The sequence below is a fragment of the Acinetobacter terrae genome (assembly GCF_013004375.1).
GTDB classification, from domain to species: Bacteria; Pseudomonadota; Gammaproteobacteria; order Pseudomonadales; family Moraxellaceae; genus Acinetobacter; species Acinetobacter terrae.
Map to the genome: position 1 here is coordinate 346,029 of NZ_JABERI010000001.1, position 46,131 is coordinate 392,159.

Annotated in this window: 42 protein-coding genes, 1 rRNA gene and 2 pseudogenes (1 of these 45 cut by a window edge); 19 read left to right on the plus strand and 26 right to left on the minus strand. The window is 41.6% G+C overall.

Annotated elements, in window-relative coordinates:
- The 3 genes in view from gacA to HLH14_RS01605 are tightly spaced (at most 44 nt apart) and all read left to right on the plus strand, a layout consistent with a single transcriptional unit that may run on beyond the window.
- Positions 1 to 174, plus strand: partial view of a response regulator transcription factor GacA gene (gene gacA / locus HLH14_RS01595; protein WP_067722434.1) — the final stretch only. The gene continues 462 nt to the left of window position 1, outside the view; only the last 174 of its 636 coding nucleotides appear in the window; the start codon falls outside the window, past its left edge; the stop codon is at positions 172 to 174.
- A 44-nt stretch (positions 175 to 218) separates the two neighbouring features.
- Positions 219 to 1,787, plus strand: a complete 1,569-nt coding sequence (locus HLH14_RS01600) for a sensor histidine kinase (RefSeq protein ID WP_086193085.1) — start codon at positions 219 to 221, stop codon at positions 1,785 to 1,787.
- A 15-nt stretch (positions 1,788 to 1,802) separates the two neighbouring features.
- Entirely contained in the window at positions 1,803 to 3,218 is a 1,416-nt protein-coding gene (locus HLH14_RS01605; RefSeq protein WP_378320495.1) for a sigma-54-dependent transcriptional regulator, read from the plus strand.
- A gap of 4 nt (positions 3,219 to 3,222) precedes the next feature.
- Here the strand turns inward: HLH14_RS01605 and HLH14_RS01610 are convergent, their stop codons facing one another.
- From HLH14_RS01610 to lptF, 4 genes are all read right to left on the minus strand, one after another.
- Positions 3,223 to 4,398, minus strand: a complete 1,176-nt coding sequence (locus HLH14_RS01610; RefSeq protein WP_171532508.1) for a S41 family peptidase — start codon at positions 4,396 to 4,398, stop codon at positions 3,223 to 3,225.
- 26 nt (positions 4,399 to 4,424) lie between these two features.
- Complete coding sequence (gene gpmI / locus HLH14_RS01615; protein WP_086193088.1) at positions 4,425 to 5,972, minus strand: 2,3-bisphosphoglycerate-independent phosphoglycerate mutase; 1,548 nt, start codon at positions 5,970 to 5,972, stop codon at positions 4,425 to 4,427.
- A gap of 177 nt (positions 5,973 to 6,149) precedes the next feature.
- A complete protein-coding gene (gene lptG / locus HLH14_RS01620; RefSeq protein WP_086193089.1) occupies positions 6,150 to 7,220 on the minus strand; it encodes an LPS export ABC transporter permease LptG in 1,071 nt (356 codons plus the stop codon).
- 2 nt (positions 7,221 to 7,222) lie between these two features.
- Complete coding sequence (gene lptF, locus HLH14_RS01625) at positions 7,223 to 8,323, minus strand: LPS export ABC transporter permease LptF (protein ID WP_067722442.1); 1,101 nt, start codon at positions 8,321 to 8,323, stop codon at positions 7,223 to 7,225.
- A gap of 159 nt (positions 8,324 to 8,482) precedes the next feature.
- On the opposite strand from lptF, the gene HLH14_RS01630 reads away from it, so the two are divergent.
- From HLH14_RS01630 to HLH14_RS01645, 4 genes are all read left to right on the plus strand, one after another.
- Positions 8,483 to 9,931 (plus strand): leucyl aminopeptidase, encoded by a 1,449-nt coding sequence (locus HLH14_RS01630; protein ID WP_086193090.1) that lies wholly within the window; start codon positions 8,483 to 8,485, stop codon positions 9,929 to 9,931.
- Entirely contained in the window at positions 9,924 to 10,331 is a 408-nt protein-coding gene (locus HLH14_RS01635) for a DNA polymerase III subunit chi (protein ID WP_086193091.1), read from the plus strand. The genes HLH14_RS01630 and HLH14_RS01635 overlap by 8 nt, the downstream gene beginning before the upstream one ends.
- Before the next feature lie 25 nt (positions 10,332 to 10,356).
- Positions 10,357 to 10,992: a cell division protein BlhA gene (gene blhA / locus HLH14_RS01640; RefSeq protein WP_228145894.1), complete on the plus strand. Its 636-nt coding sequence runs from the start codon at positions 10,357 to 10,359 to the stop codon at positions 10,990 to 10,992.
- A 96-nt stretch (positions 10,993 to 11,088) separates the two neighbouring features.
- The gene (locus HLH14_RS01645; protein WP_378320476.1) at positions 11,089 to 11,352 is read left to right on the plus strand and encodes a hypothetical protein; all 264 of its coding nucleotides are present in this window, start codon (positions 11,089 to 11,091) and stop codon (positions 11,350 to 11,352) included.
- A 115-nt stretch (positions 11,353 to 11,467) separates the two neighbouring features.
- Here the strand turns inward: HLH14_RS01645 and HLH14_RS01650 are convergent, their stop codons facing one another.
- From HLH14_RS01650 to glnK, 7 genes are all read right to left on the minus strand, one after another.
- A complete protein-coding gene (locus HLH14_RS01650; protein WP_086193093.1) occupies positions 11,468 to 12,013 on the minus strand; it encodes a VTT domain-containing protein in 546 nt (181 codons plus the stop codon).
- A 111-nt stretch (positions 12,014 to 12,124) separates the two neighbouring features.
- The gene (locus tag HLH14_RS01655) at positions 12,125 to 12,784 is read right to left on the minus strand and encodes a riboflavin synthase (RefSeq protein ID WP_067722454.1); all 660 of its coding nucleotides are present in this window, start codon (positions 12,782 to 12,784) and stop codon (positions 12,125 to 12,127) included.
- A 27-nt stretch (positions 12,785 to 12,811) separates the two neighbouring features.
- A complete protein-coding gene (locus HLH14_RS01660) occupies positions 12,812 to 14,104 on the minus strand; it encodes a DNA adenine methylase (protein ID WP_086193094.1) in 1,293 nt (430 codons plus the stop codon).
- On the minus strand, positions 14,101 to 15,204 hold the full coding sequence (gene ribD / locus HLH14_RS01665) for a bifunctional diaminohydroxyphosphoribosylaminopyrimidine deaminase/5-amino-6-(5-phosphoribosylamino)uracil reductase RibD (RefSeq protein WP_086193095.1): 1,104 nt from the start codon (positions 15,202 to 15,204) through the stop codon (positions 14,101 to 14,103). The genes HLH14_RS01660 and ribD overlap by 4 nt, the downstream gene beginning before the upstream one ends.
- Positions 15,205 to 15,216: 12 nt before the next feature.
- Positions 15,217 to 15,675, minus strand: a complete 459-nt coding sequence (gene nrdR / locus HLH14_RS01670) for a transcriptional regulator NrdR (protein ID WP_067722460.1) — start codon at positions 15,673 to 15,675, stop codon at positions 15,217 to 15,219.
- Between the two features lie 138 nt (positions 15,676 to 15,813).
- Complete coding sequence (locus HLH14_RS01675) at positions 15,814 to 17,217, minus strand: ammonium transporter (RefSeq protein WP_086193096.1); 1,404 nt, start codon at positions 17,215 to 17,217, stop codon at positions 15,814 to 15,816.
- A gap of 60 nt (positions 17,218 to 17,277) precedes the next feature.
- Positions 17,278 to 17,616, minus strand: a complete 339-nt coding sequence (gene glnK / locus HLH14_RS01680) for a P-II family nitrogen regulator (RefSeq protein ID WP_067722465.1) — start codon at positions 17,614 to 17,616, stop codon at positions 17,278 to 17,280.
- Between the two features lie 279 nt (positions 17,617 to 17,895).
- Between glnK and HLH14_RS01685 the strand changes: the two genes are divergently transcribed.
- The 3 genes from HLH14_RS01685 to HLH14_RS01695 all read left to right on the plus strand — a co-directional run bounded on the left by HLH14_RS01685 (position 17,896) and on the right by HLH14_RS01695 (position 20,194).
- Positions 17,896 to 18,123 (plus strand): accessory factor UbiK family protein, encoded by a 228-nt coding sequence (locus tag HLH14_RS01685; protein WP_067722467.1) that lies wholly within the window; start codon positions 17,896 to 17,898, stop codon positions 18,121 to 18,123.
- Between the two features lie 67 nt (positions 18,124 to 18,190).
- Complete coding sequence (locus HLH14_RS01690; RefSeq protein WP_067722469.1) at positions 18,191 to 19,678, plus strand: YifB family Mg chelatase-like AAA ATPase; 1,488 nt, start codon at positions 18,191 to 18,193, stop codon at positions 19,676 to 19,678.
- 6 nt (positions 19,679 to 19,684) lie between these two features.
- Positions 19,685 to 20,194, plus strand: coding sequence for a GNAT family N-acetyltransferase (locus HLH14_RS01695; protein WP_067722471.1), 510 nt, complete (start codon positions 19,685 to 19,687; stop codon positions 20,192 to 20,194).
- Between the two features lie 59 nt (positions 20,195 to 20,253).
- Here the strand turns inward: HLH14_RS01695 and HLH14_RS01700 are convergent, their stop codons facing one another.
- On the minus strand, positions 20,254 to 20,997 hold the full coding sequence (locus HLH14_RS01700) for a TorF family putative porin (RefSeq protein ID WP_086193097.1): 744 nt from the start codon (positions 20,995 to 20,997) through the stop codon (positions 20,254 to 20,256).
- Positions 20,998 to 21,376: 379 nt separating this feature from the next.
- The gene (locus HLH14_RS01705; protein ID WP_086193098.1) at positions 21,377 to 22,147 is read right to left on the minus strand and encodes a TorF family putative porin; all 771 of its coding nucleotides are present in this window, start codon (positions 22,145 to 22,147) and stop codon (positions 21,377 to 21,379) included.
- 593 nt (positions 22,148 to 22,740) lie between these two features.
- Here HLH14_RS01705 and HLH14_RS01710 point away from each other — a divergent pair.
- A complete protein-coding gene (locus HLH14_RS01710) occupies positions 22,741 to 24,063 on the plus strand; it encodes an OprD family outer membrane porin (protein WP_086193099.1) in 1,323 nt (440 codons plus the stop codon).
- Positions 24,064 to 24,150: 87 nt separating this feature from the next.
- Here HLH14_RS01710 and ppa read toward each other — a convergent pair whose 3' ends face one another.
- Positions 24,151 to 24,687, minus strand: coding sequence for an inorganic diphosphatase (gene ppa / locus HLH14_RS01715; RefSeq protein ID WP_067722479.1), 537 nt, complete (start codon positions 24,685 to 24,687; stop codon positions 24,151 to 24,153).
- A 128-nt stretch (positions 24,688 to 24,815) separates the two neighbouring features.
- Positions 24,816 to 25,214 (minus strand): MAPEG family protein, encoded by a 399-nt coding sequence (locus HLH14_RS01720; protein ID WP_086193100.1) that lies wholly within the window; start codon positions 25,212 to 25,214, stop codon positions 24,816 to 24,818.
- Between the two features lie 106 nt (positions 25,215 to 25,320).
- On the opposite strand from HLH14_RS01720, the gene HLH14_RS01725 reads away from it, so the two are divergent.
- Entirely contained in the window at positions 25,321 to 25,701 is a 381-nt protein-coding gene (locus tag HLH14_RS01725; RefSeq protein ID WP_086193101.1) for a hypothetical protein, read from the plus strand.
- A 52-nt stretch (positions 25,702 to 25,753) separates the two neighbouring features.
- Here HLH14_RS01725 and HLH14_RS01730 read toward each other — a convergent pair whose 3' ends face one another.
- The 6 genes from HLH14_RS01730 to HLH14_RS01755 form a co-directional block, all read right to left on the minus strand.
- Positions 25,754 to 27,430 (minus strand): AMP-binding protein, encoded by a 1,677-nt coding sequence (locus HLH14_RS01730; RefSeq protein WP_086193102.1) that lies wholly within the window; start codon positions 27,428 to 27,430, stop codon positions 25,754 to 25,756.
- Positions 27,431 to 27,578: 148 nt separating this feature from the next.
- Positions 27,579 to 29,798: a DNA topoisomerase IV subunit A gene (gene parC / locus HLH14_RS01735; RefSeq protein ID WP_086193103.1), complete on the minus strand. Its 2,220-nt coding sequence runs from the start codon at positions 29,796 to 29,798 to the stop codon at positions 27,579 to 27,581.
- A 164-nt stretch (positions 29,799 to 29,962) separates the two neighbouring features.
- Complete coding sequence (niaP, locus tag HLH14_RS01740) at positions 29,963 to 31,282, minus strand: niacin transporter NiaP (RefSeq protein WP_086193104.1); 1,320 nt, start codon at positions 31,280 to 31,282, stop codon at positions 29,963 to 29,965.
- 137 nt (positions 31,283 to 31,419) lie between these two features.
- Positions 31,420 to 32,064 carry a trimeric intracellular cation channel family protein gene (locus tag HLH14_RS01745; protein ID WP_086193105.1) on the minus strand — a complete coding sequence of 215 codons (645 nt, stop codon included), beginning with the start codon at positions 32,062 to 32,064 and terminating at the stop codon, positions 31,420 to 31,422.
- A gap of 60 nt (positions 32,065 to 32,124) precedes the next feature.
- Positions 32,125 to 32,592 (minus strand): YchJ family protein, encoded by a 468-nt coding sequence (locus tag HLH14_RS01750; RefSeq protein ID WP_086193106.1) that lies wholly within the window; start codon positions 32,590 to 32,592, stop codon positions 32,125 to 32,127.
- A gap of 85 nt (positions 32,593 to 32,677) precedes the next feature.
- Positions 32,678 to 34,255, minus strand: coding sequence for a TerC family protein (locus HLH14_RS01755; RefSeq protein ID WP_067722496.1), 1,578 nt, complete (start codon positions 34,253 to 34,255; stop codon positions 32,678 to 32,680).
- 337 nt (positions 34,256 to 34,592) lie between these two features.
- On the opposite strand from HLH14_RS01755, the gene HLH14_RS01760 reads away from it, so the two are divergent.
- Complete coding sequence (locus tag HLH14_RS01760) at positions 34,593 to 35,213, plus strand: LOG family protein (protein WP_086193123.1); 621 nt, start codon at positions 34,593 to 34,595, stop codon at positions 35,211 to 35,213.
- Positions 35,214 to 35,295: 82 nt separating this feature from the next.
- Here the strand turns inward: HLH14_RS01760 and HLH14_RS01765 are convergent, their stop codons facing one another.
- On the minus strand, positions 35,296 to 36,264 hold the full coding sequence (locus tag HLH14_RS01765; RefSeq protein ID WP_171532509.1) for a hypothetical protein: 969 nt from the start codon (positions 36,262 to 36,264) through the stop codon (positions 35,296 to 35,298).
- A gap of 409 nt (positions 36,265 to 36,673) precedes the next feature.
- On the opposite strand from HLH14_RS01765, the gene mdtD reads away from it, so the two are divergent.
- The 6 genes and pseudogenes from mdtD to HLH14_RS01790 all read left to right on the plus strand — a co-directional run bounded on the left by mdtD (position 36,674) and on the right by HLH14_RS01790 (position 41,935).
- Positions 36,674 to 38,065 (plus strand): multidrug transporter subunit MdtD, encoded by a 1,392-nt coding sequence (gene mdtD, locus HLH14_RS01770; protein ID WP_086193108.1) that lies wholly within the window; start codon positions 36,674 to 36,676, stop codon positions 38,063 to 38,065.
- A 77-nt stretch (positions 38,066 to 38,142) separates the two neighbouring features.
- Positions 38,143 to 38,928, plus strand: a complete 786-nt coding sequence (locus HLH14_RS01775; protein WP_086193109.1) for a glycoside hydrolase family 25 protein — start codon at positions 38,143 to 38,145, stop codon at positions 38,926 to 38,928.
- 62 nt (positions 38,929 to 38,990) lie between these two features.
- Positions 38,991 to 40,010, plus strand: a complete 1,020-nt coding sequence (locus HLH14_RS01780) for an MBL fold metallo-hydrolase (protein WP_086193110.1) — start codon at positions 38,991 to 38,993, stop codon at positions 40,008 to 40,010.
- Positions 40,011 to 40,058: 48 nt separating this feature from the next.
- Positions 40,059 to 41,114, plus strand: a complete 1,056-nt coding sequence (dinB, locus tag HLH14_RS01785) for a DNA polymerase IV (RefSeq protein ID WP_086193111.1) — start codon at positions 40,059 to 40,061, stop codon at positions 41,112 to 41,114.
- 268 nt (positions 41,115 to 41,382) lie between these two features.
- A pseudogene (locus HLH14_RS15875) lies at positions 41,383 to 41,514 on the plus strand (shikimate transporter); the annotation flags it as partial.
- Positions 41,515 to 41,575: 61 nt separating this feature from the next.
- Positions 41,576 to 41,935, plus strand: a complete 360-nt coding sequence (locus tag HLH14_RS01790) for a RidA family protein (RefSeq protein WP_171532510.1) — start codon at positions 41,576 to 41,578, stop codon at positions 41,933 to 41,935.
- Positions 41,936 to 41,986: 51 nt separating this feature from the next.
- Here the strand turns inward: HLH14_RS01790 and HLH14_RS01795 are convergent, their stop codons facing one another.
- The 4 genes and pseudogenes from HLH14_RS01795 to rrf form a co-directional block, all read right to left on the minus strand.
- Positions 41,987 to 42,532, minus strand: coding sequence for a DUF2726 domain-containing protein (locus HLH14_RS01795; RefSeq protein WP_086193113.1), 546 nt, complete (start codon positions 42,530 to 42,532; stop codon positions 41,987 to 41,989).
- A gap of 347 nt (positions 42,533 to 42,879) precedes the next feature.
- Positions 42,880 to 45,300: a YgiQ family radical SAM protein gene (locus HLH14_RS01800; protein WP_086193114.1), complete on the minus strand. Its 2,421-nt coding sequence runs from the start codon at positions 45,298 to 45,300 to the stop codon at positions 42,880 to 42,882.
- A gap of 67 nt (positions 45,301 to 45,367) precedes the next feature.
- Positions 45,368 to 45,839 (minus strand): annotated as a pseudogene (locus tag HLH14_RS15880) (hypothetical protein); the annotation flags it as partial.
- 191 nt (positions 45,840 to 46,030) lie between these two features.
- Positions 46,031 to 46,131 (minus strand): 5S ribosomal RNA (gene rrf / locus HLH14_RS01805); the annotation flags it as partial.

Sequence of the window (46,131 nt, forward strand, 5' to 3'; positions counted from 1 at the left end):
CAGGTTGCGATGATGGTAGTGAATTGTATTAGTGCACAGGAAATTGCCGATAAACTTTTTGTCAGTGTCAAAACCGTGAATACTTATCGTTATCGTATCTTTGAAAAGTTAAATTTAGATAGTGATGTGAAACTGACTCATTTAGCCATTCGTTATGGGCTGATTAAACCTTAATGACTTTCCTTGAGAACTTCCCTTAAGCTTTTTAGAAGACATGCATGACGCAAAACACCAAAAACTTTGAGTTTAATCAGTATCATTTAGGCATCTGGTATGGCGCCTACAGACTGATTATTGCGACATGTCTTCTGCTGATTTTTCTACTCACTTATCAACACTTAAATACAGATTACCGCTATCCACAGCTCTATCTTTATGTACTCATTTGCTTTGTAGCGATAGGCTGCATGCAACTGCTTAGTCTTAAAAAAATACGAGCCAACATTCCCCAACAACTGACGCTGTTATTTGCTGTCGATGTCATTGCTTTAAGCTTACTGACTTTCGCATTGGATGGTCCGAATCTGCATTTAAGCCTGCTATTCGTGATTACCATTTTTGCCGCTTCTTTATTATTAGATGCAAAAAAAGCCTTAATTATTACTCTCATTGCTGTTATTAGTGTGATTTATCAAATATTTTTAGGCAGCATTTTTGATTTTTCTTCACTGAATAATATTGGCAATAGTGCCTTATTGGCTTTTCTGTTTTTTGTGGTTTATGGCAGTGCGCAAATTGTGGTACGGCGTTTCCAATTGCTGGAAAATTTGAATTTTTCTCAATCCTTGGAACTCAATCGACTGCAAAATTTGAACCGTTATATTCTGGAACAGATTGAACTGGGTTATCTGGTTTTAGATGAAAACTGTCACATCGTGCTGAGCAATCCTGCGGCGTGTATGCTGTTAGGCATTCCCCCATTCTATGCCTATGACAAATCTCCTTTATACAAAATACAGCCTGATTTATTTGAATTAATTAAATTTGAGCAACTGCAAGATGGTGAAAGATTTCAATTCGAATCCCAGCTGAGCCGTTATCATATGCATATCGAAGTGCAAAAATTAATGGTTCCCCATCAAACCCTGACCCTGTTGGTGCTGCAAGATGCCGGCAAGCTCAATCAAAGGGTACAACAATTAAAACTGGCTGCCTTAGGACAATTGTCTGCCAGTATTGCCCATGAAATTCGCAATCCTCTGGCGGCGATTGTTCAAGCCAATGAACTGTTGCTAGACAGTGATCTAAATCAACAAAACCTATTAAGTCAGATGATTGCAAAGCAAGCACAGCGCATTGATCGTATTATTCAGGATACACTGAATATGGTGCGAAATAGAGAAACGCATCCGGCTAAGATCCAGCTGAATCAATTTATCCCTCAAATGATTCAAGAAGATTTATCTGATATCATCCACCAAATTCGATGCAACATACAAAATAAAATTTCGATTACTTTTGATGAAGCACAATTTCGCCAAGTCCTGATTAACCTGATTCGTAACGCCATTCGTCATAATTCACCTGAATACTCTCATATTGAGTTAAACATTTACTCACATGAATCCAATGTCCGAATTGACGTTCTCGATTTTGGTACAGGTGTGGCATCCAAAGATTTGAGCTATTTATTTCAACCTTTTTTTAGTACCGAAATCACGGGAACTGGTTTAGGATTGTACTTATCACATAGTTTTTGTGAAGCAAACCAAGCAAAACTCAACTATGTAGAACAAAAACAAGGGGCATGCTTTCGAATTGAATGCCTACGTGTTGCTTTAAATTAATATTGCTGGGGTGTAATTGTGGAAAGACAACCACTTGTTTTATTGGTGGATGATGAGGAAGATTTGTGTACGCTGATGCAAATGTCTTTATCACGCATGGGCATCAAAACGCATATCGCACATCGTCTTGAACAGGCGAAAAAACGCTTATCTGAAAATAAATATGATGCCTGTTTAACGGATTTGAATTTACCAGATGGTAATGGACTGCAATTGGTAGAATGGATTGGTCAACATCTTCCAGCCCTACCTGTGGCTGTGCTGACCGCATATGGCAATATGGAAATTGCGATTGCGGCATTAAAAGCAGGGGCTTTTGATTTTGTCAGCAAGCCCATCAATCAGAAACACCTGGAACAACTCTTACAAAAAGCTTTGAATAAACCAATCGAAAACTTCCAAAGCAAAGAAGATAGTCTGGAACAAAAATTATTGATTGGCCAATCGCTGCCGATTCAACAATTACGCATTACTTTAAATAAAATTGCCCGTTCTCAAGCACCAGTCTTTATTACCGGTGAATCCGGCACAGGAAAAGAAGTCATTGCCAATCTGGTACATCGACTCAGCAATCGTAATGAAGGGCCTTTTATTGCAATTAACTGTGGCGCTATTCCAACGGAACTGATGGAAAGTGAACTGTTTGGACATAAGAAAGGCAGCTTTAGCGGTGCAACTCAGGACAAACAAGGTCTGATTCAATCTGCACACGGTGGTAGTCTGTTTTTAGATGAAATTGCTGAACTGCCTTTAACCATGCAGGTCAAACTGCTTCGTGCCGTACAAGAAAAACGGATTCGTCCCGTCGGTTCAGATGCTGAAATTGATGTCGATTTTCGTGTGATTAGTGCCAGCCATCAAGACTTGGAAGCATTGGTGCAACAAGGTAGATTTCGACAAGATTTATTCTTCCGTATTCATGTGATGGATCTGGTTCTTCCGCCACTGCGTGAACGTGGTGATGATATTATTTTATTGGCGCATCATTTTATTCAAAAAATTAGTCAGGAATGGAGTATCCCTCAAAAACAACTGACTGAACGCGCGAGAAACTTTTTGCTGAGCCAATATTATCCGGGTAATGTTCGAGAGCTGCGTAATATTATCGAACGCGCCATCACCCTGAGTGATGAGGATAAAATTGATTTACCGCATCTACAAAGTGCGCCGTTGCGTTATCCAACGGTGACACCTTTGGATCATCAGCAAGAAGCTAGTAATGTTTTTCGTAGTGACATTTTAGTTTCTGCTAAAAAGTTACCCGATGAAGGTTTAGAGCTTTATCTGGAAAATATTGAAAAAGATATTTTACTCAATGCCCTAAACTTAACCCATTGGAACAGAACGCTTGCAGCCAAAAAACTGGGCATGTCTTTTCGTTCTCTACGTTACCGCTTAAAGAAATTTGGCTTGGATACGGATGATGAATAAACTGTTATTTACGGTTTAGAATGATTTCTGCAACATGTTCAAGATAGTTTTCCTCTTTCATCTCATGTTGCAGCAGGTATTGCTGATTCGGCTGAATCCCGACACCTTCAATCATCTGCCCTTTAGGGGTGTAGTAATGCGATACCGTCATCTGTAAAGCGGCACCGTTGGAAAGAGGAAATAGCTTTTGCACCACCCCTTTTCCATAGCTTTTCTCCCCGACGACCCATGCGCGACCATGGTCTTTCATTGCCGCAGTAAAAACTTCAGCGGCTGAGGCAGAACGGTTATTGATTAAAATGCCTAGCTTTAAATTTTGAAATTCAAAACTCGGTAAAGCTTGAAATTGTTGATCGCCTTCAGAACGACTTTTGGTGGAAACAATCACCCCTTGATTCAAAAATAAATCAGCCGTTTCAACCGCGGCAGATAATAATCCGCCTGGATTATTTCTTAAATCAAGCAACACTGCTTTCAGACGTGAGGAAGAATGTTCTTCAATTAAGCGTTTAATCTCATTGGCAGTATCTTGCTGAAAAACTCTGACTTTGATCACTAAAACTTGATTATGCAAGACACTGGCTTGTATATCGGTTTCTATTTTTTTATTACGAACCAAAATAATCGGACTGCTATTTTGTGCCAGTTGCAAAGTTAAGGTCGAACCAATCGAGCCATTGAGCAGACTATTGACCTGATTTGGATTGAGTTTTTTCAGTTCTTGATCATCAATCTTAAATACAGCCACACCATTGCGCAAACCTTGCTTGGCCGAATCGGCATTATCCTTTAAACCATGAATGACCCACTGATGTAACTGCTGATCATACATCAGTTCAAAATCGACAGAGGCGATATCACCTTCGGTATATTGTAATAGCTGCTTATAATCTTCAGGACTTAAATAACGTGAATAACGGTCTAGACCACTAACCAGACCTTTAATCGCTTGTTGAAATAATGCATCATCATTTTTGGCATCAACATAATTTTCTTTGACAATGCTATAGATTTGAACAAATTGCTGAATCGATTCCACCGGAACTTCAGCATAATTTTGTTCGACTTCATCATCAAAATCCAAAACAGGTTGGTCTTTCGATGCAGCAAGTGCAGAATGGCTCACACAGATGAATAACGTTGTTAAAGTGACAACCATCTTCCAGCGTTGTAAAGCCATCCTTTCACCTGTTTATCGTGTTAATTTTATGATTTTAAAGTAATCAAATTGCGACCTTTCATTTCTTCAGGTACAGGAATTTGCATTAAGCTCAACAATGTTGGTGCCACATCTGCCAGTACACCACCTTCAGCAATCGTCGCAGAGGTTGGTCCTACGTAAATGAAAGGAACCAATTCCGTCGTATGCTGAGTATGTACCTGACCACTTTTATAATCCTGCATTTGCTCGACATTACCATGGTCAGCGGTAATCAGCATATGGCCTTTTTGTGCCATCACTGCTTCATATACACGACCTAGGCAGGTATCGACCGCTTCAACGGCTTTCACCGCAGCATCAAATACACCGGTATGTCCAACCATATCACCATTGGCAAAGTTCACCACCAACAAGTCATATTCACCCGAGTTGATTGCGGCAACCAATTCATCGGTAACTTCATAAGCACTCATTTCAGGCTTAAGATCATAAGTCGCCACATTTGGAGATGGAATCAGGATACGTTTTTCACCTGGATATTCATCTTCACGGCCACCACTGAAGAAGAAGGTCACGTGCGCATATTTTTCAGTTTCAGCAATACGCAGTTGGGTTTTACCCAAGTTTGATAAATATTCACCAATCGAGTTTTTCAATGCTTCTGGCATATAGGCAACAGGCGCATCGATTGTCGCTTGGTAACGCGTCAACATCACAAATTTAGACAGGTTTGGAACTACTTTACGCTCAAAACCAGCAAACTCTTTTTCGACAAAGGCTTTGGTGATTTCACGCGCACGGTCGGCACGGAAGTTCATAAATACAACGCTGTCGCCATCCTGAATTTTAGCCAACTCACCAATACGGGTAGCTTTGACAAATTCATCCGACTCATTTGCCGCATAAGCCTGTTCCAGACCTTCAACCGCGGTTGCTGCGGTACGTGCAGCTTCACCTTCAGTCAATAGACGATAGGCTTGTTCAACACGATCCCAACGGTTATCACGATCCATGGCAAAATAACGGCCAATCATGGTCGCAATACGACCTTGACCCGGATATTGTGCAAAGACTGCATCTAATTTTTCCAGTGATGGTTGTGCACTTTTTGGCGGAGTATCACGGCCATCCAGAAAAGCATGCAAATAAACTTTTGCACCACGTTTCAGTGCCAATTCCACCATTGCAACAATGTGGTCTTCATGCGCATGCACGCCACCTTGTGACAATAAACCCATGATATGTACAGCACCACCCGCTGCTTTGGCTTTTTCTACCGCATCAATCAATACTTCATGTTCAAAAAAAGCGCCGGTACGAATATCTTTGGTGATCCGGGTAAAATCTTGATACAGCACACGACCTGCACCGAGGTTCATGTGACCCACTTCAGAGTTGCCCATTTGACCATCCGGCAGTCCGACATCTTCGCCCGAACCTGAAATCAAACCATGTGGATGCTTTTGTTGCATAGCAGTTAAATTTGGTCGTTTTGCTGCCAGAAAAGCATTGTCTTCGACCGCTTCGCGATGACCCACACCATCCATAATTACCAATACGTGAGGGATTTTGCCAGCAGTTGCATCCGTCATAATGAACACTCTTTTGTTTACAATTTCATCGTCATATCTTACCGAATTTTCGGTCAAGACTCTATGTGCAGATCATGACTAAAGCGGATCATGCACATTGTTTTTATCACTGTAGGGTCTGTTGAGACTTCGTCTATGTTTGCCATTTATGAAATGTTAACAGACCCTATTCAACAGTTAACGTGCGCGTCGCAGCAGATAACCGCCCACTAAAGTCATGAAAATAATCGGTACAAATACGAACCATGCCGGCGAAGGTGAATACACCAAACTTGCATAGCCCAAGAAGTCTTGCAGATAGAAGAATCCCAAGCCAATAAATAAGGCAATCACCAAACGAAAACCCATCGACTGTTGACGCAAGGGACCAAAAATAAAGGAACATGCAATCAGTACCAAGGCAATGAGTGCAAATGGCGAACCGACTTTTTGCCAAAATGCCAGCTTATAGGTTTTCGGTACTTGGCTGTATTGATGCATATAACTCATAAAGCTCACCAATTGACTCGGCGATAAATCTTCAGGGTCAATCGTAACCATATGCACATATTTTGGTTGCAAGGCTAAAGCCAGAGGCAACTGATCGGTTTTTACCAGGGTTGAATTACCTTGCGGCAAAATATCCATTTGCGCAGCACTTTTTAGATTCCAATCACCATCTTTAACGAACTGACCTTGCTCGGCATTTAAAACACCTTTCAAGCGATAACTATCATCAAAGTCAACCACCTGGACATGTTTCAGCTGACCTTTGGCATTGGCATAATCAATATAGATAAAACGCTGACCTTCGCGAGTCCAGTAACCATTGACTTCACCCAGTGAACTGACACTGCGGTGATCTTTCACGCTTTTGGCTTGCTCGTTGGTATAAGGAATCACCCATTCACTGAGTACAAAGGACAAAACCACTAAGATTAATGCGGAACGAATCACCCAACCGACAATGCGCCATAAGCTAATACCGACTGAACGCATCACTACCAGTTCACTATTGGAAGCCAAAGTGCCCAGACCAAGCACAGCCCCAATCAATGCAGAGATCGGTAAAATTTCATACAGATAATTGGGTGCACTCCATAACACATATTGCAGTGCCTGCCATGCATTATAAGTTTCATTCAAGGAACCCAATTCACCTAAATAGGTAAATAAAACTTGCAGAACCGATAAAATAACCGTTGCACCCAACATGGCTAATGCCGTGGTTTTGGTCACATGTTTGGCAATGATTCGACGTGCTAACATTTTTAAGACCTCACCTGCTGAATTCGTTTCTTGATTTTAGGGGCGAGCTTTTGTTTTCGGGAGAACAATGCTCCAGCAATGCCATACACGATCAACACCAAAGGATATGCCCAAATCCCTAACTCATCTTTACTGACACGGGTTTTCACTGCCATCAGTGCCACAATCAAACTGGCGAAAATAAGTAAAGCCGGGAATAGTTTTAAATAGCGTCCTTGACGAGGACTCACTTCTGAAAGTGCAATCGCCAAGATTAAAGCCGCAACCACTGAAAATGGAACGAAGATCCGCCAACCCAGTTCACTCGCAACTACAGGATCATCACGATTGCTCCATAGTTTCGCTATGGGTAACGCTTCGACTTCGGCACTTTCAAATTTGGCTTCGGTATCACTTTCTAAACGTAAACGATAAGATTGAAACTCTGCTTGAGTATATTTCGGTTTTCCGGGGAAAATTTCGTAACGGCGCCCTTCATATAAATCGACAATACTGGCCGTTTCATTGGCAACTTCTACACGAGTTGCTTCCTTGGCCAAAATCATCACGTCAGGTTTACCCGGGTTTTCCGCGCGTTGATAGAAAAACACATCTTTGAGATTACGACGATCTTCTGACAAATCCCCGGCATAAATGGTATAGGGGCCTGAGGAAATAAACTCTTTTGGACGCACTAAATCGAAACCGGTTCTGACCGCCTGATTGGTCGTCAGCTCTTCAAACTGGCGAATCCCCCACGGAGACATCCACACCATCAACACGGTTTGAACAGCAAGAAAAACCACAGTAAGCGGAATCAGTAAGCGCCCCAGCTGATGCCGACTGACACCACTGCCGTTGAGGACTGCCATTTCATGGTCGACATACAAACGACCAAACACCAGCATCAAACCGATAAAAAAGCCGAGTGGAAGAATCAGGGTTAAAAATTCTGGCAGTCGGTAACCAATAATACTGAACAAAATACTGACATCTAAACGACCTTGTGCCGCCACACCAAAGTACTTGATCAGTCGACCACCCATCATGATCAAGGTAAGCAAGGCAATCACAACCAAGGATGTAGACACCACTTGCTTGACCAGATAACGCCGAATAATCAAATTAATTCTTCCAAAAAAGAGGCTAATAAAAACTAGCGCTAGTTTACCCGAATGGTGAAAATATAAAACCTATACTGTTGTTGCGCATTGAAACTCTATTCATAGAAATGTTTCAATGGTTTAATGGTTTGCAAACTTTCAAAGGCATGAATACAGAACATGAAACTGACAATTAATACGTCATTCCAAGAGAATGCATCTAGCCCCTATTTGTTGATATTAGTCGATTCCGAGCAGCTTCAAAAGGCAGCGACTGCCTATGAAATCAATGATTTAAATACTTTAGTAGAAGCCGCACAATTCAAAGCTGGTCTAAGCGAATCTTTACCCCTTATCGGGAAAGTGGCGGCATGTAGCAATAGTGCGCTCATTGGGATCGATAAAGCAGCTGAAATTCAGCCGGCTAAATTAGCAAAAATCGCACAAACCATTATCAAAGCGTCACAAAAAAAATTCAAACAGATCAGTATTGATATTTCTGCCTTAGCACCTGAACATCATTATTTATTTGCTTTGGCTTTAACCCAAGCCGGTTATGCTTTTGATGAATATAAATCGAAGAAAAATGAATTCATCCTTGAAGAAATTCATCTCATTTCAAGCAATAGCACTTTAAATTCACAACAACTCAGCTTGATCCATGCAGTGCAATCGGGTCAAAGCTTGGCACGTGATTTAGGCAATCGTCCGGGAAATATCTGTTTCCCTGAATATCTGGCGGAACAAGCACAAGCATTGGCGGCTGAATATCCTGAACTATTAAAAGTCACCGTTCTTGATGAGCAGCAAATGGCTGACCTCGGCATGGGCGCTTTCCTGGCAGTCAGCAAAGGTTCAGATCGTCCGGGACGCATCATTACCATGGAATACCAGGCCAATACCGAACAGGCGCCTATCGTACTGGTGGGCAAAGGCGTGACTTTTGATACCGGCGGCATTTCACTCAAACCTGGTGCGGGTATGGATGAAATGAAATTTGACATGTGTGGTGCAGCTTCTGTACTCGGTACGATGCGCGCACTCTGTGAATCCAAACTGCCAATTCATGTAGTCGGTACCATTGCTGCAGCTGAAAATATGCCTTCAGGTCATGCAACCCGTCCGGGTGATATCGTGACCACGATGAGCGGTCAAACGGTAGAAATTTTAAATACCGATGCTGAAGGTCGTTTGGTTTTATGCGATACCTTGACCTACATCAAACGTTTCAACCCTGCTCTGGTGATTGATATCGCAACCTTAACCGGTGCATGTGTGGTTGCCTTAGGTTCGGTTCTAACTGGCCTGTTTACACCGGATGATGAACTGGCTGCGGAAATCAGTGCTGCTGGTCAAACCTCATTTGACCGTGTATGGCGCATGCCGGTGCTTGAAGATTATCAAGAGCAACTTGATTCTCCATTTGCCGACATTGCCAATATTGGTGGACCGAAAGCCGGCTCGGTGACTGCAGCATGTTTCTTGCAACGCTTCACCCGTGAATACCGTTGGGCACATTTAGACATCGCTGGAACAGCATGGAACTCAGGTACAGCGAAAGGTGCAACTGGTCGCCCTGTTCCATTACTGGTTCAATTCCTGGCGAATCGTGCGCAGTCGAATGGCTAAAGTTAGCTTTTACTTATTTGAAAAAAGTCCCGAACGGCAAGTGGAAAGCACTTGCCGTTTGTGCCGTAAGATTCTGAAACAGCCTGAACATATCTGGTTGTATTGTGAAGATTTGGACTTGCAACAGCAGTTAGATGAACGATTGTGGAGTTTTGATCCCAGCAGTTTTATTCCGCATGGGATTGATCAAGAACGCGCTACAATTTGTATTTCAGCTCGACTGCCGCAGCAATCTGACTGGATTGTGTTTAATTTTAACAATCAAGCTATTGAACAGATTGATAAATTTAGTCACATTATAGAAATCATCGAAAATAATGAATCGGCAAAACAGCTGGGGCGTGAAAAATTTAAACAATATCGACGCCTAGGTATTGAACCGCGAACTTTCAAGCTTTAGCCGATCAATTGCAATAAGGAGATATGTGGTGGCATTAAATGTCGGTCAAGATTTTAAACAGCGCTGGTTAAATGTGCCTGAGGCTGTTCGTCAGGCATTTATTGATGACCTACACCGCGTCTGCAATGTGCTGAAACCTGAAACCAATATTCAAAAGTGGTTAGAAAAAGATAAAGAAGCACAACAGCTCTCTTATGAAAAAATTGAACGTGCTTATATCGAACGTAAGGCACAATTGATTGAAGAAGCCCGCTTGCGCAAGCAACGTGCTTTAGAACAGTCACTGGAAAAAAACCGTGCAGCACAAGCTGCCTATGCTCAAGCATTGCAGTTAGATGAAGCCAGACAGTTTGCCGAACAAACTCAAACCTTGGCCTTTATTCGTCAAACTTTAGATCATGAAACCCAAGTTTATACAGCGCGTTATCATAAGAATCCTGAAGGCTCAGCACTGAATTTCTCCAGAGGCATGCTGTCGATTCATGACCATGAAGTACTCTCGGAACTGGAAAGCGTGCGTTTACGTTTAGAGTTAGAAGCTGAGACCCTCATTGAACAGGCGGTGACGGTATTTCGTGCCAAGTTACATCAAGCCAGCCAAGAAGAAATTGACTATATTTTGAAAAACTCTGATTTATCAACAGAGAAACCAAAGCACTAATTTCTTATCTCTATTGATCTAGGCTATTTTTCTACTGTCATATAAATGACATGTTTATGTCACAAGATAGTCATGTTTTTAAATAGATTTAAAAACATGACTATTGAAATGCTTAAACATCATCTTATTCAGGAAGAAAAAATGGATATCTTGAACCAAATTTCCACTCAAATTGCGGCACTGGATTCGGGTGAAAAATGGAGTGTATCTGCTCAAGATTTATGGATTAGCCATGCCGACTTCCACTCAGTTTCAATTTATATTTCCCGAGAAGCGGAAAAAGGACAATTTTCTGTTTCTACTCCAGTGGCATTAAGCTCTTGGGTTGCCAGCACATCTGTCACGATTACCAAACACTGAAATAGATCAATCAAAACAGTCCACTTCGGTGGGCTATTGTTATTTTAATCAATATAATAAATTTAATTTTTTATTCAATTCAAGTAAATTTAAATACGACCCGAATCATTAAAAACTAAATTAAATCTACGGCAAGTCCCAGCATATTGCCTACGCCATAGCCCATACCTAATAACAAGCTAATCCAGATCAGCCCGCCTACTACGTTATAAAGCATAAAACTAAAAATATTCATGTGCCCCGCCCCTGCAGCAAAAGGTGCAAATGAACGGACAAACGGCACAAAGCGTGCAACCAGAATGGTTTTTCCACCATGTCTGGTAAAATAATGATTGGTTTTAACAATATATTCAGGTTTCAAAAACCGTGAATGTTCATGAAAAAATTTAAATCCCAACACCTGACCAGTATAATAATTGACGATATAGCCCAATACAGAAGCACTAAAAAGTAATAGCCCCATATAGTGTAAATGGATCACATCGGTGGTTGAACATAGTGCGCCAATGGCAATCAGCAAGCTGTCCCCAGGCAAGAAGAACATGAATACAGAACCAGTTTCTGCAAAAATGATCAGAAATAAAATGGCGTAAATCCACTGACCATAGTTGTCCAGTAAAGTCGGTAACCATTGTTCAATATGCATTAAAAAATCAAGCATTTGCACCTACCCACTTGCACTTTATTATTTGCATAAATTACTAAAAACCATAAATAAAAATAAAAAAACAGCCTAATTTTTCAACCAGACTGTTTTCTATTCTATGGATTTTTACTTCAAGAAGCCATTTTCTGCCAGAAATGCCATACTTAATTTGGATTGTTCTTTTGTTTCAGCCGCTTTATCACCAAGCATTAAACGTTCGATATAGCGCGCTAAAACATCGACTTCCAAGTTGACTTTAGCACCGGTTTTCCATGTGCCAATATTGGTTCTTTCAGCCGTATGCGGAATAAGATTGAGACTAATCACATTACCGCGTAAATGGTTAATGGTCAGACTAATACCATCCACAGTCACCGAACCTTTTTCAGCTAAATATTTGGCAATTTCAGCCGGCGCAGTCACTTCATAATAAATTGAACGGGCATCTTCACGCACAACAGTAATTTCACCGACAGCATCGACATGACCACTGACAATATGACCGCCAAAACGTGTGGTTGGCAGCATGGCTTTTTCCACGTTCACGCGCTGACCCACTTTCCATGTGCCTAAGGTGGTGCGATTTAAACTCTCGCGCGAGACATCGGCAGCGTACCAGTTTTCGCCCCATTCAATCACAGTGAGGCAAATGCCGTTAGTGGCAATTGAATCGCCCAAATGAACATCCGACATGTCGAGACTGGTGCCAATACGCAAACGGACATCACCGCCCACGCTTTGTAAACTTTCCACTTTGCCTAGACTTTCAATAATGCCTGTAAACATAACTTGTTCTCTATTTATATTTTTGTTTTACCACAATGCCAGTTGTGTACTCACGCCGGTGGTATCGACACCACCCAGTTCAGCAAAATGATACAACTGACCCAAGAGTTGGCGCAGCGGTGGACCAGATTTGGCATGGGTATCGGTAATCACAATAAACTCTAGTACACGTGCGCGTTCTGACTGGCGTTGTTTGCTGACACGATAGCGTGGTACATCTTGCGTGAGCAAAGTCACACGACCACGTTTTAAGTTCGCCTGTAGCAAATCACCGGCTTCAATATTACCATCGGTAGAATAACTGGTCAGAATATAACGTGCATTAATTGTCGCAACCAATTTCTCATAGGCTTCTTTGGCATGCTTGGAAGAGTTGTATTGACTTGGACGCTCTTTACGCCATGCACGGTCAATCCCGCTCTTGTAGCCTTTGGTATCTGGAGTCGGCAAATCAGCCTGATCCCACAAGGTTAAAGCATTCAGTACATGATAGTTACTACCATACGCATGCTGGTTATACGGTGGATCCAGATAAGCCACATCCACTTCAAAGCTGCTCATTTGATTGGCAAGATGCTGAGCATCGACACACCACATTTCTGCTGCCGGTTTTTTCGGTTCGCCAATGGCACAGAAACGACTGGGTGTCAGCCAGAGTAATGATTCAATTCGTTCCAAAGCGGTTTGGGTTTTACCACCCCAACCATGATGGAAACTTTTGAATACCCCACTGGTATTGCTGACAAAACTGGCTGAATAAAGCAAGGGCGCAAGCAAGGCACTCATCTCGACATCATCAATTGCCCCTTGTGCCTGCCACGCGGCAATTTGCTGACGGATCGCATCGATACGCATGCCATTACGGCGTTTGAAAAATAGACGATCACGTGCCGGATCATAAATTTCGTCATTACGCGGACACAGGTTATGCGTTACCCAGCCTTTGACTTCCGGCAAACGATTCAGGTAATCAATAGCTTTCTGATAACCACCCAACTCTTTAAATGCCGGTGCTTCTGTGCAGGATAAAATTGCACTATTTAAAGCATGGCTATACGGTTCCCAGTCATTGGCAATCACACGATAACCATTTTGACGCGCCAGACGTGAAACCACACCAGAGCCTGCAAAAAAGTCAGCGAAAATCGGGGCACGACCATTTTTGCTATTTAATGTTCCCGTGCTCTCAAGTGCTTCCAAAATCAGATGAAGTAAACGACGCTTATTGCCTAAATACGGAACAAGCTGATTGAAAAGATATTCGTCTGTGGTACGTGCTGAATGACGACGTTTATGATAAACCGAAGACTCTGAATTCATACTGTCTCTTGAGAAGGGATTAACCTTAAGCGCACATCATCCCCCAATTGGGTGACCTCCATGAGCTTAAATCGAAGTTGCTCTGCCATACGGCTAAATTCCGCACTAAACATTGCACGTGCTGTTTGACCTAAAAATGTTGGTGCAACATAGCTGATCATTTCATCGACTAACTGTTGTTGTAAAAAGGCAGTCGATAATGTTGCCCCCGCTTCCACCAGCACATCATAAATTTGATGTTGCGTAGATAGGGTCTGTAGCAAGTCTTTTAAAGGTTGTACTGCAAATTGTAGCACGCCTAAATCAGCAAGTTCCTGACGGAACGGTCCCATGACCATGAGCGTATCGGGCTGCTGAAGTATTTTTGCGTTGAGGGGTAAACGTCCCTGACGATCGAGCACCAGACGTTTGGGCTGAACAATGCTGGTGATATCTTCAATACCATTCAGCTGACGCACATTAAGCCGACAATCGTCTGCAAGTACCGTTTCAATCCCGGTAATGACCACACCAGAAATGGCACGCCAATGCTGCACATCTTGACGGGCTTCAGGTCCGGTAATCCATTTCGATTCCCCTGATGCCATGGCTGTACGACCATCAAGGCTTGAAGCCACTTTTAAACGGACATAAGGTATACCGGTTGCCATGGCTTTAAGAAAACCAAGATTGAGTTTTTCTGCTTCTTGTTCACAAATGCCCACTTCAACTTCAATGCCGGCATCTTTTAGAATTTGTACACCCTTGCCTGCCACCAGTGGATTCGGATCAGGACAAGCGACAATTACTTTAGCCACACCTGCTTCCACCAAGCCTTTGGCACAAGGTGGTGTACGACCATAATGTGCACAAGGTTCTAAAGTCACATAAGCAGTTGCGCCTTTGGCATGATCTGCTGCCTGACGCATGGCAAAGACTTCCGCATGCGGTTGTCCTGCTCGAGGATGAAAGCCTTCTCCGACCAGTTGACCATCTTTAATGATCACACAGCCGACATTTGGATTCGGTTTGGTTGAGTATTGTCCAAGTTGCGCTAATTCAATCGCACGTTGCATCCACAGCTGATCTTGGTGAATGGGATCTTGGCTTAACTTAGACATCTTCAAACTCTTTTAGTGTTCACGGTGTTGCATTTGTTCAATTTGACGTCGAAAAGCTTCTACATCCTGAAAGTCTTGATACACCGAGGCAAAACGTACATAGGCCACATGATCGAGAGCAAATAAGGATTGCATGACAATTTCACCAATCATTCGTGATTTGACATCACGCTCACCCAGGCGGCGAATTTGTAATTGGATATCGCTGAGGACAGTTTCAATTTGCTCTTGTGTGACTGGTCTTTTTTGTAAAGCATGCATCAATGAACGGCGCATTTTCGCTTCATCAAAAGGTTCGCTCTTGCCGTCAGATTTAATCACCCGGGGCATCACAACTTCATAGGTTTCAAAGGTGGTAAAGCGTTCTCCGCAACTAATACATTCACGACGTCGACGAATTTGACAGCCTTCAGCAGCCAAACGCGAATCGATAACTTTACTATCTGCGGCGTTGCAAAACGGACAATGCATAGCGGTTTAATTGAACAAATCAAATCGGATTTAGAGTGTAGCAAAAATTCTGCCCTTTGTAGAGACTTACGCAAGATATGGAAAAAAAACAGCCCTTACGGGCTGTTTTACACAATATATTGATTATCGGTTTTTATATTATTCGACACGTTCACCATGTTGACTTAAGTCTAGACCCATACGTTCGTCATCCGCTTCAACACGAATCCCAATCACCAAGTCAATCAATTTAAGAATGATGAAAGTCAGTACTGCAGAGTAAGCAATCGTTGCAAGTACACCTTCAATTTGCACCCATAATTGATGCATCATATCTGCAGGGACTTTATCACCCATGATGAATTCACTCGCGAACACTGCCGTTAAGATTGCACCGACAATACCACCCACACCATGTAGACCAAAAGCATCTAAAGAGTCATCGGCTTTAAGTGCACGTTTAAGCGCAGTAATACCCCAGAAGCACACGACACCGCCAATTAAGCCCATTGCCATTGCACCGCCTACAGTCACGAAACCTGCTGCAGGGGTAATCACCACCAGACCGGCAACCGCACCAGATGCACCACCCAATACAGAAGCTTTACCACGAACCACTTTTTCAGTAATTAACCATGCAATTGCTGCGGCCGCCGCTGCAACTTGAGTTACAACTAATGCATAACCAGCAGAACCGTTAGCACCCAGTGCAGAACCACCGTTGAAACCGAACCAGCCTACCCAAACCAGGCTTGCACCGACCACAGTTAAAGTCAGGTTATGTGGCGCCATTGATTCACGGCCCAAGCCCATACGTTTGCCAAGCATGTAGGCAGCAACCAGACCTGCGACACCCGAGTTAATGTGAACGACCGTACCACCAGCAAAATCCAGTGCACCGTCGTTACCTAACCAGCCGCCACCCCATACCCAGTGGGTAATTGGTGCGTAAACCACAACACTCCAAATGGTAATGAATGCAACGAAAGCGCTGAATTTCATACGTTCTGCAATCGAACCTGTAATGATAGCTACGGTAATGATCGCAAAGGTCATTTGGAAAATAACAAATAGAATTTCTGGAATTGTTCCGGTTAAGGCATCTGTGGTAATGCCGGATAACATGATTTTATCCAAGCTACCAATGAATGCATTTCCTTCGCCAAAGGCTAAGCTATAACCGATCACCACCCAAGTAATACTTACGACTGCCGCTGCAACAAAGCTATGTGCCATTGTGCCGAGGACATTTTTCTTGCGAACCATACCACCGTAGAACAGGGCCAAACCTGGAATAGTCATCAATAAAACCAGTGCTGTAGACACTAAAATCCATGCGGTATCACCTGTGTCTAATTTTACTTCTTCTTCGACAGGTGCTGCTGTTGCTTCAGCTGAAGCAGGTGCCGCAGCTAATTCAGAATTTGTTAACGATGTATCAGCAGTTTCAACTACTGTGACATCTTCAGAAGCAGCGGATGTTGTTACGGCTTCTTCAGCCCATGCAACAGAACCACCTAAAAGTGCGCCAGACAAACTCAGCGCAATGAGCATTTTTTTCATTCGTATCCCCCAACCTAGTATTTTTTGAGTTATTAGGTACTCAGCAAACTTCGTGCCAAATTAGACAGCGTCTGCACCTGTTTCACCGGTACGAATACGGATGACTTGTTCTAAATTAGTAACGAAAATTTTACCGTCACCAATTTTTCCTGTGCTTGCAACACGGGTAATCGATTCAATCACTGAATCAACCATGTCATCGCTAATAGCGATTTCAATTTTTACTTTAGGCAAGAAATCAACGACATATTCAGCGCCACGATAAAGTTCAGTATGACCTTTTTGACGACCAAAGCCTTTGACTTCAGTTACGGTGATCCCTTGAACACCAATGTCAGAGAGTGCTTCACGCACGTCATCTAATTTAAAGGGTTTTACAATTGCAGTTACGAGCTTCATGTTTGTTTTCCTTCGGCTTCTTTCACCAGTAAGGTTTTATGTTCAAATTTCGTGCCAAAATTTCTAAGGTTGGGGGAAAATAGAGAGTTTTGACACGAGTTTTCTTTATAACCTATTTTATACTTTTAAACGTAGTCCGATCTTAAAAAAAGAGTCATTTTTATTATAAAATTTACGATTTTACTCATCGAACAAAACTATATCTGATCGATGGGGACTATAGTCTAGGTTTGAGCAATGCTACACTGCTCATACTTCTGCACCGTTAGGGAATCAGCAATGATCGAAACTTTATTACAAGCAATCATGGAACAAATCGACCAACCCAAAAAAGATATTGAACATAATTTGCGCGCCTTACTCAATGAAGCTGTTTCCAAGATGGATCTGGTTTCAAAAGATGAAATTGAACGTCAACGTACTGCGCTAAATAATGCCAATTTACACTTGAATGAACTGCTTAAACAAGTTGAAGCATTAGAACTTAAAATTAAGAACAATAAATAAGCACTTTTTTGGTGCACTAAAAGACACAAAACGACTAAAAATAACGCACTATAACGGAACAATAAGAATGTCTTTTGCTAAAATTTACACTCGAGGTCTGCTTGGACTTCATGCACCTTTAATTGAGGTGGAAGTTCATGTCAGTCAGGGCCTACCCTCTTTAACCATTGTGGGACTGCCTGAAGCGGCAGTTCGTGAAAGTAAAGATCGGGTACGCTCAGCCATTATCAATAGTGGTTTTCAATTTCCGACTAAGCGCTTAACCATCAATTTAGCCCCGGCAGACTTGCCAAAAGATGGTTCACGTCTTGATTTACCGATCGCTTTAGGGATTCTTATCGCATCTGGGCAAATATCTGAAAATATTACAGATAATCTGGAATTTATTGGTGAACTGGCTTTGGACGGGCAACTTCGCCCCATCACCGGTATCTTGAGTATTGCCATTGCTTGCCAGCAGCTAGGACATCAACTGATTTTGCCAGAACAAAATGCCGAGCAAGCCTCTCAACTGCCTAATTTTGAAGTGTTTTCAGCCAAACATTTAAAAGATGTGTGCGATCATATTTCTAATCAACAGCCCATCCAGCAATATCAAGCCAGTCACTCTGCTGCACCAGATCAGTACAAATTTGATTTAGCCGATGTTAAAGGTCAGCTCCGTCCACGACGCGCTTTGGAAATTGCCGCAGCAGGTGGGCATTCCTTATTATTTAAAGGTCCACCGGGTACAGGAAAAACACTGTTAGCATCACGGCTTGCCAGTATTTTGCCACCTTTAGATGCACAGGAAAATTTGGAAGTGGCCAGTATTTATTCCGTTTCCAATACCTCACATCCCTTTGGACAGCGGCCTTTTCGCGCACCCCATCATACTGCTTCAGCGGTCGCTTTAGTCGGTGGCGGTTCACATCCGAAACCCGGTGAAATCACCTTGGCGCATTTAGGGGTTTTATTTTTAGATGAACTACCTGAATTCGATCGCAAAGTATTAGAAGTTTTAAGACAACCGTTGGAATCTAAAGAAATTGTGATTTCTCGTGCTTCACGGCAAATTACCTTTCCGGCAAACTTTCAACTGATTGCCGCAATGAATCCCTGTCCTTGTGGTTATGCTTTTAATCAGGATATTCGTTGCCAATGTTCCGCTGATGCAATTAAACGTTATCAGAATCGTATTTCAGGTCCACTACTCGATCGTATTGATTTGCATCTGGATGTTCCACCCTTACAAGTGCATGAATTGCAAGATACAACACCGGTCGAAAATTCACAGACTGTGCGTGAGCGCGTGATTCAAGCCTATAACCTACAAATACACCGACAGCAATGTCTGAATCACGCTTTAAGCCCTAAACAGCTTGAGCAATTTGTACCATTGGATACGCAAGCACAAAAAATCATGGAAATGGCACAGCAGCGCTTAAACTTGTCTGCCCGTGCTTATCATCGGGTATTACGTGTCGCGCGAAGTATTGCCGATCTATCCCAGCATTCGGAAATTCAAAGCCAACATTTAACCGAAGCTTTGTCTTATCGGGCGCAACAGGGCTAATTTGAGATGCATAACTTACTTATCCGTCGTGAAAATCGTACTGATCATGGGGCAATTAGCCATGTGATTGAACAGGCATTTAAAAATCAGCAATACTCGAGTCATACTGAGCATTTCATTGTAGATGCCTTGAGACGGGCAGATGCACTGACTCTTTCTTTAGTCGCTGTTTTAAATAAAAAAATTGTGGGGCATATTGCCATTTCACCGGTACAAATTTCTTCAGGCGTACAAGGTTGGTATGGTTTGGGACCGGTTGCAGTTTTACCTGAATGGCAACTGCAAGGAATCGGTTCAGCACTGATTCAATCAGCATTGAATCAATTGAAAATGATTAGCGCAAAAGGTTGTGTAGTTTTAGGTGATCCGAATTTTTATTCTGGATTCAGTTTTAAAGCTGTGCCTGATCTTATTTTAGCAAATGTTCCTGCTGAATATTTTCAGGCTTTGTCATTTGATGGGAAATTTCCACAAGGAATAGTCACTTATCATGAGGCTTTTAATGCGACCTCGTAACATTCTATCAAACTAAAAAGGCGACTCTCATGAGTCGCCTTTTTAGTTACATTTTTGGATTAGAATCCATATTTCAAACCTAAGACAACTTTATTTTTCAAATCAGTATCATCACGTAATTTACCACCAATGATATAGTCCATAGAAACTGATGCACCTGTATCACCCAATGGATGGCTTAGACCCACTGTTAAATGACGCAAATTGAAATCCTCTGTGGTATTTAAAGTGAGACCTTCAAAATCACCACTATCAGAATAGTAATACGCGCCTAATGATGTATTCAAAGTAAAGTCTTTCGGTAAACCATAGCTATAACCGGCAAGAAAATAGGTATCCCCTGCATTGCCCCAAGTGACATCGTCTGTAAGCGTTTGAGCAGTAAGACCAAAACTCTTATAGTTTAAGCCCACCATGGTTTCAAAAACATTTGAATCATCAGACGGATAATAAACGTAGTAAGTACCACCTACTTTAAAGCCTAAGTCTTCAGTAATTTTACCACTGAAACCCGCATAAAAATCATGTTCAAAGCTTTTCTCACCAGATTCTGCATAACTTATATCTAGTGTAGAACCCCAATATCCAGCATAGAAACCTGAAGCATGACTGTAATCTAAACCGCCTTGAACCGCTGCCCCCGAGTTTTCTAAACCTGCAGTATTACCACGTAATACATATTGAGACACCACTCCAATATTACCTGTCACTGTATGTTCTGATGCAGGTGCCTCTTCTGCAAAAGTGAAGGTAGATGCTGCGCCTAATACAGCCAGAGATAATGCTTTTAAAGTTAATTTCATTGTTTGATTCCCCCACATCGTGCTACGACGGTTTTTTTGGTTATTTCGATAAACTCAATGAGGTAATAGCAATTGCTATGCCAAAAGCAAAATGAGCTATCTACAAGTCATCTAAAATAAAAAATAAACAGACCTATCATTTTGTTTTTATTAAATTTTAATTAATTATCATGAATTTATCTGAAATATGGTTTATTCGCTGCTATAGCCAATTTATTCATTATTAAAACTCACTTCAACTTTAGCGTAAGATTCATATTTACTTACATCATGCCTCTTTTTAAGGCTATTTTTTAATCACATTATTTCATCATGCGCAAAAAAAGTGCACAAATTTAAAGCAATTTATGCACTTTTAAAAATTCTTGCAGTTTTAGGCTTAAAAACTAAAATTCAAACCGAATACAACCTGATCATCAAAATCTTCGCCAACTCGATCTTTACCGCCGACGACATAATCTAAAGATGCGGTAGCCCCCGTATTTGCAATTTCTTTACTCACACCCATACGTGCCTCACTAAAAACAACATCATTTTTAGTTTCAATAATGCTGTCATCGCGGCGGCTGTTATAGATGGATGCACCAACTGAAGTATTCAACATAAAATTTTGCGGCAAAGCATAACTATACGCTGCACTTAAATACACATCTCCCGCGTTCGCGAAGGAAGCATCTGCAAGCATTACGGATGCAGCTAAAGTTAAGTCTTTATAAGCCAATTCGCCCAATACATCGAATGCTGTGGTTTTACGTTTATCGCCACCTTCACTATAAACTGTACCGCCATCTTGGTAGTAATAGGCAGTCCCTTGAACTTTATAGCTCCAGTTTTGATTAATTTCATTGCCGTACGCCACATAAAAATCATGTTCAAAACCATGATCTTTATTCTCATCAGACAGATCATAATCAAGCGTTGAACCCCAGTATCCTACGCTAACACCACTTTGAAGTGCATACTCAAGACCAGCTTGTAGAGCAACATCATCATTTTCCACACCACCGCGGTAAATATATTTATTCACCACGGCAAAACTACCTGTTAATTTTCCCGCTGTTGGTAAAATTGTATCTTCTTCAGCAAATGCAGGCATTGTGCACATTGCAAACAATAAAGATAACGCAATTTTGTGTGAAGTTTGATGCATTCCTACCCCTTAGAGAACCCGACTAAGATTCTTTTTCGATGACAAATTTAGCTGCGGATTCTAAAGCTTTTTTATAATTTTTGTTCAAATTTATTAAATAACAGCATCTTTCTTTTATTTAATTTTAGGTAAATAACGGTGCTTAACATTTAAGCAAACTATATTTTTATTGTAGAAATTAGAGGATATTCACATTAAATATCATGATTATCTGAGGATTTAGATGATCAGCAAGATCTGATCAAAATGCACCATCAAGACTTTTAATTACTGCTTAAAGCCTTTATTAGACCAAAGTAGTAAGCGTTGAAATCCAATAAAATGAAAGTACAAATCAAGGTCCTACTTATCTATTCTTTATAAAAAATTACATAAAGAATCATCTTTCATTTAAATATATTATTGTTTTAAATAATATTTTAAATGGAATCGATTTTTTTGAACATTTATTCAATTTCTTACATGCGTTTATATTCAAAGAATGCATAACTTTAATGAAATAAAATGAATAAAAAAAAGATTTTTTTGCTCTACATTACGTATACAATTCCTCCAATTTAATTTCTCCCTCTTTTGTATAAGGCCACCTCCCAATGCAAAAAGCACAAAAACTTACCTTAGCAGTTTTGATTCAAGCTGCATTAATCTCAACGGCATATGCTAGCGAGCAAAGTGAATCTAAAGGCTTTGTTGAAGATGCTGAAGGAACTGTTTTATTCCGTACCGGTTATATCAACCGTGACAAGAAAGCACCTGGTGTCAAAGATCAAAGCTCTGCTGCACAATCTGCGATCGTCAAGCTCGAGTCTGGTTTTACCAAAGGTGTGGTAGGTTTTGGTGTAAATGCAGTAGGTGATGCTTCATTTAAACTGGGCGAAAACAAAAATGCGAATAATGGCATGATTCCTAAACATGCACCGACTGCAGAAAACCCAAATGGTGATGCTTATGACCATTGGGCTCGTGGTGGTGCAAGTGTTAAAGCGCGTGTTTCAAATACGACGGTTGAATACGGTACTCAAGTATTAGATATTCCTGTTCTTGCAAGCAACACTGGCCGTATGGTTCCTGAATATTTCACTGGTGTACTTGCAACAAGCCATGAAATTGAGAATTTGGAAGTTATTGCGGGTAAATTCACTAAAAACCAATACTCTGATCAAATCAATACTGATGGTGAAAACTTAGACCGTGCAGTGGTTTGGGGCGCAAAATACAAATTTAATGATGCTTTGAATGCGTCTTACTATGGCCTAGACAGCAAAAATAAATTAGAGCGTCATTATGTAAATGCCAACTATAAACAAGCTTTGGCTAACGACAGCTCGCTCACTTATGACTTCAGTGGTTATCACACTAAATTTGATAAAAATGCATCTACTTATTCTGCAACAGGTGAAACTGCGGCTGATTATGCAAACACAGGTATTGCGGGTGTAGAAAAAACCAATAATATTTGGGCAATTTCAGGGACTTATAATACTGGCGCGCATAACGTAATGTTGGCTTATCAACAAAATACAGGTAATGTTGGTTACGATTATGGCCAAAATGCCGACGGCTACCAAAGCATTTACTTGCCAAACTCTTACTTGTCTGACTTCGTCGGCAACCATGAGAAATCAGCACAAGTTCAGTATACCTATGACTTCAGTGCAATGAATGTTCCTGGCTTAACTTGGACCACTGCTTATGTTTATGGTTGGGACATTAATGTTGCAGGCAAAACAGGCGAAGGTAAGGAAAATGAATTCTTTAACCAGGTGAAATACACAGTGCAAAGTGGTTTTGCCAAAGATGCGAGCTTGCGTGTTCGTAACTCAATCTATCGTGCAAATGATGTCTATGATGGCGCTTACATCGGCGACACTAACGAATGGCGTTTATTCTTGGATATTCCTGTGAAATTATTTTAATTCACAGTAAGTTCAAGAGATAAAAAAACCTGCACAATGTGCAGGTTTTTTTATCTAAGCCTTTCAGGCTAAATTCGAAACAAACAATTATTTGTTTGCTTCTGCATAAGCTGCAATTGAGCTAAGTACTTCTTGTTTCGCAACATCAGCACCTTCCCAACCACTTAACTTAACCCATTTTCCTGGCTCTAAGTCTTTGTAGTGTTGGAAGAAATGTTCAATTTGGCTGATCAATAACGGTGGAAGATCCGTATATTCCTGAATATCTTTGTAGATTGGAGTCAATTTGTCGTGCGGTACAGCAACCAATTTCGCATCGATACCACCGTCATCTTCCATGTTCAATTTACCGACAGGGCGGCAACGAATCACTGAACCTGGTTCAACTGGGTGTGGTGTTACAACCAATACGTCTAATGGATCGCCATCTAAAGACAAGGTATTCGGTACATAACCGTAGTTCGCTGGGTAGAACATTGCTGTACCCATGAAACGGTCTACAAATAATGCATCAGAATCTTTGTCGATTTCGTATTTGATTGGTGCTGCATTTGCAGGAATTTCAATAATGACATAGATGTCGTTTGGTGCATCTTTACCCGCTGGGATATTGCTGTAGCTCATAGCATCACTCTTTAACAAGTTAAATCTTATTTAAACCGGCACGATTATAACGGTTTTTGAGAATTAAATAACTTTGCGATTATACATCCGCCACAGCAAAATATGTATTTCCACAGATTGATGCAATCTTAAGTTAATTTAATGACCAGAAGTAATAAGCAAATTGGACAAAGTAAAGACAAGGTCCAAACAATTGTACGCAAAGTTGCCCAATTGGCTAAATAGCAAATGCCGTAAACAATACGGAGTACAATATAGGCAATACCAAAGGTCATAATTACAGTTTGAGGAACCACCATATATTCCGCCATTAAAATGGCAGCAATAAACAATGGTAAACTTTCAAAACTATTTTGCTGTGCCGCATTGGCACGTGCTGCCAAGCCAGTGGTTTTGGCTAAAAAATCGCGCGGGTTTTGGTTATCTCGTCCTTTAAAGCCAGCGGTTTTTTTTGCAATTACTGTAAAAACGTAAGGCAATAAACATGCAATTAAGATGAGATAGATTATTCCGCTTATGCTTTGCATCTCATTTTTCTCATTAAGATTTTCTGCCCAATATCATAGCATGGCGTTTCAGTAATAATTTTTGTTAAATTATAATGTTTTTATTAATGAGGAATAAGGATCCAGTATGGTCAACCCAGATCAACAACAAATGTTTGATGTCCTGGAAAAACAGCGCCAGCATCAACTTAAAGTGGATCGTGTACTCAAAATCGTGTTGCCGATTGTGGGATTTTTACTTTCAGTCATGTGTGCAAATCTAAATAGACTGTCTCTTATTTTCACCATTGTCATCTCAATTATCGCACTTTGGAAGGTGGGGATTAAACGTCAAGCACTTTGGATATGGACGACAGTCGTTGCACTTTACTGTTTACTGGATAATTTCTACAGCTTTGGTTCATTTGATTTAAAGCGATACGTTTATCAGTTCGGCAGCATCACGACCTTTGTATGGATTATGGGTATTGGCCGACCTTATATTGATCGCTGGCTGATGAAAGATTAAAAGTTCAAGTATAAAAAAAGCGCCGAAAACGGCGCTTTTTTTATTGCAGGGTTTATGCTGTTTTACGTAAATCTTTACGTAAGATTTTACCTACGTTTGATTTTGGCAATTCATCCATAAATTCAACATAACGCGGGCGTTTATAACCGGTTAAGTTTTCTTTAGCGTAAGCCAGTACTTCTTCAGTGGTTAAAGAAGGATCTTTTTTCACCACGAATAACTTAGGCACTTCACCTGATTTTTCATCAGGCACACCAATCGCTGCAACTTCCAATACTTTTGGATGTTTAGAAACCACGTCTTCAATTTCAGATGGATAAACATTGAAACCAGAAACCAGAATCATGTCTTTCTTACGGTCTACAATTTTAATATAGCCGCGAGCATCCATAATACCGATGTCACCTGTACGGAAGAAACCATTGGTCATGACTTGTTCAGTTTCATCTGGACGGTTCCAATAGCCTTTCATGACTTGTGGACCACGAATCGAGATTTCGCCTTGTTCACCAAGTGGCACTTCATTGCCGTCATCATCAAGAATCGCAACTTCAGTCAGTGGCAACGGAACACCAATCGTGCCGCTGAATTCCATTGATGAAGGTGGGTTTGCAGTCGCAACAGGCGAAGTTTCGGATAAACCATAACCTTCAATGATGTTAGTGCCGGTAATTTTTTTCCATGCTTCAGCTGTAGAAGCAAGGACAGCCATACCACCACCCATCGCCATTTTAAGATTGCTATGGTCGAGTTGTTTAAACTCTTCATTGTTCACCAATGCATTAAACAAAGTGTTTACTGCAGGGAAGAATGACGGACGGTATTTGCGCAATTCTTTTATTACCGCAGGTAAGTCACGCGGGTTTGGAATCAGAATATTGGCTTGACCTTTATACATGCCGTACATAGCACAAACCATGAACGCAAAAATGTGATAAAGCGGCAATGCACAGAAAATGCGGTCATCTTTCGAACCATCTTGTGCACCAAACTTACTTTGGAAAATGCCGTCACACTGCAACATGTTCGCGACAAGATTGCGATGTGTCAGTTCTGCACCTTTAGAAACGCCCGTAGTACCGCCAGTATATTGCAGTACAGCCGTATCACTTAAAGTCAGGCTTGGACGTTTGTAGTTGCTCGCATTGACTTTAGACATTGCAGCATTGAACTTAATATGGCCTGGAATATCCCAAGCTGGAATTTGTTTACGTACTGAACGTAAAACAAAGTTCACCAGCGTACCTTTTAAGGCACCCAACATATCCCCTACAGAAGCTACGACCACATGCTTCACAGGTGTTTTACCAATAATTGCCTGGTAAACAGTTGCAAAGTTTTCAATAATGACCAGCACTTCAGAGCCAGAGTCATTGAGTTGATGCTCAAGTTCACGCGAGGTATATAGTGGATTCACATTCACTAGAACCAGACCTGCACGGAATACACCCAATGCAACCACTGGATATTGCAGCACGTTTGGCATCATCACTGCGACGCGAGAACCTTTTGCCAAACCTAAGCTTTGTAAGTAGGTTGCAAATTTACGGCTTGCTTCTTCTAGTTCATTAAATGTTAATACTTTATCCATAAAGATAAAGGCATCACGTGAACCAAATTTTTGAAAATTACGTTCAAAAACATCATTAAGCGAGGTGTTTTCTGGTGGTAATTCTACAGTTTCCGGAATCCCTGTTTTTTGGTATTCAGCCAACCAAATCTTTTCCATTATGCCCTTCTCTCCAATCTGTAATCTTTAGTTTTCAACTGTTTTTTCAATGTTATGCGTCATTATTAAACTTGTTTAGGCATAACACGACATCCATTTACACGAATACGAATCATATATAACGTATTTTGATCAATGGATGCTAGTTTTATCTTTGAATGAACAGTTTATTTGCTTTTTGATATCCTCGTGGTAAGAGTTGACCTTTAGTCGCTCTTTTACCTATATATTTCTGAAGATCATCACCTTTTAGTTTTAATTGCTGCTGTCCCGCAACCACTTGAATTATTTCATTTAAACAAAGCAATGTCATGGACAAAATTTGCTCTTTCGGTTCAAGTTGTATCAACTTGTTTCCTTTACCTTTGTTCAGGATTGGTAATTCTGACAAATCAATCACCAATAACCGACCAGCGGTACTCAAGATAGCTAAATGGGTATTGGTATCCACCGTTTGCAATGGTAATGCTTTGGCATCATCAGATATGGTTAAGAAGGCTTTACCCGCTTTTGCATTGGTATCGAGCTGTTTTGCATTTGATTTAAAGCCGTAGCCTTTAGAGCTCACTGCAATAATTTCCTGCTCATCATCTGCAATCATGACTTGAATAAAGCCAATTCCATTTGCTGGAGCAAGTTTGGAGCTTAAAGGCTCACCCAAACCTCGTGCCGATGGCAAACTGTTAATTGAAAGTGCATAACTGCGCCCTGTTTCATCCAGCACATACGCACGTTGATTCGACTTACCTGTTGCATGACTTAAGTACTGATCCCCTGCTCGGAAATTCAGGTTTTCAGCATCCACCTCATGACCTTTAGCACAACGAATCCAACCCGCTTCAGACAATACTACGGTGACAGGGTCAGCCGGCATTAAATCTTGTTCGCTAATTGCTGCGGCTTCCGCACGTTGTACGATTGGCGAACGGCGGTCATCACCAAATTTCTTGGCATCATCTTTCAGTTCAGTAATGATCAGATTCTTCAATGATTCCGGATTTGCCAATTGTTCACGGATAATCTCGGCTCTGGCCTCTAACTCTTCCTGTTCACGGCGAATTTCCATTTCTTCAAGTTTTGCCAAATGACGTAACTTGAGTTCTAAAATGGCTTCGGCCTGAATTTCATCAATGCCGAAATGTGCGATCAGTTCTACTTTAGGATGATCTTCTTCGCGAATAATGCGGATCACCGTATCCAGATCCAGATACGCAATCAAAAGACCGGCCAAGATATGCAGGCGTTTTTCAATTTTATTTAAATGATATTGCAGACGACGGGTCACGGTATTCTTACGGATTTCAATCCATTCCAGCAAAATCCGACGAATCGATTTCACTTGCGGACGACCATCAGCACCAATCATGTTCATATTGACACGATAGCTCGACTCTAAATCGGTCGTTGCGAACAAGTGACTCATCACTGCTTCGGCATCAATACGATTTGAACGTAGCACAATCACCAAACGGGTTGGATTTTTATGATCCGATTCATCTCGAACATCACTCACCAAAGGCAGTTTCTTCGCCTGCATTTGATCTGCAATCTGGCTGATGAGTTTTGAACCTGAAACCTGATACGGTAACTCTGTAATCACGATTTCATTTTTTTCTATCGTGTACACTGCACGCATGCGATAACTGCCACGACCTGTGGTTTGAATCTTTAATAAATCTTCAGGTGAGGTAATAATTTCCGCTTTGGTCGGTAAATCTGGTGCTGGAATATATTCTGCAACTTTTTCATCCGTTAAGTTCGGATTACGAATCAGGGCGATGGTGCCTTTGATCACTTCACGCAGGTTGTGTGGCGGAATATCGGTTGCCATCCCTACAGCAATACCGGTGGTACCATTCAACAAGATATTCGGAACACGAGCAGGCAAATTGACCGGTTCTTTCATCGAGCCATCAAAGTTGTCCTGCCAATCACACGTGCCTTGACCAAGTTCAGACAACAGCACTTCACTATAAAGCGAAAGTTTGGCTTCGGTATAACGCATTGCAGCGAAGGATTTCGGATCATCGGGTGAACCCCAGTTGCCCTGACCTTCAATAAAAGGATAGCGATAACTAAACGGCTGTGCCATCAATACCATCGCTTCATAACACGCAGAGTCACCATGTGGATGATACTTACCGAGTACATCACCTACCGTACGGGCAGATTTTTTCGGCTTACCGCTATGCTTTAAGCCCAGTTCACTCATCGCATAAACGATACGGCGCTGCACCGGTTTTAAACCATCACTGATATGCGGTAATGCACGATCCATAATCACGTACATGGCATAGTTAAGGTAAGCTTGTTCAGTAAATTCTGCTACGGAACGATTTTCTGTGGCTTGATGCACAAGGCTGGTCATAAAAGCGTGAAATCCTAAATAATTCGTTTTTGTATCTACGTTGTTATGCTAAGTCGCAGGTGTACTCTATACAAGGGCAGTACTGAACACTCTGCGACAAATTGTGTCTTATGGCCTAAAAATATCCACTTTATAATGTTCGATCAACTAAAAAATCAGCAATTTTATAAACCCATCGATTCTAAAGTCTTGCCTTTAGTTTCTTCGCCTAATACTAAAACCACCAAAGCTACTGCCAGTAATACTGCAGTAAACATCGTAAAGACATGAGTGAAACCATTGTTCATGATCATCATATGGGTGACCACCATCGGTGCCACAATACCACCCATACGCCCCACCGCAGATGCCCAACCTGAACCAAAGGCACGAATATTGGTTGGATACTGTTCTGGCGTATAGGTATAAAGCACGCCCCATGCACCCAAGTTAAAGAAGGACATCAGGCAACCCCAGAACATAATCATGTTCACGGTATCCGCTTGACCAAAGAAATAAGCCGAAACAGCACACATGCCAATAAAGCCTGCCAGTGTCGCTTTACGCCCCAGTTTTTCCACCAGCCATGCTGCCGCGACATAACCCGGAAGCTGCGCCAAAATCATAATCAGCACATATTCAAAAGACTGCACGATGGTATAGCCTTGTTTTACTAACAAACTTGGCAACCAGGTAAAAATACCATAATAAGAATAGACAATACCGAACCAGATCAGCCACAGCATTAAGGTCCGGCGGGCAAACGGTCCTGTCCAAAGCTGTTTAAAAGAAATATTCTGTTTTTCTGCAACCGGTTTGACTTCAATGTGTTCAATTACTTCCACGCCACATTGACGTTCCAGTTTCTGAACCAGAGCATGCGCTTCTTCAATGCGTCCACGGTTAATCAAATACGGAACAGATTCTGGCACTTTTTTTAGAATCATAAACACATAAATGGCAGGCAAACCGCCAATTAAAAATGCGATATGCCAACCATAACTTGGAATCACAAAGTAGGAAACCAAAGCGGCAACCAGCCAGCCCAAGCCCCAAAAACTTTCCAGTAAAACAATAAAACGTCCACGAACTTGCGCAGGAATATATTCACTGACCAAAGTCACGGCAACAGGAAGCTGTCCACCTAAACCTAAACCCACGATGAAACGAAACACCAATAACCAGGTTAAATTCGGTGCAAAGGCACATAAAGCAGTGGCAATACTATAGGTCACCAAAGTAATCGCAAATACGGTACGACGCCCAATACGATCCGCTAATCCGCCAGAGAAAACCGCCCCAATGGCCATACCGACAAAACCGATAGACACCACCCAGCCTTTTTCAGTCGGGGTCATGTTCCATTCTTCGGCCATGGTGGTCAAAATAAATGCAATCAGACCAGTATCCATTGCATCGAACATCCAGCCAAGTCCGATCACCCATAGCAAAGTATAGTGAAACTTACCGATGGGTAAGCGTTGTACACGTGAGACTAAATCCATAACAAGATCTCTGATTTTGTGAAAGGATGTATACTGCTTTCCCAACAGGATTTATGATTTTGCTGATTTTTATACGCTAATTTGAAGATTATGACCGCTCATTTAGTCGGTCATTTCTCGTTTTTTTGTGCAAATTCTTATGAAGCATCTTTGGAAGATGCCGACTGATCATCATCATCTTTATAAATGAATTTTGGCATTTCTAAACCAAAATAAATGGCGATACAGCGTAAAGAAAAACCGAAAATCAGGGTCGAAATAACGGTCACTTCCAACGAAAAGCCAATCTCCTGACAGACCCAATAACAGATGACTGACACAAAAGAAATACTGGCATACAGTTCACGGCGGAACACCAAGGGTACATCGTTACAGAGGATGTCACGCAGAATACCGCCAGACACACCGGTAAGAACACCAGCCACAGCTGAAACCACGAAACCATGTCCCATTTCCAGTGCAATCTGGCAACCAATCACGGTAAAGCCGATCAGACCCATGGCATCCAGAATCAAGAAGATCGAGCGTAAATGACGCATCCATTTGGCAATCAGGATCGTGACAAAGGCAGCAGCGCAGGTCAGCACCAGATATTCAGGATGTTTGACCCAGGTCAGTGGATAATGTCCGAGCAAGACATCTCGAACTGAACCGCCACCAAGTGCAGTCACACAAGCAATCAGCGTTACCCCAAACCAATCCATACTACGCCGACCAGCGGACAAAGCCCCTGTCATGGCTTCGGCGGTAATCGCAATAATATAAATCACTAATAGCAACATTGCCCTTCTTCCACTGAGGGTAATCGATGCGCGCTATTCTAAGGCAAATTCAGATGAAATTTACAGATATTGTGCACAACATTGTTTAAATTTTTTCCCCGATCCACAAACGCAGGATTGCTTCATGGTAATTTGCATCTCTGTGGTCGGATCAAGGAAATACCAAGCTCCATCATGTAGCACAAAATGTGAAACTTCATGATGAAGCTGAGCCTGTTTGCCATCGTGGTAATGTGCCTTGAATTCTACTTGTGCATGATTTTTATCTATTTTTTCTTTGGCTTGCACCACTTCAAGCTTAAGCCATTGATTGGATTTACTCCAGTCACGAATAGCAGCCACATCCAAGGCCTGTTGTTGTCCAATGGCTGTGGTTTTAACAATATAGTCAATCTCATGTTTGGCAAATGCACTATAACGTGAACGCATTAGCTGTTCTGCGGTTTGCGCCTTCACCTGCCCCAAATGTAGCGGTTGGCAACAGCTGGCATAAATTCCAAGACCACATGGACAATTGCTTTCTGACATCAAATTTTCCCAATAAAAAATAGCCCGACGATGCGAGCTATTTTAATCAATTATCTTGGTTTAAAGATAATATGCCGTAATTTAGTTAATCGTCGGCATGGTTTTCAATTTGCGGAATGATATGGACTTTATCAATTTTATGACCGTCCATCGTCACAACTTCAAAGATATAACCATCGGCTTCGAGTTTTGCACCACTTTGTGGTAAATGACCCAAGTGATGCAAGATATATCCCGACAAGGTTGAATACTGTTCAGACTCATCCACCAAGTCACGGCCTAAAAGTAAGGAAACGTGACGAATATCGGTAGAACCTTCCAGAATTAAAGTGCCGTCTTCCAAACTTTCTGCTGCAGTTTCAAATTCATCTTCATCCGGGAATTCACCTGCAATCGCTTCAAGCACATCAATCGGGGTTGCAATCCCTTCAATCGAACCATATTCATTCAGGACGATGGCCAATTGTAACGGTGCTTGGCGTAACTGCTCCATCACCATCAACACTTGGGCATTCTCATGCACAATCACCGGTTCACGTAAGTGACGTTCAAAATTGAGTACACCGGTTTCAATGTATTCATTCATCACTTTATGGGTCAGGACCACACCGGCAATATTGTCCAGCTCACCATGCGCAACAATTAAACGCGAATGGGTCATGCTCAATAATTGTTCTTTAATGGCAGTATCGTCTTCGTCTAAATCAATCCATTCCAATTCAGGACGTGGTGTCATCACCGATTTCACCGGTCGTTCCGACAATCCAAGCACGCCTTGCACCATCACACTGTGATAAGCGCCATTTTGTTCATTAAAGACTTCATCGGCAAATGCACGGGTTGCAAGCACATCTTCAGCATCATTATTTTGCGACTCTGACTTCCCGCCGAGCATACGCATCACAGCAGAAGCTGTACGGTAACGTAAGTCCGTCGTGGTCACCATTTTCTCCTGATTACGGCGCATGGTTTGATTGACAAACTCAACCACCACAGAGAAACCAATTGCAGCGTATAAATAACCTTTTGGAATATGGAAACCAAATCCTTCAACGATGAGTGAGAAACCAATCATCATCAAGAAGCCCAAACATAGAATCACCACGGTTGGATGCTTGTTGACGAAATCCATCAGCGGTTTCGATGCCCAAAGCATAATGCCGACCGCAATAATCACTGCAATCATCATTACAGAAAGGTCTTTCACCATTCCGACTGCAGTAATCACGCTGTCTAGAGAGAAAACTGCATCCAGCACCACAATTTGAACAATCACCATCCAGAAAGCGGCATGTACCGGGTTTTCTTCTTTCTGTGGCTGAGTTCCCTCAATGCGTTCATGCAGTTCCATGGTGCCTTTAAATAAAAGGAACACACCACCAAACAACAGAATCAAGTCTCGACCGGAAAAAGGATGCTCCGAAATATGGAACAGGGGTTCGGTTAAGGTCACGACCCAGGCAATGGAAGCCAGTAAAACCAAGCGCATAGCCAAAGCGAGTAGCAATCCGACAATACGACCTGTGTTGCGCTGTTCTGGTGGAAGTTTTTCCGCCAAAATGGCAATAAAGACCAGATTGTCGATACCGAGAACAATTTCTAAAACCACTAAAGTGGCCAGTCCAATCCATGCAGATGGATCTGACATCCATTCAAAGATCATTGGATGTTCTCCTGCAGGGGATTGAGGTCTGATTTTAGGATGTTCATATTAAAATCGGTGAATATTCTATGAACAGCATTCTGTATAATTTTTGCGGAAGAATTGAGATGTTCAGAGTGAGGACAACCACTACCCATGTTGATTCATTTATTGGAAAACAGATTTTTAGTATAGCAAGCTGAACTGGAAATTCATCTTTTTTTCAGTTCTCCCCCTCTTTCTCTCGGCAAGTTTTAACAAATCTTTGCAAAGCCTGTTCATGACATCACATGCTGTGTCATATTTTCTATCTAAGCTAGAGCATGAAAAAATAAAGTGCTATGGTAAAAATATAATGATGATCAGTGTATTAAAAATGACTCCAAAACATAAAAATCCAACGCCCAAAACAACTCAACCTTTAATTGCGTTCTATTGTGGTTCGCGTTCAGGCAACAAGCCCATTTACCAAGAAAAAGCCATTGCTCTGGCTCAAGGTCTTTCTGACTTGGGTTTTGGACTGGTGTATGGGGGTGCAAGTATTGGCTTAATGGGACAAGTCGCTGATGCGGTCAGACAACGTGGCGGTCAAACGGTCGGGGTAATTCCTGAATTTATGCTGGATTATGAAATTGCACATAACCAACTCACCGAATTGCATATTGTAGACAGCATGCATGAACGCAAAGCCATGATGGCAGAACGTGCCAGTGCTTTTGTTGCGCTGCCCGGTGGCTTGGGAACTTTTGAAGAAATTTTAGAAATTGCCACTTGGGGCCAGTTGAATCAGCATCAAAAACCCATGATGCTATATAACGTGAATGGCTTTTATGATGCTTTAATTGCCCAGCTTGATCATGCAGTCAGTGAAGGTTTTTTACCGCCACAGCATCGGGCGAAACTGATTATTTGCAATCATGCAGATCAGATTATCAATGCAATTAAAAATCTCGGCTCTCCGAAACACTTTGCCATTTAAATCTATTTCATAACCATAAAAACCCTAAAAAACAACAAAAAAGCGAGCTCATGGCTCGCTTTTTTTGATTACCCTGTATGTTCTATAAATTTGAAATAAAGTTATAGAACCACGGTAGTGTCGTTGCTAAAACAATACTCATGATTAAACCGACCATCAACTTCATCGCATCTTTACTGACATTGCGTGAAGTCCGATATTTATTCACTTCAGCCAGATGCATCGACATCGCAAATTCACGACCTGCGAGTAAGCCCAAGAATACCCATGTGGTACTCATTGGAATGTTGCTCCACTCTTTGAAGACCAGCAAAATAATGGCATAAATAAAATCGATAATGGTCGCGGAACGAATATCGGCCACACCGGTTTTGGTATCGATAATTTTTTGGATTGCACCGCCACGTTGGTAGAAAATCATGCCCAATAGAATGATAAAAACCAGAATCGCAAAAATCAAAAATTCCAGCGGAACCTGACGGGGTACATAGACGAAAATATTCGCCAGATCCTGAATCAGCCATTGGCTCCACAGAAACGCCGTGGACACCCACTGCAAACCAATCCAGACATGAGAGACTTTATGATCCCGGGTTTTACTAAAATAAACCGAAATGCCTTTAATCACAAAACGATAAACAATGATTGCGACCACAAATGCGACGGCATAACCCATCATCGATTTGGTCAGCATTGAACCCAAACTGCTCGGCGAAAAAATGGTGAGTACCAAGAATGTAGTACTGACCGGAATCCCGTATTTGGTCAAAATAATCAGCAATATAGGCGGAACAATATACAGCCAGGTAATGCCACCCTCAGGAAAAGGAATGGTTTCCAGACGCCCATAAGATGCATCGCCAATACCTGAAGCCCACCAGCCATACAGCAAGACCACGCTTAAAATACTGCTGGTATATAACCACAGCATCCACCAGGGACGATGGGCATTGGATGAAATAAAGGTACCTAAGGTCTGCGGCACATCATTTCCGACAATTGAATAAGCGGCTAGACAGAAGCCAACAATCATCAAAATTTCGATTGTCATAAAAACAAAACCTTTTTCACCAATTAAAAGTACTCATCCAGCGCTACTGGAGGTTGGGCCGAATTATGACATTTTTATGTCACTTTAATGACATCAACATGACAGGATTTTGTTACCGTCGATTAAAAAGCAGCTTAATGTTGTTTTTATCTGCATTTTTTTATTTCCAATGAATTGGAGTGATTGCCGTTGAATGATCAACTTCATTGCAAGGAGAAGTTTAAAAAGCTGAACTTTGATCTGGATTTTATTTTCTTTGCTTGAAATTTCAAATTTTTTAAACCAAGAATTTGCATCGCATGATGGTCTACTTTATTACGCTTTACTCACTATCGATAGAAGAACTTTTTCTTACACCATGTTTAGATGATTACTTTAAACTATTTAAAAATTTCACTTTTATAATTTTATGAACGCCACGCCATCACATCAAGCCTTACAACCTGAATTTAGACTCTTGGTCTTGTTGGTATCTATTGGCTTTTTTATGCAAGGTTTGGACACCACCATCGTCAATACTGCTCTTCCCGCGATGGCGGTAAATTTAGGTGAAGATCCTCTCCAGATGCATAGTGTCGTGGTGGCATATGTGCTTTCCGTGGCGGCCTGTATTCCATTAAGTGGCTGGCTCGCAGATCGATTTGGGGTACGCAATACGTACTTTAGCGCGATTGTTATCTTTACCTTGGCATCTTTAGGTTGTGGTCTGGCCAACAGCTTAAATGAACTGCTGCTCTATCGTGTCATTCAGGGGATTGGCGGAGCATTATTGTTACCTGTCGGGCGTTTGGCCATGCTCAAGGTTATTCCGCGTACTCAATTTTTATCTGCCATGAGTTTGATGAGTCTTGCAGGACTAATGGGTCCGCTCATCGGCCCCACCCTGGGTGGCTGGATGGTAGAAGTGGCGACCTGGCACTGGATCTTTTTAATTAATATTCCGATGGGGCTTTTAGGTTGTTTAATTACAGTTAAAGCCATGCCGAATGTCACAGAGCCTACGGTTAAATCATTCGACTTTTCCGGTTTCATACTGCTGGTAATCGCCATGGTCGGCGTTTCAATGGGGATCGAAAACTTTTCTAGCCCACACCTGTCTTTATGGTGGAGTAGTGGATTAATCACTGCAGGTTTAATGGCGGCAGCTATTTATGCTTATCATGCACATAGTCATCAAAATGCACTGTTTCGTAGTAAATTATTTAGTAATCAAATTTATGCCATTGGTATTGTGGGTAATTTCTTTGCCCGCTTAGGCGGCAATGCCATGCCCTTTCTTATGCCCCTGATGTTACAAGTGGTATTTGGATTTGAGCCATTTATTACTGGTCTGCTGATGATTCCTACTGTACTCGGCTCATTGGCATCTAAACCGATTATTCGTCAAATTATTCAACGCTTTGGCTATCGTAAGGTATTGTTGGTCAATACCTTATTGGTGGGCGCTTGTATTGCCAGTTTTGCCCTCACTACGGCAGATACTCCAATCTGGTTGCGCGCTTTGCACTTCTTTATCTTTGGTATGCTGAATTCTCTGCAATTTGTATCGATGAATACATTAACTTTGAAGGATTTACCGCAACAAGATGCCAGTAGTGGTAACAGTTTCTTATCGATGATCATGATGGTGTCGATGAGTATTGGCGTGGCTTTGGCAGGGACTTTAGTTAACGTCTTCACCGCATACTATGGTGTCGAACACATCACTAGTGCATTTCATAGCACCTTAATTTTCTTGGGCTGTATTAATATCATCACGGCCTGCATTTTTTGGCGCATTCCACGCAATACGCCTGTTTAAACTGATTGAAGAAACAGCGTGGTTTGAAGCTTCAGATCGCGTTATCATGTGCTGGATAAATCACCCGTAAATTATTTATGCCTAAAAAACGATTAGCCCCAAACAGCCATAAAAAGCTTTACGCCTCTTGCGCAGGCTTAGTGCTGATTTGCGTTGCAATCGTCGTTTATGTTTTTGTATTGCATCATAATCCTGCCTCGGCACAAGACTATCCGGTCAAAGGTTTTGATGTATCGCATCATCAAGGCGATATTCAGTGGAAACAGATTTCCCCCAAGAGCTATCGGTTTGTTTATCTGAAAGCCACGGAAGGTGGTGATTTTAAAGATCGAAAATTTCAGGAATATTGGCTGCAAGCGCGTGAAAATGGCTTGATGGTCGGTGCCTATCATTTTTATCGTCTATGTCGTGACGGTGAAATTCAGGCGCAAAATTTTATTGAAACCGTACCCAATAAAGCCGATGCTTTACCGCCGGTGATTGATCTGGAATATGACAGTAATTGCATCAACACCTACACTAAAGAACAACTGCTGAAAGAAATCCAGATCATGCATGATCGGCTGTATCAGCATTATGGCAAACAACCGATTTTCTATATTTCCAAGTCATTTTATAACATTATTTTGGCTGGGGAATTTCCAAAAACTCCGCTGTGGGTACGTGAATATGATGGAAAACCGGATTTAAAAGGCAAGCCGAAATGGCTGTTCTGGCAACATACCAATCAGGGCACCATCAAGGGCATTGCTAAAGCAGTCGACTTAAATGTGTTTAATGGCGATGAATCTGACTGGATCAGCTTTTTACAACGAAATGGCATCCACCCCTTAAAAAATGTTGAAAATTTACCGAAAAAATAACAAGATAAGTCCATATTTTTCATCAAAATAAAAATAATACCCAATTACAAAATAGGAAAATTATGTCGATTAAAAAAGGACTTTTGGTTTCATTGAGACTGCTTATTCTGTGCTTGGTGGCTGGCATGGTTTTTTTACTGCAACCTTCCGGTCAAATGTCTGATTTTCAAAAATGGCAATATCAGCCATCTGAAAAATCTTCTGCACCTCCAACACTTAAGGTTAAATTCTTTGGTGTTTCAACGCTACTTTTCGATGATGGCAAAACTCAGATTTTGATTGATGGATTCTTTAGTCGCCCTTCCCTATCTCAAGTGCTGTTTCAAAAAATTCAAAGTCAGCCTGAAGTGATCCAGCGAATGATTCAGCAACAGCACTTACAGCGTACTCGGGCGATTTTAGTGACTCATTCACATTATGACCATGCGCTAGATATTGCCGAGCTTGGCAAACGACTTCCAAATACAAAAATTATCGGTTCAAGCAGTACTTTAAATATTGCACGAGGCGGACAAGTTGCAGAACAACAATTAATCCAGATTCAACCCTTACACCCCATGTCCTTTGGTGAGTTCAAAGTCACGGCCATTGCTTCACAACATACCCCGCCCACTGCAGTGAATAATGATTTGGGTGAAGAAATTTCCCAACCGCTTCAACAACCAACGCGCTTTTCTGAATTTAAAGAAGGTCATAGCTTTGATTATTTAATTGAACATCAAGGGCATACTGTTTTGGTCAAAGCCAGTACCGGGGCTGTTCCGGATCAACTGAAAAATTTAAAGGTCGATACTTTATTTTTAGGCATTGCCCAGCTGTCACGGCAGTCGACTGAATTTCAGCAAAATTATCTGGATCAAACACTTAAAACTTTAAAACCGAAAGTCGTTGTGCCCATCCACTGGGATGACTTTTTCAAACCTGTGGATCAGCCTTTAGAGTTTCTACCTTATCTGGCCGATAACACAGAAAAAAGCTTAAAAATTCTGATTCAGGCTGCAGAACAACAAAAAATACAAGTGGTTTTACTCAGTCAGCCTGTGTCGTATCCACTTGATCCTGCTCTACAATCTCAGCCATGAAGATGAGATACTGAAGGTATATAGAATTAGAGGCAGAATTAGGGCTGCATGAGAAAAATCATTCACATCGATATGGATGCCTTTTTTGCATCCGTGGAACTCAAAGACCGACCTGACCTAAAGCATTTACCTGTGGTGGTTTCCTCGCATCATCCACGTGCTGTGATTTGTGCTGCCTCTTATCCTGCACGCGAGTTTGGTTTGCGCTCAGCCATGTCGATGTCACAAGCTAAAAAACGCTGTCCACAAGTGGTGGTGATTGAACCCAATTTTGAAAAATATCGTGCTATCTCTGTCAAAATTCATCATATTTTTCAGCGTTATACACCGCTCATTGAACCGTTGTCTTTAGATGAAGCCTATTTAGATGTCACAGAAAATTTACAGAACGTTCCCAGTGCAACCGAAGTGGCCATGCGAATCCGGGAAGATATTTTCCAAGCCACAGGCTTAACCGCATCAGCGGGTGTCGCTCCAAATAAATTTTTAGCGAAAATTGCTTCGGACTGGCATAAACCCAATGGCATCTGTGTAATTAAACCCTCACAAGTGCAGAACTTTATTCAGGATTTGCCTTTAAAGAAAATTCCCGGTGTGGGTAAAGTCACCCAAGAAAAACTCAAAATTTTGCAATTGGAAACTTTGGGCGATTTACAGCAAATTGACGAAGCGGTGCTGATTCAGCATTTTGGAAAATACGGCAAGCAGCTGTTTCTCTATGCCCAAGGGATTGATGAGCGACCGGTGCAAGCTGAACGTGAACGCCAGCAGATTTCCAAGGAAACCACCTTTGATGATGACCTCACCTTAACCCAATGTCAGAATTATTGGTCCAAACTGATGGATCAAGTCTGGCAAATTTTAGAGAAAAAACAACTTTGTGCACGCGGCGTTTCGGCCAAACTGAAACTGAAAAATTTCCAGGTTTTACAGCATAGTAAGAGCTTTAAACAGCCCCTAGAAAATCAGAAGCAACTGGAAGATGTACTGCAGCAATTGTTGATTGAAATGCAGATTCCTGAACATGTTCAATTTCGCTTAATCGGGGTTGGGGTTCACCAACTTTCTGACCAGCTGGATCAGCCGCAGCTTTCGTTGTGGTAAGCATTTGAATGTTTTTCAATCAAAAGAATAAAATTAGACCAATTGATGATACACAACTGCTATTTTTGCGGTACTCTATTGGCGCGATACATTTATCCATGTAGCCGCTGAGATGCTAAAAATCACCTTTACTTTTAGCATGCTGTCCTGTGATTGGCGTGACGATCAAATCCGAATATTACAGGGCAACTCTGTTGTAAACCATGGAACTCCCTCTTGCATATCTTCTGCGAATATTTCTGTAAATCTCCAAGAACCTCTACTCTAAGAACAACACGCGCTTAAAACCGCACTCAGTAGTTTCATTGATGCTGTTGTCGATTGGTACGATTTCTACTTTGGCATTGTTGCCACACTCATTTTAAAAAACCAATTTTTCCCAAGTATGGCTGACAATGTGTGGCAATTTACTGATTATAATTGTCGCAGCAATAATACCCAAAACACAGGATTAAAATTTGATGAATGTTCAGCGTCTACATGTAGAAAAGCGTTATTGCGAAGTGGCGATTTCAGGTAATCTGGTGCATTTAGCCGGTCAATTGGCCAATGACACATCACTGGATATTAAAGCGCAAACGCAAGAAACCTTAGATAATATTGACCGCTTATTGGCAGATGCGGGAACAGATAAAAGCAATATCTTGTCGGTGATGATTTTCTTAAAAGATATACAACAAGACTATGCTGCAATGAACGAAGTTTGGGATGCCTGGGTGGCTGAAGGTCAAGCGCCTGCACGAACCTGTGTTGAATCTAAACTCTATGCACCGGACGTTTTGGTGGAAATGATGGTTACTGCTGTCCGTACAGAAAATTAAAGCGATAGATATAAATAAGCATGAACGCATATGAATTCATGCTTGTTGTTATTACCCCACGATTCGGATTTTCTTTCGTTCCAGCTCAGGATAAAAACTATACTTCTTTGGTGTATCTGCAACTTGTATATCTAACTGATTGTGAGGAGATTTTTCAAGAAGGAAATCTTGTCTTAACTCATAATACTCAGGCACATCCTCATAGCGAATGACACGATATCCCGCCATAGCTAAAAGTGCATCTTGATATTGCGCATTCTGTGGACGTCTTAATGCCATGGGATCATCAAGTGCAATAATGGCTGTGACTTGATGATGTTCATCAAGCACAACAAAGTCTGCCACCATATTGCGATATTTATGGCGGGTACGAGAGTATTTGGTCGTCAATAGCGCATCAAATGAAACATGGGCCAATATAGTGCTCTGTGGCAATATTCCCTTGAGTCGCGTATAGGTTAATTGTTCGTTAATATTAAAGATAGCCCTTTGCTTTAAAGCGCTATCTTGCTGTTTGCTACTGCTTTCCAGACTTTTCCAAGCCATACACAGTACGCAAAATAGGAGTAAACTCCCGACCAAAATATAAACCATCATCCTCTTAGTCCTTTAAATTTTTATAATCTTTTTCGGTGTCACACCGATTGTTATCAAATTCAGTATACAACTCTTATTTTTATTAAATTTTTTAAGTAAACAAACTGCATTTAAATGACGACGAAATCATCTTAAAAGCTGACAAAAAGTTGCACTGATTTTATGCTCATGATTGATGCCTAAATTAAATCCGTTATTAGACACTATAAATAGGGTATATCAAGCCTAAGCCCTGATGCAATAAGACGATGGGATATTGTCGGACAATTCCGACGAAATGTTTCTGCATGATTTATTTCAGTTATTCATAAAAAAGGATGCCGTAGCATCCTTTTTTATTTTTAAGGCTAAGCTCTCGATTTCGGCTTAGATTTACCTTTTGGTTTAGGACCACCAAACGGTTTTTTAGCATCACCTGTTTCACGGGGTGGTAAACCGGTATGCTGAGTCAAGATCTGACCTTTTTCAGGACGTTTTTTGGTATTCGACGGGCGTGACGGGTTCGCTGCGGAATTATTACGAACAGCATTGTCACCGCTGCGTTTTTGCGAATCACCGGCAACAGTCGAGTTTTTCTTACGTGCTGATTGATACTGACCTTCGGTGCCTGCAGGCTGATAGGTCGGAATCAAATGCTGTTTCGAGTTACCAATCAGGTCTGAACGGCCCATTTCTTTCAATGCTTCACGCAGTAATGGCCAGTTATTCGAATCATGGTAACGCAGGAAGGCTTTATGCAAGCGACGACGCTTGTCCCCTTTCACAATGTCGACATTTTCAGTATAACGTGCCACTTTCGCCAACGGGTTTTTACCAGTGTGGTACATGGTGGTTGCTGTTGCCATTGGTGAAGGATAAAAATTCTGTACCTGATCAGCACGGAAACCATTTTTCTTCAACCAAATCGCTAAGTTCATCATGTCATAATCGGTAGTACCCGGATGCGCCGCGATGAAGTAAGGAATAAGGTACTGCTCTTTCCCTGCTTCCTTACTAAAACGGTCAAACATCTGTTTGAAACGGTCATAGGTACCAATACCCGGTTTCATCATCTTCGACAATGGACCTTTTTCGGTATGTTCCGGTGCAATTTTCAGATAACCACCGACATGATGCTGAACCAGTTCTTTCACATATTCAGGGTTCAATACAGCCAGGTCATAACGCAAACCTGAACTAATCAGAATCTTTTTAATGCCTTTTAGTTCACGTGCCTTACGATATAACTGTGTCAACGGTGCATGATCAGTATGCAAGTTTTGACAAACACCTGGGAATACACACGATGGTTTACGACAGTTTTTCTCAATTTCAGGATCTTTACACTGCAAACGATACATGTTCGCAGTCGGCCCACCTAGGTCAGAGATAATTCCGGTAAAGCCAGGCGCTGTATCACGAATTTTTTCCACTTCACGCAGAATCGATTCTTCAGAACGGTTTTGAATAATACGACCTTCATGTTCAGTAATCGAACAGAAAGTACACCCGCCAAAACAGCCACGCATGATGTTCACGGAGAACTTGATCATGTCAAATGCGGGGAAACGTGCCTCACCATAAACTGGATGTGGCAAACGTGCATAAGGCAAGTCAAACACATAATCCATTTCTTCTGTCGTTAACGGAATTGGTGGTGCATTTAACCAGACATCACGTTCACCATGTTTTTGTACCATGGCACGAGCATTTCCGGGATTGGTTTCCAAATGCAAAATACGGTTGGCATGTGCATATAAAACAGGATCTTCAGCCACTTCTTCAAATGCAGGTAAACGAATGACAGCCAGTTCACGTGGTGGCAATTTATGTTTGATGGCTTTTGATGGCGCAGGCTGAAGCTGAACAATTTGCGTATCGGCATCCAGATTATCGCCTTCGCGGATAATTGGATTAGCAACAGGTTCTTTTTGGAAATTTTGATATTGAGTTAAAGAATTACCTTTATCTTTTTCTATTTCACAACCATCTAAATCTTCAGTCATCACATACGGATTGATGATTGGATCAACACGTCCAATGCTATCGACATCATTCGATGCAATTTCAACAAACTTGGCTTTAGATGCACGGTTATGTTTATTAACAATAAATGCTGTACCACGAACATCGGTAATTTCGTGGATTTTTTCACCTTTAGCCAAACGGTGCATTACTTCAGTAATAGAGCGTTCGCCATTACCGTACATCAATAAATCCGCTTTTGAATCCATCAACACCGAGCGACGGACTTTGTCTGACCAATAGTCATAATGTGCAATACGACGCAATGATGCTTCAATACCACCCAAAAGTACGGGCACATCAGGGAATGCTTCACGGCAGCGCTGACAATACACAGTTGCTGCACGGTCTGGGCGTTTGTTCGGCTGATTATCTGGTGAATAAGCATCATCGGAACGGATTTTACGGTCAGCCGTATAACGGTTGATCATGGAATCCATATTGCCGGCGGTCACGCCCCAAGCAATGGTCGGTTTACCCAATACGCGGAATGCTTCAGGATCGGTCCAATCTGGCTGAGCAATGATTCCCACACGGAAGCCTTGCGCTTCAAGGGTACGTCCAATAATGCCTGAACAGAAAGATGGGTGGTCGATATAAGCATCGCCACAAACTAAAATAAAGTCACAGGCATCCCAGCCGAGTAGATCCATTTCCTCGCGTGACATCGGCAAAAATGGTGCGGGTTCAAAACAAGACGCCCAATATTTGTCGTAATCAAACAACGCGGTCGGCGCTGTCTGTGCGGTATAAGCTGTAGACATGGCTAGCAAATTCTCGGCTGGCAGATGGAAGATCTTAAAATTAGATCAAAGATGAAAGCCGATCATTTTACCATGAATTCCGCCCACTTTCTTGATTAAAAAACATACTAAAACAGTGATTTAAATCTTTAATTATTTGTTGTTTATAAAGATGGAGTCGGATAGCAAAAAATAAACCTAACATCAAGCACACAGCTAATAAACAAGGTTAAGCCATTCCAACCCTAGTTTTCCCATACTAAACCGCTACTACTGCCCAAAATACTGGATCCCATATAGTAACTAAATAGATAAAGTGAAGAACCCACTACACGATACTGTAAGGATTGTACGGATACCTAGCTACTTGAGGTTGAATGTGCAGCAAAAAATGAAAAAGTAAATAATACCAGTCCCAATAAAACCTACCCAATCGCAGAAATCAGCATCAACCATAAACCTATGGGCATGATCATCAACATTGCAGCAAGTACTTTTTCTCATCCAAACTTAGCTCCCCAATGAGCGGCATGAGGTGAACTGTATATATCGGAAATATGAGCTTACAACAAACATGTATTTAACGAGGGCGAAGCCACAGTAACGTTTACAGGATTTTTTCTGGGTATGAATGCGCTGATGAGGAGGGGGTTTTGAGCCTTTTTTAGCAACTTTTACATTATTTTTCTCTTTATTCCGCGCATAAAAAAACACCCTGACCGATTAGATCAGGGTGTTTTCAGGAATAATGAGCTGGCGATGACTTACTCTCACATGGGTAACCCCACACTACCATCAGCGCAAAGAGGTTTCACTTCTGAGTTCGGGAAGGGATCAGGTGGTTCACTCTTG

What these genes read in the sequence shown, in the direction of transcription:
- HLH14_RS01610 (WP_171532508.1), bottom strand. Translation starts at nt 4,398, where the DNA reads ATGGCTTTACAACGCTGGAAGATGGTTGTCACTTTAACAACGTTATTC.
- HLH14_RS01800 (WP_086193114.1), bottom strand. Translation starts at nt 45,300, where the DNA reads ATGTCTACAGCTTATACCGCACAGACAGCGCCGACCGCGTTGTTTGAT.
- HLH14_RS01790 (WP_171532510.1), top strand. Translation starts at nt 41,576, where the DNA reads ATGAATGTTCAGCGTCTACATGTAGAAAAGCGTTATTGCGAAGTGGCG.
- HLH14_RS01600 (WP_086193085.1), top strand. Translation starts at nt 219, where the DNA reads ATGACGCAAAACACCAAAAACTTTGAGTTTAATCAGTATCATTTAGGC.
- HLH14_RS01720 (WP_086193100.1), bottom strand. Translation starts at nt 25,214, where the DNA reads ATGCAAAGCATAAGCGGAATAATCTATCTCATCTTAATTGCATGTTTA.
- HLH14_RS01655 (WP_067722454.1), bottom strand. Translation starts at nt 12,784, where the DNA reads ATGTTTACAGGCATTATTGAAAGTCTAGGCAAAGTGGAAAGTTTACAA.
- HLH14_RS01705 (WP_086193098.1), bottom strand. Translation starts at nt 22,147, where the DNA reads ATGCATCAAACTTCACACAAAATTGCGTTATCTTTATTGTTTGCAATG.
- HLH14_RS01645 (WP_378320476.1), top strand. Translation starts at nt 11,089, where the DNA reads ATGACTATTGAAATGCTTAAACATCATCTTATTCAGGAAGAAAAAATG.
- HLH14_RS01765 (WP_171532509.1), bottom strand. Translation starts at nt 36,264, where the DNA reads ATGACAATCGAAATTTTGATGATTGTTGGCTTCTGTCTAGCCGCTTAT.
- ppa (WP_067722479.1), bottom strand. Translation starts at nt 24,687, where the DNA reads ATGAGCTACAGCAATATCCCAGCGGGTAAAGATGCACCAAACGACATC.
- ribD (WP_086193095.1), bottom strand. Translation starts at nt 15,204, where the DNA reads ATGTCTAAGTTAAGCCAAGATCCCATTCACCAAGATCAGCTGTGGATG.
- HLH14_RS01700 (WP_086193097.1), bottom strand. Translation starts at nt 20,997, where the DNA reads ATGAAATTAACTTTAAAAGCATTATCTCTGGCTGTATTAGGCGCAGCA.
- HLH14_RS01650 (WP_086193093.1), bottom strand. Translation starts at nt 12,013, where the DNA reads ATGCTTGATTTTTTAATGCATATTGAACAATGGTTACCGACTTTACTG.
- HLH14_RS01710 (WP_086193099.1), top strand. Translation starts at nt 22,741, where the DNA reads ATGCAAAAAGCACAAAAACTTACCTTAGCAGTTTTGATTCAAGCTGCA.
- HLH14_RS01760 (WP_086193123.1), top strand. Translation starts at nt 34,593, where the DNA reads ATGATCAGTGTATTAAAAATGACTCCAAAACATAAAAATCCAACGCCC.
- HLH14_RS01660 (WP_086193094.1), bottom strand. Translation starts at nt 14,104, where the DNA reads ATGAATTCAGAGTCTTCGGTTTATCATAAACGTCGTCATTCAGCACGT.
- HLH14_RS01635 (WP_086193091.1), top strand. Translation starts at nt 9,924, where the DNA reads ATGGCTAAAGTTAGCTTTTACTTATTTGAAAAAAGTCCCGAACGGCAA.
- parC (WP_086193103.1), bottom strand. Translation starts at nt 29,798, where the DNA reads ATGACCAGCCTTGTGCATCAAGCCACAGAAAATCGTTCCGTAGCAGAA.
- gpmI (WP_086193088.1), bottom strand. Translation starts at nt 5,972, where the DNA reads ATGACGGATGCAACTGCTGGCAAAATCCCTCACGTATTGGTAATTATG.
- HLH14_RS01795 (WP_086193113.1), bottom strand. Translation starts at nt 42,532, where the DNA reads ATGATGGTTTATATTTTGGTCGGGAGTTTACTCCTATTTTGCGTACTG.
- HLH14_RS01630 (WP_086193090.1), top strand. Translation starts at nt 8,483, where the DNA reads ATGAAACTGACAATTAATACGTCATTCCAAGAGAATGCATCTAGCCCC.
- HLH14_RS01675 (WP_086193096.1), bottom strand. Translation starts at nt 17,217, where the DNA reads ATGAAAAAAATGCTCATTGCGCTGAGTTTGTCTGGCGCACTTTTAGGT.
- HLH14_RS01685 (WP_067722467.1), top strand. Translation starts at nt 17,896, where the DNA reads ATGATCGAAACTTTATTACAAGCAATCATGGAACAAATCGACCAACCC.
- dinB (WP_086193111.1), top strand. Translation starts at nt 40,059, where the DNA reads ATGAGAAAAATCATTCACATCGATATGGATGCCTTTTTTGCATCCGTG.
- glnK (WP_067722465.1), bottom strand. Translation starts at nt 17,616, where the DNA reads ATGAAGCTCGTAACTGCAATTGTAAAACCCTTTAAATTAGATGACGTG.
- niaP (WP_086193104.1), bottom strand. Translation starts at nt 31,282, where the DNA reads ATGGATTTAGTCTCACGTGTACAACGCTTACCCATCGGTAAGTTTCAC.
- HLH14_RS01755 (WP_067722496.1), bottom strand. Translation starts at nt 34,255, where the DNA reads ATGATCTTTGAATGGATGTCAGATCCATCTGCATGGATTGGACTGGCC.
- HLH14_RS01725 (WP_086193101.1), top strand. Translation starts at nt 25,321, where the DNA reads ATGGTCAACCCAGATCAACAACAAATGTTTGATGTCCTGGAAAAACAG.
- nrdR (WP_067722460.1), bottom strand. Translation starts at nt 15,675, where the DNA reads ATGCATTGTCCGTTTTGCAACGCCGCAGATAGTAAAGTTATCGATTCG.
- HLH14_RS01750 (WP_086193106.1), bottom strand. Translation starts at nt 32,592, where the DNA reads ATGTCAGAAAGCAATTGTCCATGTGGTCTTGGAATTTATGCCAGCTGT.
- HLH14_RS01745 (WP_086193105.1), bottom strand. Translation starts at nt 32,064, where the DNA reads ATGTTGCTATTAGTGATTTATATTATTGCGATTACCGCCGAAGCCATG.
- HLH14_RS01730 (WP_086193102.1), bottom strand. Translation starts at nt 27,430, where the DNA reads ATGGAAAAGATTTGGTTGGCTGAATACCAAAAAACAGGGATTCCGGAA.
- HLH14_RS01695 (WP_067722471.1), top strand. Translation starts at nt 19,685, where the DNA reads ATGCATAACTTACTTATCCGTCGTGAAAATCGTACTGATCATGGGGCA.
- lptG (WP_086193089.1), bottom strand. Translation starts at nt 7,220, where the DNA reads ATGTTAGCACGTCGAATCATTGCCAAACATGTGACCAAAACCACGGCA.
- mdtD (WP_086193108.1), top strand. Translation starts at nt 36,674, where the DNA reads ATGAACGCCACGCCATCACATCAAGCCTTACAACCTGAATTTAGACTC.
- HLH14_RS01780 (WP_086193110.1), top strand. Translation starts at nt 38,991, where the DNA reads ATGTCGATTAAAAAAGGACTTTTGGTTTCATTGAGACTGCTTATTCTG.
- HLH14_RS01775 (WP_086193109.1), top strand. Translation starts at nt 38,143, where the DNA reads ATGCCTAAAAAACGATTAGCCCCAAACAGCCATAAAAAGCTTTACGCC.
- HLH14_RS01690 (WP_067722469.1), top strand. Translation starts at nt 18,191, where the DNA reads ATGTCTTTTGCTAAAATTTACACTCGAGGTCTGCTTGGACTTCATGCA.